The sequence below is a fragment of the Aestuarium zhoushanense genome (genome assembly GCF_056431045.1).
Genome location: NZ_JBWKMA010000015.1, coordinates 292,284 through 338,098, shown reverse-complemented (window position 1 = coordinate 338,098; position 45,815 = coordinate 292,284). Strand labels below are relative to the sequence as shown.

Annotated in this window: 37 protein-coding genes (1 of these 37 only partly in view); 26 read left to right on the top strand and 11 right to left on the bottom strand. The window is 55.9% G+C overall.

Features of this window, described 5'->3' with window-relative positions; translation table 11 throughout:
- Window positions 1–21: 21 nt before the first annotated feature.
- From AC07ED_RS07385 to AC07ED_RS07370, 4 genes are all read right to left on the bottom strand, one after another.
- Window positions 22–1,695: a recombinase family protein gene (locus AC07ED_RS07385; RefSeq protein WP_105236360.1), complete on the bottom strand. Its 1,674-nt coding sequence runs from the start codon at window positions 1,693–1,695 to the stop codon at window positions 22–24.
- 865 nt (window positions 1,696–2,560) lie between these two features.
- A complete protein-coding gene (locus AC07ED_RS07380) occupies window positions 2,561–4,456 on the bottom strand; it encodes a TRAP transporter permease (protein ID WP_105235197.1) in 1,896 nt (631 codons plus the stop codon).
- Between the two features lie 65 nt (window positions 4,457–4,521).
- Complete coding sequence (locus tag AC07ED_RS07375; RefSeq protein ID WP_105235196.1) at window positions 4,522–5,508, bottom strand: TAXI family TRAP transporter solute-binding subunit; 987 nt, start codon at window positions 5,506–5,508, stop codon at window positions 4,522–4,524.
- Window positions 5,509–5,563: 55 nt separating this feature from the next.
- Window positions 5,564–6,508, bottom strand: coding sequence for a dihydrodipicolinate synthase family protein (locus AC07ED_RS07370; RefSeq protein ID WP_167668784.1), 945 nt, complete (start codon window positions 6,506–6,508; stop codon window positions 5,564–5,566).
- A gap of 121 nt (window positions 6,509–6,629) precedes the next feature.
- Here AC07ED_RS07370 and AC07ED_RS07365 point away from each other — a divergent pair, with 121 nt between their 5' ends.
- Together AC07ED_RS07365 and AC07ED_RS07360 are read left to right on the top strand one after the other, a co-directional pair.
- Window positions 6,630–7,649, top strand: a complete 1,020-nt coding sequence (locus AC07ED_RS07365; RefSeq protein ID WP_105235195.1) for a LacI family DNA-binding transcriptional regulator — start codon at window positions 6,630–6,632, stop codon at window positions 7,647–7,649.
- Window positions 7,650–9,039: 1,390 nt separating this feature from the next.
- The gene (locus AC07ED_RS07360) at window positions 9,040–9,477 is read left to right on the top strand and encodes a c-type cytochrome (RefSeq protein WP_105235192.1); all 438 of its coding nucleotides are present in this window, start codon (window positions 9,040–9,042) and stop codon (window positions 9,475–9,477) included.
- Window positions 9,478–9,528: 51 nt separating this feature from the next.
- On the opposite strand, the gene AC07ED_RS07355 is transcribed toward AC07ED_RS07360, so the two are convergent.
- Window positions 9,529–10,836, bottom strand: coding sequence for an MFS transporter (locus AC07ED_RS07355; RefSeq protein ID WP_105235191.1), 1,308 nt, complete (start codon window positions 10,834–10,836; stop codon window positions 9,529–9,531).
- 282 nt (window positions 10,837–11,118) lie between these two features.
- Between AC07ED_RS07355 and AC07ED_RS07350 the strand changes: the two genes are divergently transcribed.
- The 4 genes from AC07ED_RS07350 to AC07ED_RS07335 all read left to right on the top strand — a co-directional run bounded on the left by AC07ED_RS07350 (window position 11,119) and on the right by AC07ED_RS07335 (window position 15,190).
- On the top strand, window positions 11,119–11,742 hold the full coding sequence (locus AC07ED_RS07350) for a hypothetical protein (RefSeq protein WP_105235190.1): 624 nt from the start codon (window positions 11,119–11,121) through the stop codon (window positions 11,740–11,742).
- A gap of 477 nt (window positions 11,743–12,219) precedes the next feature.
- Window positions 12,220–12,537: a hypothetical protein gene (locus tag AC07ED_RS07345; protein WP_158664515.1), complete on the top strand. Its 318-nt coding sequence runs from the start codon at window positions 12,220–12,222 to the stop codon at window positions 12,535–12,537.
- Window positions 12,534–13,061, top strand: a complete 528-nt coding sequence (locus AC07ED_RS07340) for an FRG domain-containing protein (protein WP_158664514.1) — start codon at window positions 12,534–12,536, stop codon at window positions 13,059–13,061. Before AC07ED_RS07345 ends, AC07ED_RS07340 begins: the two co-directional genes overlap by 4 nt.
- Window positions 13,062–13,507: 446 nt before the next feature.
- Entirely contained in the window at window positions 13,508–15,190 is a 1,683-nt protein-coding gene (locus AC07ED_RS07335; protein WP_105235187.1) for an amidase, read from the top strand.
- Here the strand turns inward: AC07ED_RS07335 and AC07ED_RS07330 are convergent.
- Both AC07ED_RS07330 and AC07ED_RS07325 read right to left on the bottom strand, forming a co-directional pair.
- Complete coding sequence (locus tag AC07ED_RS07330) at window positions 15,177–15,941, bottom strand: carbon-nitrogen hydrolase family protein (protein WP_105235186.1); 765 nt, start codon at window positions 15,939–15,941, stop codon at window positions 15,177–15,179. The genes AC07ED_RS07335 and AC07ED_RS07330 overlap by 14 nt on opposite strands.
- Window positions 15,942–15,954: 13 nt before the next feature.
- Entirely contained in the window at window positions 15,955–17,211 is a 1,257-nt protein-coding gene (locus tag AC07ED_RS07325) for a flavin-containing monooxygenase (RefSeq protein ID WP_105235185.1), read from the bottom strand.
- A 273-nt stretch (window positions 17,212–17,484) separates the two neighbouring features.
- Between AC07ED_RS07325 and AC07ED_RS07320 the strand changes: the two genes are divergently transcribed.
- From AC07ED_RS07320 to AC07ED_RS07260, 13 genes are all read left to right on the top strand, one after another.
- Window positions 17,485–18,561: an SRPBCC family protein gene (locus AC07ED_RS07320; protein WP_211096443.1), complete on the top strand. Its 1,077-nt coding sequence runs from the start codon at window positions 17,485–17,487 to the stop codon at window positions 18,559–18,561.
- 1 nt (window position 18,562) lies between these two features.
- Entirely contained in the window at window positions 18,563–18,988 is a 426-nt protein-coding gene (locus AC07ED_RS07315) for a RidA family protein (protein ID WP_105235183.1), read from the top strand.
- Window positions 18,985–19,659 (top strand): DUF1028 domain-containing protein, encoded by a 675-nt coding sequence (locus AC07ED_RS07310; protein WP_105235182.1) that lies wholly within the window; start codon window positions 18,985–18,987, stop codon window positions 19,657–19,659. Before AC07ED_RS07315 ends, AC07ED_RS07310 begins: the two co-directional genes overlap by 4 nt.
- Before the next feature lie 114 nt (window positions 19,660–19,773).
- Window positions 19,774–20,709 carry a LysR family transcriptional regulator gene (locus tag AC07ED_RS07305; protein WP_105235181.1) on the top strand — a complete coding sequence of 312 codons (936 nt, stop codon included), beginning with the start codon at window positions 19,774–19,776 and terminating at the stop codon, window positions 20,707–20,709.
- A 97-nt stretch (window positions 20,710–20,806) separates the two neighbouring features.
- Entirely contained in the window at window positions 20,807–22,876 is a 2,070-nt protein-coding gene (locus AC07ED_RS07300) for an oxidoreductase (protein ID WP_105236358.1), read from the top strand.
- The gene (gene argE, locus AC07ED_RS07295; RefSeq protein ID WP_105235180.1) at window positions 22,873–24,006 is read left to right on the top strand and encodes an acetylornithine deacetylase; all 1,134 of its coding nucleotides are present in this window, start codon (window positions 22,873–22,875) and stop codon (window positions 24,004–24,006) included. Before AC07ED_RS07300 ends, argE begins: the two co-directional genes overlap by 4 nt.
- A 205-nt stretch (window positions 24,007–24,211) precedes the next feature.
- Window positions 24,212–25,303 (top strand): ABC transporter ATP-binding protein, encoded by a 1,092-nt coding sequence (locus AC07ED_RS07290; RefSeq protein WP_105236357.1) that lies wholly within the window; start codon window positions 24,212–24,214, stop codon window positions 25,301–25,303.
- Window positions 25,303–26,223, top strand: a complete 921-nt coding sequence (locus AC07ED_RS07285) for an ABC transporter permease (protein WP_105235179.1) — start codon at window positions 25,303–25,305, stop codon at window positions 26,221–26,223. The genes AC07ED_RS07290 and AC07ED_RS07285 overlap by 1 nt, the downstream gene beginning before the upstream one ends.
- Window positions 26,224–26,230: 7 nt before the next feature.
- Window positions 26,231–27,034, top strand: coding sequence for an ABC transporter permease (locus AC07ED_RS07280; RefSeq protein ID WP_478242023.1), 804 nt, complete (start codon window positions 26,231–26,233; stop codon window positions 27,032–27,034).
- A gap of 17 nt (window positions 27,035–27,051) precedes the next feature.
- Complete coding sequence (locus AC07ED_RS07275; protein ID WP_105236356.1) at window positions 27,052–28,089, top strand: extracellular solute-binding protein; 1,038 nt, start codon at window positions 27,052–27,054, stop codon at window positions 28,087–28,089.
- A gap of 135 nt (window positions 28,090–28,224) precedes the next feature.
- The gene (locus AC07ED_RS07270; protein ID WP_105236355.1) at window positions 28,225–28,512 is read left to right on the top strand and encodes an SH3 domain-containing protein; all 288 of its coding nucleotides are present in this window, start codon (window positions 28,225–28,227) and stop codon (window positions 28,510–28,512) included.
- Window positions 28,513–28,580: 68 nt separating this feature from the next.
- Window positions 28,581–29,129 carry a YaeQ family protein gene (locus AC07ED_RS07265; RefSeq protein WP_105235177.1) on the top strand — a complete coding sequence of 183 codons (549 nt, stop codon included), beginning with the start codon at window positions 28,581–28,583 and terminating at the stop codon, window positions 29,127–29,129.
- A 194-nt stretch (window positions 29,130–29,323) separates the two neighbouring features.
- On the top strand, window positions 29,324–32,110 hold the full coding sequence (locus AC07ED_RS07260) for a bifunctional aconitate hydratase 2/2-methylisocitrate dehydratase (RefSeq protein ID WP_105235176.1): 2,787 nt from the start codon (window positions 29,324–29,326) through the stop codon (window positions 32,108–32,110).
- 86 nt (window positions 32,111–32,196) lie between these two features.
- On the opposite strand, the gene AC07ED_RS07255 is transcribed toward AC07ED_RS07260, so the two are convergent.
- Complete coding sequence (locus AC07ED_RS07255) at window positions 32,197–32,829, bottom strand: glutathione S-transferase (protein ID WP_105235175.1); 633 nt, start codon at window positions 32,827–32,829, stop codon at window positions 32,197–32,199.
- A gap of 98 nt (window positions 32,830–32,927) precedes the next feature.
- On the opposite strand from AC07ED_RS07255, the gene AC07ED_RS07250 reads away from it, so the two are divergent.
- Both AC07ED_RS07250 and AC07ED_RS07245 read left to right on the top strand, forming a co-directional pair.
- Window positions 32,928–34,076 carry an amidohydrolase gene (locus AC07ED_RS07250; protein ID WP_478242011.1) on the top strand — a complete coding sequence of 383 codons (1,149 nt, stop codon included), beginning with the start codon at window positions 32,928–32,930 and terminating at the stop codon, window positions 34,074–34,076.
- Window positions 34,077–34,136: 60 nt separating this feature from the next.
- Window positions 34,137–34,496, top strand: coding sequence for a thiol-disulfide oxidoreductase DCC family protein (locus AC07ED_RS07245; protein WP_105235173.1), 360 nt, complete (start codon window positions 34,137–34,139; stop codon window positions 34,494–34,496).
- Here AC07ED_RS07245 and AC07ED_RS07240 read toward each other — a convergent pair.
- Window positions 34,493–35,299: a crotonase/enoyl-CoA hydratase family protein gene (locus tag AC07ED_RS07240; RefSeq protein ID WP_105235172.1), complete on the bottom strand. Its 807-nt coding sequence runs from the start codon at window positions 35,297–35,299 to the stop codon at window positions 34,493–34,495. The two genes, AC07ED_RS07245 and AC07ED_RS07240, sit on opposite strands and share 4 nt — an antisense overlap.
- 116 nt (window positions 35,300–35,415) lie before the next feature.
- Here AC07ED_RS07240 and AC07ED_RS07235 point away from each other — a divergent pair, with 116 nt between their 5' ends.
- The 5 genes from AC07ED_RS07235 to AC07ED_RS07215 all read left to right on the top strand — a co-directional run bounded on the left by AC07ED_RS07235 (window position 35,416) and on the right by AC07ED_RS07215 (window position 41,822).
- Window positions 35,416–36,426, top strand: coding sequence for an AraC family transcriptional regulator (locus AC07ED_RS07235; protein ID WP_105235171.1), 1,011 nt, complete (start codon window positions 35,416–35,418; stop codon window positions 36,424–36,426).
- 96 nt (window positions 36,427–36,522) lie between these two features.
- Window positions 36,523–37,908: an aspartate aminotransferase family protein gene (locus AC07ED_RS07230; RefSeq protein ID WP_105235170.1), complete on the top strand. Its 1,386-nt coding sequence runs from the start codon at window positions 36,523–36,525 to the stop codon at window positions 37,906–37,908.
- Window positions 37,908–39,302, top strand: coding sequence for a glutamine synthetase family protein (locus AC07ED_RS07225; protein ID WP_105235169.1), 1,395 nt, complete (start codon window positions 37,908–37,910; stop codon window positions 39,300–39,302). The genes AC07ED_RS07230 and AC07ED_RS07225 overlap by 1 nt, the downstream gene beginning before the upstream one ends.
- Window positions 39,303–39,384: 82 nt before the next feature.
- On the top strand, window positions 39,385–41,043 hold the full coding sequence (locus AC07ED_RS07220; protein WP_105235168.1) for a peptidase U32 family protein: 1,659 nt from the start codon (window positions 39,385–39,387) through the stop codon (window positions 41,041–41,043).
- A 92-nt stretch (window positions 41,044–41,135) separates the two neighbouring features.
- A complete protein-coding gene (locus AC07ED_RS07215; RefSeq protein WP_105235167.1) occupies window positions 41,136–41,822 on the top strand; it encodes a sugar transferase in 687 nt (228 codons plus the stop codon).
- Window positions 41,823–41,824: 2 nt separating this feature from the next.
- Here the strand turns inward: AC07ED_RS07215 and metH are convergent, their stop codons facing one another.
- Complete coding sequence (gene metH, locus AC07ED_RS07210) at window positions 41,825–45,520, bottom strand: methionine synthase (protein ID WP_105235166.1); 3,696 nt, start codon at window positions 45,518–45,520, stop codon at window positions 41,825–41,827.
- 89 nt (window positions 45,521–45,609) lie between these two features.
- Window positions 45,610–45,815, bottom strand: the final stretch of a protein-coding gene (locus AC07ED_RS07205; protein ID WP_105235165.1) for a gamma-glutamyl kinase. The gene runs 391 nt beyond the window's last position; the window shows 206 of its 597 coding nt (coding positions 392–597); the start codon falls outside the window, past its right edge; its stop codon occupies window positions 45,610–45,612.

Sequence of the window (45,815 nt, the reverse complement as noted above, 5' to 3'; positions counted from 1 at the left end):
CAGCCCGGTAGCTCGTCAGGCTCATAACCTGAAGGTCGTAGGTTCAAATCCTACCCCCGCAACCAAAACTAATTCATTTACAATATCAGTACCTTGTAGACCCCAAAAAGGGGCTGTCGGCGTTTGCCCCATCGAAAGCTTCAGTACCGCGGCGAGGCCGCCTTTGAGGAACACAGATAGCTTACCAGTCTCTTGATTTGGTGTCAGAGTGATCCGATCAACAAGAGAACGGAGCACTTCTTTGGCTTCTAGGGCATCTCCTGAATGGCCGAGTTGAGCAATGAGCGTCTTAACTCTTAATTTGAAGGTCGCTGCCATCTTTGGATAAAACCGAATGGGATCAGGGGCAGGGGTGGCGCTGAGTCTACGCTCTAATTCTTTGCGTCGGTCGTCTAGGCCGATCATTCGGTCTTTGATCTGCTCAGCTGGCACCCCAGCGATAATCGCCTCTACAAGTTTGGCATGATCACGAATGACTGTAGCCAGTTCTTTCTCGAGGGTGGATCGATTTTGGGAGGCTTCTTCGCGGATGCGGTTGCGTTCGCGCGTATAGTCTTCACACAGCTGTGCTAGGGCTTCTTCGCTGACGAGGTTCTCCTCCAATGCGGAGAGAATGAGCGTCTCTAGGGCGGATTGGCTGATCGTGAGGCGGTTGGTGCAGAGCGCGGGACCCTTATTGCGGGCAGTTGAACAGCCAAACTGCGTTTGGCTTACCTTTGAGAACCCACCACCACAGCATCCACATGTCATTAGTCCTGAGAACAGGGTCTTAGGCCGACGGCGGTCCCAAACGGGGACGTCAGTATCCTTGGTCTTCAGGGCGCCTTGGCGAGATCGGGCAGCGTTCCAAAGATCGTCATCTAGAATGCGAAGATTTGGGACATCGGTGATCGTCCACTCAGACTCTGGATTTAGGCGCGATACTCGTTTGCCTGTGTCCGGATCTTTTACATAGGTGAGGCGGTTCCAGATTTGGCGTCCGATATAGAGTTCATTATTGAGGATGCCTGTTCCACGCTCTCGGTTTCCGTGGATCGTTGATTGTCCCCATACGCGGCCCGTTGGACCAGGGACGCGTTCTTTGTTGAGGTCCTCCGCGATCTTACGGGGCGAAATACCTGCAGCGTAGTCTTTGAAAATGCGACGCACGATGGCCGCCTGTATTGGGTTGATCTTACGATCCCCTCGGATTGGTTCGCCTATCTCATCATATTTGATGATGTTGTCGTAGCCGTAGGTCTTCCCGCCGGTGTTTTTACCCGCCATGGCGCGTCCTTTGAGGCCGCGTCGCGTCTTTGCTGCAAGGTCTTTGAGGAACAACGCGTTCATGGTGCCCTTAAAGCCGATCTGCATCTCAGAGATGGCCCCTTCCGAGGTGGTCTCGATCATGCATCCCAGAAATTGGAACCGTTGATAGAGTGAGGCGATATCGGCCTGATTGCGGGATAGGCGGTCGAGCGCTTCGGAAATGACCAGGTTGAACATCCCATTTTGTGCATCCCGGATAAGGGATTGGATGCCTGGGCGCATGAGGCTCGCACCAGAGGTCGCGCGATCACTGTAGGTGCCGACGATCTCAATCCCTTGACGGTGGGCATACTCACGGCACAGTCGGATCTGATCCTCAATCGAGGCATCGCGTTGAAGGTCGCTGGAATAGCGGGCGTAGATAACAGCGCGGGGAGGGATATTCATCTCAAACTTCCTTCTGAAAACTCAGCGCTCTTCCTCAGCGTGGTCCTGTCGGGCCAGCTCGAGGGCGAGTGCTGTAATCAATCTACGGAAGTTGCTCTGAGCATCCTTTACTTGCGTGGAAGTTGCAAGCCCCGAACGAGGGGAAACCTGCGTCCCCCTCTCGTTCATTGTATGCCTGCCTGCTTCTGCCACGTTCAATTTACCTGATGCCTTTGCTCGATAGGCCTAAGGTAAAGGGTGCGCAGATGGCCGCGGAAGCCCTTCCAACATTGCTCCCTTCTCAGAATTGTGGATTGCTCCCCCTAAAATCCGGAAAACTCTTTGCGAACCACGAGAGTTCCTAACGCGTTGATTTTGCTTGGATGATGAAAGCGCCGGCACGGCGAAATGCGCTATGCCTACTTTGATCCCGAGAGCATCCACGCGTCGCATTTGAATTCGCCGCATGAACTGTTTCCAAGACAATTTCGGCCCAAAGCGGACATGAGGAGTATGCCTTCCGCAAATTCAGCCAAACACCTAAGCGGTCATTAGTTGCATCTCGCAGTATGGTTTTGACAGAAGACGGAGAAAATACGCATTTCGTTATATCTCTCGCAGGGCTCTTTCGTGGGTCAAGCCACCTTCGCCCGCCTCAATAGTAGAGGATCCTTTTGGACATCAGCTCTGCCCTTTAGGGCGCTGAAGGAAAGCCAATCAGGCAAGCCTCATGGGCATCAAAAGCCGACACCCAAATCAGGTTCGGTGCCGTCCTTCCGAAATACAAGCGGCTTCAAACCTCCAGAACCTGGCGAAGCGCTGCCCGCATCGGTCGCGAGAACTCGATACAAGAGAAAGGCCCGAACTCTGTCGGGCCATTTCAAAATCATATAAAAGCGATCGCTTGCCATCGACTTGGCGGTAACTTGGCAAAAACCGCCAGTATCACCACGCAGCCCCAGCCGATCACCAACCCGCCCAGCCAGACAACCGATCCCGAAGGGGCGATCACTGCGCATAGTCCGGCGGCTCCGATCACGATGCGGCTCGCCATCGATAATGGCCGCATGCACCACCCGCCAAAAGCCACTGCCCACAAGGCCGTCGCAACCAGCAACCCAAAGGCAGACAGCGCGATTGCGGCGTATGTTCCCTGCCACAGGATACCTGTGTCGAACACGAACCCGAAGGGCACGAAGAACGCCACGAGGCTCAGACCAAAGGCCGACAGGCTGGTCTTGACCGTCGAGGCCTGCCCGACTGCCGCAGCCGCAAACGAAGCCAGCGCGACCGGCGGCGTCACCATCGACAGCACGCAGTAGTAGAAGATGAAGAAATGCGCTGCCAAGGGTGTCACGCCCAGATCCTGAATGGCGGGAACGAACAGTACCGCGCCGATGATATAGGCCGCGACCGTCGGCAGGCCCATCCCCATCACGATACACCCGACCATAGCCAGAGTGAGCGAGGCATAGATCGACCCTTCAGACAGGCTTACCAAAGATGTCGCGAACTTCAGTGCAAGATTGGACTGCACCGCCACTGCGATGACCAACCCGATGGCAGCAATCGGGATTGCCACGTCGGCCGCCTGACGCGGTGCCTCGCGGAAGGCTTCGGCAAATTGCGCCCGCCCGATCCACGTGTTGCGGCGTAGGAACGGCACGCCGAGCGACACGACCGATGCGATCACGGCGGCGTAGCTGGCGGAATAGCCGCTGACCAGAAGCCCGATCAACAACACCGGCGGGAGGATCAGATGCAGGCGCGGCAGGATTGGAGCAGTGTCGTTGATCTCTTCCTCGGTCAGGGCGCGAATACCTTCGCGCCGCGAAGACAGGTCAACCACCATCAACAGCGCGATGTAGAACGCCAGCGCGGGGATCAGACCGGCAAGCGCCAACTTGGCGTAAGGCATGCCCAGCATTTCCGCCATGATGAAAGCGGCGACACCCATCACCGGCGGCATCAGCTGTCCGCCGGTCGAGGCAATTGCCTCGATCCCTGCGGCACGGTGGTCGGGAATGCCGGTGCGCTTCATCAGCGGGATGGTAAAGACGCCGGTCGATACTACGTTCGCCACTGCGGACCCCGAAATGGACCCCATCAGCGACGACCCGATAATGGCCGCCTTTGCCGTTCCACCTGTCGCCCGTCCCGCCAGACGGATGGCGAGGTCGATAAACAACTGCCCGCCGCCGACCGCGCCGTAGAACGCGCCGAACAGGATAAAGTAGAAGATGAAACCGACCGAGGTCGAGGTGGTGATCCCCAACACGCCCGCTGTGGACATGGTGCTGATCTCGATCGCGGCAGGCAGGCCGAAACCGCGAAACCCGATCCAGCCAGGTAACAGATTGCCCCAGAACGCATAGGCGATAAATACCACCAACACATAAACAAGGATCATCCCGACCGCGCGACGCGCACCTTCGAGCAGCAGCGCGACCAGCGCGATGCCAGCAAGGATATCCCGCCCCAGAACAGGATCGACGTTTTCCATGCGAGATGTCAGACGGTCGAAATCCACCAGATAATAGGCCGTCACCGCAACCGAGGCAGCGATCAGCATCAGATCGATCGCTACCCGCGCCGCACGCGGCAGTGGACCACCTAGCGGTTTGTAGAGGAACAGCAGGATCAGTGCCGCGCCCAGGTGGATTGGCCGTTCGAACAGGGGTTGTTGTGGGGCGTACAGGATCCAGGCCTGAAACGCGATAAAGACACAGCCGACGGCAAAGGCCGAATAGCGGGCTGCGTTATGTGGTTGTCCTGCGGACATGGACTCCTCCCCAGAGTTTGCAGATCAATGGGACCGGCGGCGCAAAGACGCCGCCGGAAATCTGTTCACTGGATCAGACCGGCTTCGCGGAAATACCGCTCGGCGCCGGGATGCAGAGGAATACCCGTGTTCGAGATGTCGGCAGCCACCGCCGGATCGAAACGGGCAAAAGCCGCGTGCGATGACTGGAGCACGGCTGCGTTCTCGATAATCGCCTTGGTGATCTGATAGGCCTTTTCCTCGTCCAGCGATGCACTCGCGATCAACACTGTACCAAGGTTCGCCCCTGTCGCTGCTGCCGTCTGGCCTTCGAACCACGGCCCGTATGTTCCGATCTCGAGCCCCAGGTCATTCGCATGGGCGGCAATCCCGTCCGGCAGATCAAGGAAAGTCACCGGTGTGGTCAGCGCGACCTCGGTGATCGTCGGATGGCCTTTAATCATCGTGTCGATATAGACGTCGGCCGCGCCGTTGCGGATCATATCCGCGATCTGGCCGGTATCGACCTGGATGATGTCACCGCCGTTGGCCTTGATCTCGTCGGCGCTGGTGCCTGCGGCGGCAAAGATCATGTCGGCAACAGGCACTGCTGACGATCCGACCGGCTTCATCAGAACGCGGATCGGCTGGTCCGACGACAGGATGTCGTCCAGATCGGTCGCACCGCGCGCGGTCAGGAAATCGTTGCGTGCGAGCACACCGACATAGACATCGTTCAGCCCGCCGACCAACGCGCGGATGTCCGGCGCGCTGCGGCCTTCATAGACATCGGCACCCTCATAGGCCCAGATGGCCGTCGCCACGTTCGATAGCGCGATCTCGGCATTGCCGCCCTGCACCACAAGCGGGTTTGCCACACCGCCGCCGCGCGCGATCACCTCGACGGAATTATCCCCCAGGATCGGCTCGATAATCTGCTCTAGCGTGGCCGCGAACACATACCACGACGATCCCTCGCGCATCGCACCGATCCGCACATCTTGCGCGACCGCGCCCCCCGCAGCCAGTGCGACCAGCGCCGACAAGGTAACCTTGTTGATGAATCCAAACATTCTCTCTCCTCCCTTGTTATGTATATGCCCCCGTAGGTCTGACGGGGGCAATCGATCATTCGGCTGCCAGCAGATCGGCATCGACACGTCCGATACCGGCGGCGTCGAAGGCGGCAAAGATTTCCTGCTCTGCGGCTGCACCCAGATCCTTGAGCGGCTCGCGGATCGTGGCGTGGTCCAGAACGCCACGCTTGACCAGACCCAGCTTCAGGGCAACCGTGCCCTCCATATGCGAGCCGCGGTGGTAGACCGCGCGGGTCACAGGCAGAAGCTGCTCGAAAATACGGCGGGCTTCGGGGTAGTCCTGCGCCTTGCCCGCCTTAATCAGGTCGATCAGCAGTTCCGGCGCGATGTTGCCGTAACCGACCAGCAGACCGTCCACGTCGAACATGGTCGGCAGCAGCCATTCGTCATGACACGACAACACCTGAAGGTCCGGCTGCGCATTCTTCAGCGCGGGGATCTCGACGTACCAGCGCTTCATGTTGCGCACGCCGTTCTTGGTCGCGACGCAACCTTCCTGCGCGGCGATGTCCAGCTGGGTATCCAGATCGTAAGACGCCTTGGTCGCATCGGGGTACTGGAACAGGATGGTCTGTAGGCCGCCCTCTTCGTAGATCGCCTTATAGCGGTCCTGCGGAGCGCCCTTCTGGAACCCGAACCGCAGCCAGCCGTGGTTCGGATAGACCAGCGCACCGGTCGCACCGGCATCGAACGACCGCTTGGCCTCTTCGGCGGCAACCTTGGTGCCTTCACCGGTGATGCCCGCGATGATCGGCACATCCACGGCATCCTTGTAGGCGCGGATCAACTCCAGACGTTCGTCGGTCGTCAGGAACGTACCCTCGCCGGCGTGACCAAGGATCACCAGCGATTTGACGTCGGCAAACGAGGTCAGCCACTTGGCCAGACGTACGTTAGCGTCGATGTCCAGCGACCCGTCTTTCTTGAAAACGGTTACGGGGGCGGGGTTCAGACCGCGCAGGTCCATCGGGTTCATGTTCAATTCTCCTCCATTTGGGAACGGTTGTGGGAACGTTCCCAAAAATGCATTGCGAAAGTGTTCTGTCAAGTGCTAGAAATCTGATAACGATAACGACGAGCATTGACCGAGGGCCGCGATGACTACCGAAGACAAGACAAAAGGCACCGCAGCACGGGTCACGATCCTTGATGTGGCCAAGGCCGCAGGTGTGTCAAAGTCCAGTGTTTCCAGGTTTTTGGACGAACGCCTGCCAAAGTCCGACAGCGATACCGCGCGCAATGTCCGCCGTATCGCGGCCGAACTTGGCTATGTGCGCGATATGTCTGCCGCCAGTCTGCGACGCGGTAAGACCGGCATGATCGGCGTGATCGTCCCGCGTCTGACCGACACGGTGATGGCGATGCTCTATGAAGCCTTGCAAAAAGCCGCCGCCCGCAAGAGTCTGTTCGCTATCGTCGCGACCACCGACGACACGCCCGACGCCATGCGCAATGCGGCCGAGACCCTGCTCAAACGCGGGGTGGACGGTCTGGTGCTTTCGACCGCGCGACTGGATGACCGTTTCACCACCGATCTGACGGAACGTGATGTGCCCTATGTGCTGGCCCTGCGGACCGACGGGCACAGCAAATCGTCGATCGGGGATGACGAACTTGGCGGCTACCTTGCCACGCGCCATCTTCTGGATCTGGGCCACCGACGCATCGGCCTGATCGGCGGCCCGTCCTATGCCTCGAGCGCAGCAGGCCGACTGGCAGGATACCACAAAGCCATGACCGAAGCAGGCATCCCCATCGCCGACCGCCTGACCATCGAGGCCGCCTTTAGCATGGAATCCGGAGCCGTCGCGGCTCGCCAGCTGATCGACATGGCACCCGACCTGACCGCCATTTTTGCTGTGAACGACAACACTGCCATTGGTGCCTTGTCCGAACTCCAGACCATCGGCAAACGCGTTCCCGAAGATATCTCCGTCGTGGGCTACAACGATATCCCGCTGACCGCTTTACTGCCCACGCCGCTGACGACTGTCCACGTTCCCTTCGAACAAATAGCGACCGAAGCAATCGAACTTTTGCTTGATGACGAAAGCGCCGGCACGGCAAAATGCGCTATGCCTACTTTGATCCCGAGAGCATCCACGCGTCGCATTTGAATTCGCCGCATGAACTGTTTCTAAGACATTTTCGGCCCATTGCTGCCGTCGGCCCTGTCTTCAAAATGCTGCAACTGCAGCTCACAATGCGGACATTCAACGCAGACATTGAGCCAAAGGTTGCACACCGCAACATACCGCCGTACTTTCGAATGCATAGTACTTTCCGTCCGATAGAGAGGAGAGCGGTGTCTTGATTACTGAGGCCGTACTGGACCAAGCGCGCAATGACCTCGAGCTTCGAGCTGCTGCCCTAAATGGCATGCAGTTTGAAGATGTAGTTCGGCTAAATTTCTCTTTCGAGGAAATTAGAACCGGATTTGGACCTGATGCTATCAGCGCTCGGATTAGACCATTGCTCGGCAAAGGGATCAACTCTGCTGCCATCTACCGGATCACCGTGAATAACCAAGCCGGTGCAAGCAGGTTGCGAAACGCTTTTGTGGGCTACGAACCACAAGACGGGCACGTTCTTACGCGAAACAACAATGTTGCCAATAGCACTGCTGTCTATGTCGGAAGTTCCCGGAAAATTGGGCAGAGGCTTCAGCAACATTTGCACACCTGTGCCAGAGGCACCTATGCTCTAAAAATGCATCTATGGTGTCCAGATGCAGATAATCGCGTGAGCGTGGAAGTCTTTGCCGTTCGTGGAGCCGTCGAAGCATCACTAATCCAAGATATTGAGGATGCCCTTTGGAGAAGTTCGCGGCCAATGTTTGGGAGATTGGGTCCTAAGTAGCAACGGCCCAGAGCTGGCATTCGCCGGGACGGTGATCGCCGTAGTGCATTTTCCCCAGTGCAGTCATTCGAGGCATTGTGCGGCATGGCTTTGCACATGGGAGTAAGTTCCCGATCCTGAACAGCTGTTCAGGACAATCCTGACATAGGCAGAAGGACGATCAGCCGTCCCAATGACGTGATCAACGACTCCTCCCATTGACCAGAGGCGACAATCAAGGCCATAGTTTGGTGCCTAACAATTGGGACTCCTTTTGCGCTTTCTCTTTGCCATTCTGTTGCTGCTCACGTCTGCCATGCTCGTTTCGCCGAGCTTGGGGCAGGCGTATTCTGGGCATGATATGGCGATGATTGATTGTGATGACTGTCCAGACCATTCCCAGGTCATAACTGATGTGGCGGAGCATGGGATGACCTGTGCGACGGCCCAATGTTGTTTATTCAGCGCACTTATTCCGAGTGTGGACAGTTGGTCGGCGGAACCGATAGCGTTGGCTCATTCGGTGCAAATCGGACGCACATGGCGGAGTGTGCGTCCGCAATCGGACCTTCCACCTCCACGCGCCTGATCATTTGAAATCAAATGGAGCCATTCCGGTTCCAAGGCTTTTCAACCCTGTGTCATTGCAGGGCAATTCAGGATATGATCATGAAAAAACTACTCATTGTGGCCGCTGCCATTGCAGCCCTTTGTGTCGCCGCATACGTGGCAATCCCCGAGACACCAGTCCCCTCTACGTCTGAAACGACACTGCCTCCAGAAGGCGCCCCGCTCGTCAGTATTGTGGTGCCTGATCAATTGTCGGCTCAGGCGCAGCTCGGCAAGACGGCCTATGATGCGGTATGTGCCGCCTGTCACGGCAGTAATGCGACGGGTAAGATGGGATTTGGGCCGCCGTTGATTCACCCAATTTATGAAACCAATCACCACGGCGATATGGCGTTTCTGATGGCTGTTCAGAACGGAGTGCAGGCGCACCATTGGCCGTTTGGGAACATGCCACCGCAAGCGGGCGTGACGAACAGCGATGTGACTGCGATCGTCGCCTATGTCCGCGAATTGCAACGCGCTAACGGGATCAACTGAGGATAAAAATGACCTGCCAGAGTGTTTGGTCGTTCAAGTGCTCTGGCGGTCCTACGCTCCACGCGGCCAATGGCGATGAAGGTCGTCGATGATTAGAGGGTGAGAGTGGGTTTTGCCGTGATCCCGTAGGTGGGGGTGATCGGGTGGAAGGTCGCTGTGGTCATGTTCCATCACCTGCGGGTCATTCGTAGGCCATAGGATCATCGCGCTGATGAACCCAAAGGCCGCGATAGCGCCCATAAGGAGGAAGGTCACATCGAGGCCGAAACCTGCTCCGAACCGTCCGGCGAGCGGGTAAGTGATCAGCCAGCAGGTATGGCTCAGCGCGAATTGTGCGGCAAAGATTGCTGGGCGATCCTCGGCTTGGGCGCTCTTGCGAAGCAGTCGACCTGATGGCGTCTGGGTCAGGCTGTATCCAAAGCCAAGCACAAGCCAGAGTCCGATTAGCAAAGGCAGCGTTGTCACCAAATACCCAAGGGGTGTTCCGATCATGAGAAGTGCAGCGCCGATTAACATCGGTGGGCGATCTTCTAACCGATCAAGGACGCGCGGAAGAAACAGGGCGGCGATCATTGAACCGCCCCCAAAGGCCGCCAGCGCAAGGGCCACCTCTGGTTCGCCCAGACCGAAGCGGCTTTTGACGATGACGATTGTGTTCACGATGACCATCGCGCCGGCAGCGGCGACCGTGAGGTTCAGCGCTAGCAGGCCTCGAAGCCGTGGAGTGGCGAGGTAAATACGGATGCCTCTGGTCGTTTGGTCCCAAATTCCACGCCGAGTGCTGGCGCGTGCGGAAGGTAAAGTGACGGTCAGGACCAGAGCGGCAGAAACCGTGAAACCGATCACGGTTCCTCCGAATAATACGGGAAAGCTGACGACGGTGAGGAGGGCTGCCGCCAATATAGGCGAAAGAAGGCTCTCTAAATCATAGGCCAACCGAGAGAGGGAGAGCGCACGTGTATAATCGGCCTCATCAGGAAGGACATCTGGAATGGTTGCTTGAAAGGTTGGCGTAAAGCCTGCCGATGCAGCCTGAAGGAAGAAGATCAGTAGATAGACCTGCCACGCCTCGGCGACGAAAGGAAGGAACAGCGCGATAGCCGCCCTTATCAGATCAAGTGACACGAGCATGGTGCGGCGCGGGATACGATCAGCGAACGCAGCAGCAATAGGGGCCAAGGTCACATAGGCGATCATCTTAATCGCGAGCGCCGTGCCAAGGACCAAACCAGCGTCATCCTTAGCTAGTTGCCAGGCCAGCAGCCCTAGAGCGACCGTCGCCAGCCCAGTGCCGATCAAAGCGATCACTTGAGCCGCGAACAGGTGCCGATAGGTTCGGTTGCTAAGGATCGCGAGCATGTGGACCGCCCTTACTAAGATTAAATGCGCGCTCTGAAGGTATCGCCTTCGTTACACAATCAGAGGGGGCGATATTTGAGAATGGGTCAATCTTATTATGACCGAATTGTGCGGTCTTGTCCGTGAGGACCGTCATTTAAATTCAATTACGTACCAGTAAGTGAGTTCAACGCGACGTGTGCCTTGGCATTGGCGGAGTATTTTTTGATCATTTAAAAATGTTTTCAGAACGATGTATTCCCTCTATGATTGTCTCAAAGCATAGGGAAGGAGTGGGAAACCATGACAGCTACTGCACCAAAATTCATGTCGGAGACGGTATTTGAAAAGGCCAATGCCAACGGCGTTGATGTTGTTCTGTGGGCCAGTAGATCTCAATCCGAGGTGAGCCGTGAGACATCCTATTCGGGACTGCTAACGGTGGGTGGCAGAGCTGTCGTAGAGCAATCCGGTATCGTGTTGGCAGATGGTTCAGCTGAGTTAACGACAGTATTTTGGGCGGAGTCTGGTACGCGCCAAACACTGAAATTTTCCATGACACCAGAAGATGATGGCGCACGGATCACCGGTGATCTCGATGGAAATGCGATTTCTGCGCTAACCTTGTCTCGCCATCAATTTTCGAACCTTTCGTGGTCTGCGCTGAAAGCCATGCCTATAGACGGCCCTGTTTTCGAATATGACAACGGTCAGCCTGTTGAGATGCCAGACATGGGATCAACGGCGATATCTGGTTCACGCGCGTTGATCGAGGTCATGGATGCAAGCGATCCAAACAAGCTCAATGTTTGCGCGCTAGGCGTTATGGCAGGTGCAATGGGCGTTGCTGTGGCTACGGGCGGCGCGGGTGCAGGTCTGATCATCGCAGGTCAACTGATTGCCACCGGCTGGTGCGCAATTCCTTAAAAGCGTGTATCTAGCTTGCGGTCATTCGTCCATGTTGCAGCGAATGTCGGCTGTCCCGTCCCTTGTGTATGACGTTGCTAACGGCCCAGCGCTGGCATTCGAGCCACGCGAGGTTGATGACCACTTCCAGCCCAAAGCAAACTCAAGACCTGTAGCGTCACTAAGCGACAGTTGATCTTCGCCGCGTTGGTTGCCAACTCAAAATCTGCGGGACCCAGTCGGGTCTTCACTGTTTCTGCGCCAATGACCGCATTGACGTTCCCGGTGTTCGGATGACTGTAGTTTGCGCTTTAGCCAGAAGCCTCGGGCGAAACCTTACATAAGGTCATCATCGAGCGCGCGACCATAGCTTTGCGATCTACACGGCCGCTCGGGCTCAATTCGGCCATTCGTCGTCACTGCTTGTACAGACCTAATGTTCACGACCTTAACTGAGGGCACTTGAAGTTGCATCAAGCTTGATCGCATTATCTTAGGATGAATGAGCCATACACCAAAATTGAGAAAACCCTCCACGGCGCGCATGTCGCCGATGTGCTCAGTGCCCTTTCAGATGGCGGGGCAGGCGTCCATGGAAAAATTTTTCGTGGACATGCCGATGCATCTTGGAAATTAGTACCTGGCCTGTACCGCAGTGACGTCAGCCAAGACAAGACGGTCTACCTAGACGGTTCTGGACCCCGTCATTTTGCTAACTGCGACAATGACGAGGCTTTTTTCACCAGCGTTTCTTTCACAAAGCGCAGGCACACGGCATCAAACCGTCATCAAACATGTTGTACGATCTGTGCATGATGCAGCACTATGGTGTTGCTACGCGCCTTTTGGACTGGTCGAGAGACCCGCTTGTTGCTTTGTTCTTTGCCGTAGCATCTTGCTCGGAAGTTGATGCATCGATCTATGCAATAGGTGTTAATGGTGGCTTCTTGCAGCCCGATCTTTTGACGCGCAGCTTAGACAGTGTTGGTGACGTCGATAGAATAATAAAATTTGAGGCGCCGCTATTCGATGGGCGCGTGGCCGCCCAAAAATCTGTATTCACCATTCAGCCATTCTTAGAAAATGAACATCAGTATGTGAGCCTTGATGATAGGGATCTCATAGAATGGGATCGAAATGAATGCGACAGCTACTCTTCGACAGGACAATTGTCTTCATTCGTAAAGGTAACTATTCCGAAGAAAGCAAAGTATAATTTGCTAGCCGAGCTCATTGCATTTGGCGTGGATAAAAGCGTTCTTTTTCCGGGGCTTCAAGGAATCGGAGACAGTATTATGGATGCGCACAAGAAGCAGCTTGGGGGAGTGTGGAGAATGTGAACTTCTCCCTGGATAATCTATCTCTGCTTCAAATTACGAGAGAATATTGTGGGGTGCTCACCCTTCTTTAGCGGCCTGCTGCACAAAAGAACGCTATTGAGAAACCTATTAGACTTTGCAAAGTCCGCTTACCTACGCATACTTGCCGTTCGTTCAGGGCGCAGCTAATGACCGCGCCCCGCCCTTTATGTCATCAAAATACGCACTGAACATTGTGTGTCAAAAACCAGCAAAGCCTGCCATCTGCTGGTTTACCTTACCCTCTGAGGTTTCTGCTAACCCGAGAGAATCGGCTGATCGACTTCTATCGTCAGGATTTTCCGAGAATTTTCGACGGACAGCTAAAGTCAAAGGCCTTCTGAGCGCCTGAACCCAATAGGTGTTCTTTTAACTTGCTCAAGTTTTCTTCCAGTAGGACTGTGGTCGCGGACTGAAAGGAAACAGCCATGACCATTGTCGAGACATCAATTCGCGACCTCGCCAAAATGTTGGATGCGGGCGAGGTGACGGCTGTTTCGCTGGTTGAAGAGTGCTTGGACCGTATCCAACGCTATGATCGGTCTGGGCCCCGTTTGAATGCAGTGCCTGTTCTGAATCCTGCGGCGATGGAAGAGGCGAAAGCGTCAGACGCGAGGCGGGCAAAGGGGCAGACCTTGGGGCGCCTCGATGGTATTCCCTATACGGCAAAGAACAGTTATCGGGCCAAGGGCCTCACAGTCGGAAGTGGATCGCCTGCTTTTGCAGATTTGGTCGCGTCAGGCGATGCATTCGCGATTGAGCGATTGCGTGCGGCGGGGGCGATCTTGATCGGGTTAACCAATATGCCACCGATGGCGAATGGCGGTATGCAGCGTGGTCTCTATGGACGGGCGGAAAGCCCGTATAACCGCGATTATCTGACTGCCGCCTTTGCCTCTGGATCGTCGAACGGGTCGGGCACCGCGACAGCATCCAGCTTTGCGACCTTTGGTCTGGGTGAAGAGACGTGGAGCAGCGGACGCGCACCTGCAGCGAACAACGGCTTATGCGCCTATACCCCTAGCCGTGGCGTGATCAGTGTGCGCGGGAACTGGCCTCTCGTCCCGACGATGGATGTCGTGGTGCCGCATACGCGGAGCATGGAGGATATGCTCGATGTGTTGGATGTCATTGTTGCGGATGATCCGAACACACGGGGCGACCTGTGGCGATCCCAGCCGTGGGTTCACATTCCCAAGGCGTCGGACCATCGGCCAGTCTCTTATGCTGACCTGACTAAGGGGGCATCGCTTCAGGGGAAACGCTTTGCCGTGCCTGCGATGTATATCAACGAGGACGCAGAGGCGGGATCGAACCCCGAGGGGGGGATGGGCGGCCCAACAGGGCAAAAGATCGAAACGCGGGCATCGATGATCGACCTGTTCGACGCGGCGCGCAGAGCGATTGAAGCCGCAGGCGGAACCGTTGTTGTGACGGACTTTCCTGTTGTCACAAACTACGAGAGCGACAGAGTAGGGGCGCCATCGATCAAAACGCGGAACTTGGTCACGCCAGAGTATCTGAAACGCGAAATCATGGACCTCTCGGTTTGGGCGTGGGATGATTTTTTGCGATCGAACAATGACCCAAAGTTAAACCGTTTGGCCCAAGTCGACGGCGCCCAGATTTTCCCCCAACCAAAAGGTGCGCTCCCTGATCGCTATGTCGGGTTTGACGATGATATAGCCACGTATCCCGAACACGCGCGGGCACATCCCATCGAGAGTTTCTTGGATATTCCAGAGCTTGAGGGTGGGTTCAGGGGGCTAGAGGCGACACGGAAGATCGACCTAGAGGACTGGATGGATCGTCAAAACCTAGATGCGGTCATTTTCCCTGCGGTCGCCGACATTGGCCCTGCGGATGCCGACATGAACCCAGCCTCAGCTGATCGGGCATGGCGCAATGGGGTCTGGGTCGCCAATGGGAACCTCGCGATCCGTCACTTGGGGATTCCGACGGTGACAGTGCCGATGGGGATGCTTTCAGATGTCGGTATGCCCGCTGGCCTGACATTCGCTGGGCGTGGCTGGGATGATGTAAAGCTGTTGCAGCTGGCGGCCGCGTTTGAGCGGACGGGGCAATATCGCGTGCCTCCTACGTTCGACTGATGTCGCGGTAGTCCTGATGTTGGGTTGAGAGGGGCTGTGCAACTTCTGCGAGATCGGCGAATAGAAGCGCGGGACTGCGGCCCGCTTGGGCAATGACAGCCCCATTACCATCGACGATCACGGACTTGCCGCCGTAGGTGACGTTTCCTTCGGACCCGCAGTAGTTCGCGTAGGCAATCACCATCCCATTCTCAGCAGCCCGCGCAGGGACGAGAAGGTCGGGGACATTATCAAAGGTAATCGGGTTCGCGGTGGGGATTAGCAGGAGGCCCACACCAAGTTCACGGAGCGCCCACGTATGCTGCGCAAATTCGATGTCATAGCAAATCAGCAGGCCAACTTTCGTGCCTGCAAGGTCAAAGGTGCAATAACTATCGCCGAACTCAAACACCGACTTTTCAACGGGACCGAACAGCTGGATTTTGCGGTAGTGCCCGATCTTTGCGCCGCTCGCGTCAAATGCTGACGCGGTGTTGAAAATCCGCTCTCCGTCCTTCTCTGTCCAACCGATGACGAGGCCACAAGAGTGCGTCGCGGCAAGAGATGCAAACCGTTGTGCCCATTCACCGCCAGAGGGCTGCGCGAGGGGGCGGTGAAGGTCGGGTTGATTGTAGCCGGGGATGAATAGCTCTGGGAAAACGACGATATCTGTACCAACCGCTGACGCCGCTTTGAGGGTGTCCTCAATCACGGCAAAGGCATGTTCAATGTCTTTGCCAACTGCATGGCCCTGATAAACGCCGATTTTCACCTATCATTTCCTTCTACGATATGACTTCGGCCTCACCATGATAGCCCGAATAGTTGTGCTGGATCTGGATTTGGTCGGCGACAAACTTTGCATCATGCCACGCGCCCCAGATAAAGGCAGACCCCCGCCGAGTGAGCCATGGAAGGCCGAGGAAATAAACCCCTCTTTCTTTGCTCACGCCGCGTTGATGGATCGGGCGGCCGCGTTCATCAAAGGTGTCAGCCTCAAGCCACGAATAATCCAGCGCATACCCCGTGGCCCAAAGAATTGTCGTGATCCCGTGTTCAGCGAGGTTCAGGTCAAGGATCGGGTTCACCATGCACTCTGGATCAGGTGGGATGATCTTTGCTTCTGGCTCTTCGGGAAGGTCCAAGCCGTTCGCCGCGACAAAGGCGTCTGCTTCTTCAAGAACGGACAGGTAGTTCGCATCGCCACGGTTCACATTGTGGACGAGGTCATTTTCAAACTGCACGGTGCCGTCGGAATACCCTTTGGTCATGCCAACAAGGGTTAGGCCCTCATGGGCGAGCCTACGGAAATCCACGGTCTTGCCGCCCTCGGCCCCGCTGACCGCGATGGTGACGTGTTCAGTACCAGGGTTTGGGGTGTCAGCGTTCCATTTGTTCAGAACGCCGAGCCACCAAACGAAATCGCGGTTCCGATACCGACGCGGAGGGCGGTCGTGCGCACCGACGGACAGATAGACCTTGCGGCCAGCTTTGCGCAGTTCCTCAGCGATTTGAGTGCCCGACGACCCAGCGCCAACAACCAGAACGGCCCCCTCGGGCAATTGTTCGGGATTGTGGTAGCTGTTGGAATGCATCTGAAAGATCGGCGCATCCGTGGGGACTATGGGGGGAATGATCGGTTTCTGGAACGGACCCGTCGCTGCAATGATATGGCGGGCCTCAATCTGGCCCTCAGAGGTTTCCACGATAAAGCTAGAACCGCCTTTGACTTTGCTCACTCGTTTCACATCGACGCCCGTGCGGATCGGGGCGCCTATTTTCTTAGCATAGGCCACCATGTAATCGGCAACGTCCTCTTTACCGGGGAAGGCGTCAGGGTGGCAGTTGAATTCGAGGTTCGGAAAACGGTCATGCCATGCGGGGCCATTCATCACGAGAGAGTCCCAGCGTTCCGACCGCCACCGCTCTGCAATGCGGTGTCTTTCGAGGACGACATGTTCAATACCGTTGTTCGTCAGGTGTTCGCTTGCCGCGATGCCAGCCTGTCCGCCGCCAACCACAACCGTATCGATTACTTCCATCTGTGTTCTCCCATTCGTTGCCCCGACCCTAGGGGTAGGATTTGGCGAACTAAAAACATGTTTTGATGAAGCTTTGCTTTTGATCGGACTAACGCCGCTTAGAGCGAGGCTAAGCGCTGGTAAGGTAGTCCATTTCTTTCACTTGCCGATGCAGAGGCGCATGTTTGTCTGGTAGCGACGAAAGAGGTGTCAGTCGTGGCAAAAGACAGTCCAATAGATCCTGTTGAGGAACTCCGGCAGTCTGTATCCGTGCCGTTTGAAAACGCACGCGCTATGCCCACGTCTGTCTACACCTCGGACGCCTTTCTAGCCGAAGAGCTCACCCACATCTTTCGCAAGGATTGGTATTGCTTGGGCCGTGCATCGGCGCTGGGCAATGCAGGGGACTATGCGACCTGTGAATTGGCGGGTCAGCAGATCGTTGTCATTCGGGACCGTGATGGTGACCTAAAGGCACTGTCGAATGTGTGTCTTCACCGTATGTCGACGCTCCTTGAGGATCGGGGAAATGCAAAGCTTATCGTCTGCCCCTATCATGCGTGGACCTACAATCTGGATGGCAAACTGCGGGGCGCGCCTGCGATGACCCTGAACGAAGGGTTCTGCAAAGACGCATACGCCTTGCCGAATGTTCGGTGTGAGGAATGGAACGGGTGGGTCTTCGTAAACCTCGACCCTGATGCGGCCCCAGTTGCCGAGGCTCTATCCGATCTCGACGCGATGCTCGCAGGCTATAACATGGAAGCCTACACAGAGGCCTTCTACGAAGAGCACGTTTGGGACACCAACTGGAAAGTCCTCGCTGAGAACTTCATGGAAAGCTACCACTTGCCTGTCTGTCATGCAGGAACGATTGGGGGACTGTCCAAGCTAGAGGATATGATCTGCCCACCTGGATTGCCCGCGTTCAACTACCATACGATCCTCAAGGATGAATCCCTGACCATCGCAATGGCGCATCCGTCAAATGACCGTCTCAAAGGTGAGGAACGTCGGACGACCTATCTCTTGGCGATTTATCCTAGTCTGCTGATCACGCTAACGCCCGGGTATTTTTGGTATCTCTCCCTGCACCCCAAAGGGCCGGGGCAAGTGCATATTCGCTTTGGCGGGGGTATGTCGGATGACTTTAAGGATGATCCATCTGTTCAAGACCACTTTGCCGCTCTGAAGGCATTGTTGGACGACGTGAATATTGAGGATCGCGGTTGCACAGAAAAGGTCTATCGTGGCCTGTGTTCAGACCTCGCCCGTCCGGGGCACCTGAGCCACCTAGAGCGACCTAACTACGATTTTGCTACTTATCTTATGTCCCGTATCGAAACGGGTCGGGCATCGAGCGGAGACTGAAATGGCCCACACGCGTATTCGCAAATTCAATACCAAAGAAACCTATCCCGAGCAGAACCTCGACAATGACCTGTGCCAAGCCGTCGTAACGCGTGGTGGTCGGACCGTTTGGATGCGCGGCCAATGTCCGCAGAACCTTGATGATGCGAAGAACATCGAAAGCCACGATCCAGCGGAGCAAACCCATAAGGTCATGCAAAACATCAAACAGCTGATCGAAGAAGCGGGTGGCACGATGGAGCATCTGGTAAAGGTGGTCGTCTATATCACCGATGTCCGCCACCGCGAGGCCGTCTATCGCACCATGGGCGAATACATTCGTGGCGTGTTTCCTGTCTCGACGGGGCTTGTTGTGACAGCCTTAGCGCGGCCTGATTGGCTCGTTGAAATTGATGCAACCGCCGTTATTCCGGATGACGAGGCATGACGTTCTCACTTGTTGCTCGCTGCGCTGAGACGGGAATGTTCGGCGTCGCCATTTCATCCTCTTCGCCCGCCGTCGCGGCTCGTTGTTCCTATGCACAGGCGGGCGTCGGGGCTGTCGCGTCGCAGAACGTGACCGACCCGACATTGGGGCCTCTGGGGCTAGAACTGATGGGACAGGGGCTGTCCGCGCCAGACGCGCTCGAACGTATTCGCCAGAACGGTGCCTTCATCGAATACCGACAAGTTCTCATGGTCGATGCGATGGGACGCACCGCAATTCATTCTGGCCCCAATGCGCTGGGCATTTGGTCCGAAGCGCAGGCGGAAAACGTTGCTTCTGGCGGTAACCTTTTGGGCAATAGCGGTGTTCCTCAGGCAATTGTCGATGGGTTCCTCGCGGCAGAGGGGCATCTGGGGGATCGGCTGATCGCTGCGATGCGGGCAGGACTTGCCGCGGGCGGTGAAGCTGGTCCCGTCCATTCCGCAGGCATGAAGATCGTGGATAAGGTCTCGTGGCCTGTTGCGGACCTCAGGTGTGATTGGACCGAGGGTTGCCCGATCGAGGCTATCGCGACCGCTTGGGACATCTATAAGCCGCAACTCGACGCCTATATCCAACGCGCCCTCGACCCACGCGAGGCGCCGTCATACGGCGTGCCGGGCGACGAATAAGCGGCCTAAATAACAGGCAGTTGGACAGATTGCGAAGGCGCGGCGGTGTTCTTCCTTGAAAACCAAGGGGATCATGGTCAATGCTTGTGCGTCTGGGTCAGGCGAGGAATTAAAATGTTGAGGTATACCCTTCGGCAGATCGAGTATTTCGTCGCTGTCGGAGAAGCAGGAAGCATCGCGCGGGCCTCTGAACGTATCAACGTTTCATCGCCGTCGATTTCCGCTGCGATCACACAGCTTGAGGCCGAATTTGGCTTGCCGTTGTTTGTGCGACAGCACGCGCAGGGCCTCTCTCTGACCCAAGCGGGACGCCAGATGATGGATCAAGCCCGTATCGTGCTGCGTGAGGCGGGTGCACTGATGGACATCGCGGGCGAGATCACAGGGTCCGTCCGCGGTCCGTTGACGGTTGGGTGTCTGGTGACCTTTGCACAGTTGGTCCTGCCATCCCTGCGGCGTGGGTTCGAAACGACCTATGATGACGTGAAAATGCGCCAGCACGAAATGAACCAAGTCGAACTGTTCAGTGCGCTACGTCGATCTGAGATTGATGTGGCTTTGACCTATGATCTCGGCCTGCCTGCTGACCTCCAGTTCACGCCGCTTCTCAAACTGCCACCCATCGCTCTGATGGGGGAAAACCATCCCTTGGTCGGGCAAGACAGCGTCACTATCGAAGACTTGCTCAAGCACCCCATGGTGCTGCTCGATCTGCCGCTGAGTTCCGACTACTTCCTGTCGTTCTTTGATGAAATCGGGGAAAAGCCAGTGATCGCTGAACGTACGCGCGACATGGCAGTGATGAGGTCGATGGTTGGGAACGGCTTTGGGTATTCCATCGCAAACGTCCGCCCGCTCAGCCATACCTCGCCAGATGGGAACTACGTGAAATGCGTGCCGATCACGGGGCCAGTGCGTCCGATGCGGATGGGGCTTTTGATCGCGCAGGACGTTCACCGTTCAAACGCGGTGCGTGCATTCATTGATTACGCCATTGGGATGGTGCGCGATGGTCGGTTGTCGCAAATTGGTGGCTTGCCTCTGGTGTGAAGTCTTAGCGGCTGCCTAACCAATGATTTCGCAGCGTGGACTTGGTCAGGGCGGGCTGTTTGTTACGATCCGTCCATAGTCCGAAATGGAGCTGAAATTGCGCGATCCCCGTTACGATATTCTCTTTGAACCTCTGACAATCGGACCTGTTACGGCCAAAAACAGGTTCTATCAGGTGCCGCACTGTAACGGCGGGGGATATCGCGACCCTTCTGCGGCGGCGGCAATGCGGGGGATTAAATCCGAGGGCGGCTGGGGTGTGATTTTCACCGAGCAGACCGAGATGCACCATACTTCGGAAATCACGCCCTTCATCGAATTACGCCTGTGGGAGGACAAAGACATCCCAATGTTGGCCCGCATGGCCGACAAAATGAAAGAGCACGGTGCCCTCGCTGGTATTCAGCTGGCTTATTCTGGGATCAACGGGCCGAACCTTTATACCAAAGAGGTCCCGCTGGCCGTTTCCGCTGGTCCGATCCGCACGTTCACCAATGATCCCGTGCAGGCCCGCGCGCTTTATAAGGACGAGATCAAGGATCTGCGCCGTTGGTTCGTGAATGCCGCCAAACGGGCCAAGATCGCGGGTTTCGATCTGATCTGCCTCTACGGGGCGCATGGGTTCGGGATTTTCCAACACTTCCTCAGCCGCGCGACCAATATGCGAGACGACGAATACGGTGGTAGCCTCGAAAATCGTTCCCGTTTTGCGCGGGAGGTCATCGCTGACATGCGGGATGCGGTGGGTGATACGATGGGGATCACGCTGCGCGTCTCGCTGGATGAAACGATTGGTGACCTTGGATTTTCAAACGCCGAGGTGCGTGACTTTGTTGAGATGAACAAGGATCTGCCTGACCTTTGGGATTTGGCGCATGGCACATGGGAGGATTGCTCGGGTCCTTCGCGGTTCAAAGAAGAAGCCGCGCAAGAAGTTTTGGTTAAAGGTATCAGAGAGTTGTCGTCCAAACCTGTTGTAGGGGTCGGGCGGTTTACATCGCCCGATGTGATGGCGCGGATGATTAAATCGGGCACGCTTGATGCGATTGGGTGCGCGCGTCCGTCAATCGCTGACCCATTCCTGCCGAACAAGATTATGGAAGGGCGGATCGAAGACATTCGCGAATGTATTGGCTGCAATATCTGCATTACGGGCGACATGACCATGTCGATCAGCCGCTGCACGCAGAACCCCACGTTTATGGAGGAATGGCGCAAAGGCTGGCACCCAGAGCGGATGAACGCAAAAGGTGACAGCAAATCCGTTCTCGTCGTCGGTGCGGGACCTGCGGGGTTAGAGGCGACGCGCGCTTTGGCGGAACGCGGGTATGATGTGGCGCTCGCCGAAGCTGGAACGGTTTTGGGCGGGCGCGTGGCCAAGGAACGTCTGCTGCCGGGGTTGTCCGCATGGGGACGCGTGGCTGACTATCGGGAATATCAGATCAGCCAAAAGCCCAACGTCGAAACCTATTTTGACAGCGCACTCGATGCCGAGAGCATCCTAGAGTTCGGGTTTGAAAACGTCTGCATCGCCACGGGGAGTACATGGCGCCGCGATGGGGTCAGTCGCCAGCATGTCGTTCCGTTCGCGATGGACGCCGCGATGCCGATCTTTACACCAGACGACATTATGGCCGGCACTCTCCCTAGCGGTAAGGTCGTGATCTACGATGATGATCACTACTATATGGGCGGCGTCATTGCAGAGCTTTTGCAGTCCAAAGGCTGCGATGTCACCATCGTGACCCCATCGGCCTATTTGTCCGATTGGACGGTGAACACGCTGGAACAACACACCATCCATCGCCGTCTCGCGAATATGGGTGTTCAGATTATTCTGAATCGTGGGGTCGTCGGGATCACCTCGGGCACCGTTCAGACGAACTGCACCTACACCGATCAAATCACAGAATTCGACGCAGAGGCGGTTGTGATGGTCGCATCGCGGATACCGAACGATCAACTGTTCCATGACCTCATGGCGCGTAAATCGGAATGGGCGGACGCTGGGATCAAGACCGTCAAGATTATCGGGGACGCTGAAGCGCCGGGGCCGATCGCGTGGTCGACCTATGCGGGGCACCGCTATGCCCGTGAGCTGGATGGTGAAGATATTGGCGACGCGTTACCGTTCCGCCGTGAAGTAACTGCATTGGGTGATTTGTGAGCCGCACCATTGAAATCCTGCGCGAGTTGGTTGCGTTCGACACGGTCAGCGCAAAGTCCAATTTAGCGATCATTGATTGGATCGAAGCGCACTTAGCCGCGCTCGGGTTTCGTGTGACGCGGATCTCCGACCCCGATGAACCTAAGGCAGGGCTCTATGCCGAGATCGGCCCCGAAGGTGACGGCGTTGTTTTGTCTGCGCACACAGATGTGGTGCCTGTTGAAGGGCAAAACTGGACGCGGCCTCCGTTTGAACTGACCGAAGAGGACGGGCGGCTCTACGGGCGCGGGACCACTGATATGAAGGGGTTCCTCGCTTCTGTTTTGGCATTTGCCGAAGTGGCTGCTGGGGCCGATCTAAAGGCCCCGATCAAGCTGGTGATTTCCTATGACGAGGAAATCGGTTGCGTTGGGATGGGGCGAATGATCGAAGCGTTGCGTCCTTTGATCGGGACGCCGCGCGTTTGTATCGTGGGCGAGCCGACCTCGCTCGATGTGGCGATTGGGCACAAAGGGAAAAAGAGCTACCGCGCCGTTTGTCGCGGTGAGGCGGGCCATTCCGCACTCGCGCCGAAGTTCGTGAACGCGATTTATGTGGCGACTGATCTGATCTCGGGGCTTCGATCCTTGCAAGCGAAATTCGCGGGGTCTGGCGTCGTGGATGATGACTATACCGTTCCTTATTCGACCGTCCATGTGGGTAAGCTTACGGGCGGAACAGCGCTGAATATCGTGCCAGATGTGGCTGAACTCTTATTCGAAATCAGGTATTTGGCGGCAGATCGTATAGAGGATTTCGAGGCCGACTTGGCGGCGCTGGTTGCTCAGGTCGAACAGGATCATAAGGGCGCGGTCGTCGAAATTGATGGTTTGACCTCTTATCCGGGTCTAGATGTGAAGCCCGATGCGGACTGCGTGAAATTCATGCAGCGGATCAGCGGTAAAAACGGCGTCACAAAGGTGGCCTACGGAACAGAGGCTGGGTTCTTCGATGCCATCGGTATTCCGACCGTTGTGTGCGGCCCCGGATCGATGGAAGGGCAAGGACATAAAGCGGATGAGTATATCCTGACATCCGAGCTAGAGGCCTGTGATGCGATGTTGCTGCGATTGCTAGAGGACCTCGTTTAGGTTTTTGACCTGCGCAAATTATGAGCGGCGAGCTCAATTAACTGTCTATGCTAATCAGTGGCCGCATTGGTTTTGATCAAATCCACAGAAACTATGTATCTTAGTCTAAACCTAATGACTGCTGTGGCACACCGTTATTAGGGAAACTGGGATTCCCTCCATAGTCTAACTGTATTGAGCAGGACCAAATCGGGGGGCCGTGCAATTGCATTCTGATCGACCAATTGCCGTCGATGTTCGCGACGCCGTTAAAGTGTATGGTGATTTTACTGCGCTAAAGCGTGTCTCGCTTTCTATCCATGATAATGAATTTTTCACGCTGCTGGGTCCGTCGGGCTGCGGTAAAACCACGCTTTTGCGAATGATCGCTGGCTTTGAGGATGTGACCGAAGGGTCCATTGCGCTGTTCGGTGAACCGATTGCCGCGTTGCCGCCGCACAAACGACCCGTGAATACGGTGTTCCAGAACTACGCTCTGTTTCCGCATATGACAGTCTTGGACAATGTGGGGTTTGGGCTTGAGATGCTTGGGCGGTCCAAATCCGAAGCACGAAAACGGGCGGGTGAAGTGCTTGAGATGGTTCAGCTGAGCCAGTTTTCGTCGCGCAAGCCATCGCAATTGTCTGGCGGGCAGCAGCAACGTGTGGCCCTTGCGAGGGCCTTGGCGCCGCAGCCGAAGGTGTTGTTGCTGGACGAGCCATTGTCGGCGCTCGATCTCAAGCTGCGCAAAGCCATGCAGTTGGAACTCAAACATCTTCAGCGCGAAACGGGGATTACTTTTATCTTTGTCACCCACGACCAAGAAGAAGCCCTAACTATGTCGGATCGTATCGCGGTGATGTCTTCAGGTGAACTGCAACAACTTGGCGATGCGCGAGAGATTTATGAGCGGCCCAAAAACCGTTTTGTCGCGGATTTCATCGGGGACACGAACCTGATTGAGGTCACTGTTGACGCGGTCGCGGAGGGGCAGGCTAGATGTCATTTGGGCGGTGGTCATGCCTTGATTTGTGACGCGGTCGAAGGCGTCAAAGCGGGCGATAAGGTGCATATGTCGATGCGACCCGAACGGCTCTATCTTTCTGAAGAACCGATGGCCGCCGAAGGGTTCAAGGGCACCGTGCGCGAGAATATTTTTATCGGGACGGATATCACCACCATCGTCGCGCTGAACGAGGGACCAGACTTTACCATTCGCGCCTCGAACTCGTCGCGTGGCAATTCGCGCGTGTTTGATATTGGTGCAGAGGTCGTCGTCAATATGGAGCAGGGGGCAGGCCGCCTCCTGACTGACTGATGGCGGGTGGGGCAAGCACGGGCGGTTCGTCGCAGAGCGAAACATTTGCACCCGCGCGGTATTGGCTGCTTTTGCCGTCATGGGTGACGCTGACCATCCTCGTTCTCGCGCCTGTCTCAATGATGATGGTCTATTCCTTCCTGACCAAAGAATTCCGTGGCGGTGTGATCTGGGAGTTCACACTCTCGGCCTACGACCAGTTCTTCTTTGATCGCGGGCTGTTTGGGGACGATCCACCCGTCCTCCAGTGGACCTACATTTCGATCTTTTGGCGGTCGATTTGGCAGGCGGGCGTGGCAACGCTGATGAGCCTCGCTATCGGGTTTCCCACGGCTTATTTCATCGCTACTAGGCCCGAGAAAGAGCGCGCGATCTGGGTGTTCTTGGTCACCATTCCCTATTGGGTGAACCTCTTGATCCGCACCGTTTCGATGAAGTTTTTGCTGCGGGATCAGGGGCCTCTGAATGACCTGCTCGTCGGTTCGGGGCTTCTGTCGGAACCATTGGCGATCGTGAACACAAACTTTGCTGTGCAATTGGGGCTGTTCTATTCCTACCTGCCGTTCATGGTGCTGCCGATCTATGCCGCTGTCGAACGCTATAACTTTGCCTTGTCCGAGGCCGCTGCAGACCTCTACGCCACACGGTGGACCGTGTTGCGGCGCATCCTCTTGCCCTCGGTCAAACCCGGCATCGTTGCGGGCTGCATCCTCGTCTTTGTTCCGTCGCTCGGGTCGTTCCTTGCGCCTGATCTCTTGGGCGGTGCGAAGAACTTTATGATCGGGTCCCTGATCGAAGAGCAGTTCAAAGGGAACGCGGGCAACTGGCCGTTCGGGGCTGCGGCGTCGATGATCCTTTTGACCTTGGTGATGGTCATTCTTTTGATTTCTGCGCGGCAGCAGGCGAAAGGGGAGAAATGACATGGCAATGAAGAGCTATGATCTACGCCAGTATCCCAGCTTCAAGGCGATCACGATTTTCTGCCTGTTTATCCTTTACGCGCCGTTGTTGGTCGTCACGGTCTACAGCTTCAACGACTCCGTCTCGATCACCAACTGGGAGGGCGTTTCGCTACGCTGGTACGCAGAGGTCTTTACCGGTGCGGAGAGCGAGAAATTCAAAATCGCAGCACGGAACAGTTTCGTCATCGCGCTGATCGCGGCGAGTACATCGACGGTGATGGCAACCTTTGCGGCGACTGCGATCCTTCGGGGCGGACGGTTCAAGCTACGGACCGCGTCGTTTGGTCTGATCTCATTGCCGCTGATGGTGCCAGAGATCGTGACGGCGGTCGCAACGCTGATTTTTTTCAACGCAATCGGCGTCGACCGTGGTTTGATCACCATCCTCTTGGCCCACATCGCGTTTTGCATTCCGTTCGCCTACTTGCCGATCTCGGCACGAATGCAAGGGATCGAGGCGACCTATGAACAAGCCGCAATGGACCTTTATGCGACCCGCGCCAAGGCGTTCACCCGTGTGCTGCTCCCGTTGATGATGCCGGGGATTATTTCGGGCTGGTTGCTTGCGTTCATCGTATCGCTCGACGATTTCATCATCACCAATTTCGTAAAAGGTGCAGGGGTTGAAACCCTGCCAACAGCGATCTTCGGATCGGTGAAACAGGGCATAAAGCCCAACATCATGGCTATTTCCACGATGCTCCTTGGGGTGTCGGTGGTGATGGTCACGCTCTCTTGGTTCATTAGCCGAAGGGACAACAATAAATGAACAACATGGAGGTTGTTATGAAGTCCATCATCAAATCGACAGTGGCGGCTGCAGCACTGACTGTCACTGCAGGGGCTGCGCTGGCTGAGGGGCAGCTGGTTATTTACCACTGGTTTGAATACATCCCACAAGAGCTGCTCGACAAATTCGCCGCTGAGAATGATGTCGAAATCATCATGGACACTTACGACAGCAACGAGGCGCTTCTTGCGGCGCTCAAGGCTGGTGCGATGGGCACCTATGACGTTGCTGTGCCTGGTGACTACATGGTGCAGATCATGGCGGGCGAGGGGTTGCTCGATACCGTAGCCGATGGGGAACTGGCGAATAAGGGGAGTATCCTGCCTCAGTGGTCGGACCCAAGCTTTGATCCCGGTCGTATGCATTCGATCCCGTATCAGTGGGGGTCTACCTCTTTTGCGGTGAACCGCGATGTATATGCGGGTGACATCAACACCACGTCGATCCTCTTTGATCCGCCCGCTGAGTTGTCGGGCAAAATCAACATGCTCGACAGTCAGGGCGAAGTGATGGCGATGGCGGCACTTCACCTCGGTATCCCGCAATGTTCGAGCGACCGTGACCAGCTCAAGGCGCTGAACGACATGTTGCAAACGGCCAAGGGGCACTGGGCCTCGTTCAACTCTGACACTGCGAAAGAAGTGCTCGTGTCTGGTGATGCGGCTGTTGGACAGATCTACGACGGTTTCGGCGCCAAAGCCCGCGAAGAGGGCGCACCGATTGAATACGCGTTCCCGCGTGAAGGGTATGTCGTCTGGATGGACAACGTGGTTCTGTTGAAAGACGCGCCGAACCGCGCAAACGCGATCAAGTTTATGGACTTCCTGCTAGAGCCTGAAAACATCGCGGCTGTGTCGAACTACGCACGTTATGTCGCGGGTGTGGATGGCGTCGCGCCATACCTTGACCCCACGCTCGCCAGCCAACCTGAATCCAACCCGCCCGCAGACGCTGGCCCAGGTGTGTTCATTGAGGTTTGCGATCAGCAGGTTCAGGAAATCTACGACCGTATCTGGACTGACCTGAAGAACTAAATCGTTCGGCCCTCTGATTTAGCGATCAGGGGGCCTTTTACTTTGAGACCGCGGAAATCCCTTGATATGTGCCGTTCGTAGGTTGGACCTCTGGTTCCTTTCGTGCATCATTACCGAAAAAGATGTGAGGATATGATGCGCAGCACTATTGCAAAAATCGTCGTCGGGCTTGGTGTCCTAGCAGGCTGTTCCTCGGTCGTGGGGAGCCGCGCTGTGGTGAACGGCGTTGGTGCCAACGATATGCTCAAACTGCGGGCAGGTCCGGGGTTGGGCTATGAGATCATTATGGGTCTGCCAGACGGGACAGTTCTCAATCAGCATGAGTGCGTGACCGAAGTTGGTCAGCGTTGGTGCCACGTGTCCCTTGCGTCGGGGATTGGGGTTTCGGGGTATGTCTCTGCTGACTACCTGAGCACCTATTGATCGTTATCTGCTTTCACATTGGCGCCAGAGGCTTTACGCAGCCCTAGGATTCAATTTCGGGGGCGGCCATGGCGCAGAAAGCTACCATCTATAAAGTTGAACTCTCTGTCTCTGACATGGATCGTCACTATTACGAGACGCATAAACTCACCATTGCCAAACACCCTTCGGAAACGGATGAGCGGATGATGGTGCGTCTCTTAGCTTTTGCTCTGAACGCGCATGAGCAGCTAGAGATGACCAAAGGGATTTCGACCGACGATGAACCCGATATCTGGCAAAAGAGCCTAAGTGATGAACTTCAGCTGTGGATCGCCCTCGGTTTGCCGAGCGATAAGGTTGTGCGTCAATCCTGCGCTAAGGCACAAAAGGTCGTGATCTACACCTACGGCGGTAGAACTGCGGATGTCTGGTGGGATAAGATCCAAAACAGCACCAGTCGGTTTGATAACCTTCAGGTCATGTCGTTGTCTGAACAGTCGACGAACGAACTTGCGGGCCTCGCGGATCGGTCGATGAAGCTGCAGGTGAATATTCAAGACGGTGATGTGATGGTCAGCGTTGGCGATCAGATCGTTTACGTCACACCGACGACACTGAAATCAGCGTTGAACTGACGCGCGGTACGAGATGCCACAGTTGCCCTTAGGGCACCCTCTATGGCAGGTTGCCGACAAATTGGTGCATTCGTTGCAGTCGCCTATCTTGCATCTGCGATTTGATTTGTATACAATTGTGCACAATACGGCGCGGGGTCGGTTTTTCGCCGTCGCGCAGACATGAAATAGATAGTCTTCCACCGGAGATACCAATGAGCCTCTATGCCAGCTACCTCGAAGAGATCGAAGCCCGCAAAGCGCAGGGGCTTAGCCCCAAGCCGATCGATGATGGCGCTCTGACTGCCGAAATCATCGAGCAGATCAAGGACGTCAACAACGCGCACCGCGCCGATTCCTTGAAATACTTCATCTACAACACGCTCCCCGGCACCACGAGCGCCGCTGGCGTTAAGGCTGAGTTCCTCAAAGAGATCATCCTCGGTCAAGCAACCGTTGCCGAGATCGACACCGCATTCGCGTTCGAACTGCTGTCGCACATGAAGGGCGGCCCTTCGGTTAAGGTTTTGCTTGACCTCGCGCTCGGCGATGATCAGGCAATTGCTGAATCCGCCGCGGAAGTTCTGAAAACCCAAGTGTTCCTCTACGAGGCTGACACTGATCGTCTGAAAGCGGCTCATGCGGCTGGCAACGCTGTTGCGACCGACATTTTGAAAAGCTACGCAAACGCTGAATTCTTCACCCGTCTGCCTGAGATCGAAGAAGAAATCGAAGTCGTGACCTTTGTTGCTGCTGAGGGCGACATTTCGACCGACCTTCTGTCGCCGGGTAACCAAGCGCACTCGCGCGCTGACCGCGAACTGCACGGCAAATGCATGTGCGATGAAGCGGCACAGAAACACATCGAAGAGCTGAAACTCCAGCACCCTGGCAAGCGCGTCATGATGATCGCTGAAAAGGGCACGATGGGCGTTGGTTCGTCGCGTATGTCTGGCGTGAACAACGTCGCACTGTGGACTGGTAAGCAAGCATCGCCTTACGTGCCGTTCGTGAACATCGCACCTGTTGTCGCTGGCACCAACGGCATCTCGCCGATCTTCTTGACCACTGTCGGCGTGACCGGCGGTATCGGCCTCGACCTCAAGAACTGGGTTAAGAAGCTGGACGAAGACGGTAAACCGATCCTCGGCAACGACGGCAATCCGCTGCTCGAGCAGAAGTATTCGGTCGAAACTGGTAAGGTCCTCAAGATCAACACCAAGAAAAAGAAACTCTACGACGAAAACGGCGAAGAGTTGGTTGATCTGTCCTCCTCCTTCACACCGCAAAAAGTCGAGTTCATGAAAGCTGGCGGCTCTTACGCCATCGTTTTCGGTAAGAAACTTCAGACTGTTGCTGCTGATATCCTCGGCGTTGAGGCACCTGTTGTCTTTGCTCCGTCCAAAGAAATCAGCCACGAAGGTCAAGGCCTCACCGCTGTTGAGAAAATCTTTAACGCGAACGCTGTTGGCGTCACTCCGGGCAAGGTTCTGCACGCTGGTTCCGACGTTCGCGTGAAGGTCAACATTGTTGGTTCGCAAGACACCACTGGCCCGATGACGGCTCAGGAACTCGAAGCGATGGCTGCAACCGTGATCTCGCCGAACGTTGACGGCGCGTATCAGTCGGGCTGCCACACTGCATCGGTTTGGGACAAGAAGGCACAGGACAACATTCCGCGCCTGATGAGCTTCATGAACAAATTCGGTCTCGTAACCGGTCGTGACCCGAAGGGTGTCTACCACCCGATGACTGACGTTATTCACAAGGTTCTCAACGACATCACCGTTGATGATCGTGCGATCATCATCGGCGGCGACAGCCACACGCGTATGTCCAAAGGCGTCGCATTCGGTGCGGACTCGGGCACTGTGGCTCTGGCTCTTGCAACAGGTGAGGCGTCGATGCCGATCCCAGAGTCGGTCAAAGTCACCTTCAAAGGTTCGATGGTCGAATACATGGATTTCCGTGATGTTGTTCACGCGACGCAACAGCAGATGCTGAAGCAGTGCGGCGACAACGTATTCCAAGGCCGTGTCATCGAAGTGCACATCGGTACCTTGCTCGCAGACCAAGCGTTCACCTTCACCGACTGGACTGCAGAGATGAAGGCGAAAGCGTCGATCTGTATCTCTGATGACGAGACCCTGATTGAATCGCTGGAAATCGCGAAACACCGCATCCAGATCATGATCGACAAGGGTATGGATCAAGAGAGCGGTATGCTCGCGAACCTGATCGCAATCGCTGACAAGCGTATCGCTGAGATCCGTTCGGGCGAGAAACCGGCGCTGAAACCTGATGCGAACGCAAAATACTTCGCTGAGGTTGTTGTCGATCTCGACATCATCGACGAGCCGATGATCGCTGACCCTGATGTGAACAACGCTGATGTGTCCAAGCGTTACACCCACGACACCATTCGTCCGATCTCGTACTACGGTGCAGAGAAAAAGGTCGATCTGGGCTTTGTCGGTTCGTGCATGGTTCACAAGGGCGACATCAAGATCGTCGCTCAGATGCTGCGCAACATCGAAGAAGTAAACGGCAAGGTAGAGTTCAAAGCTCCGCTTGTTGTTGCTGCTCCGACCTACAACATCATCGACGAGCTGAAGGAAGAGGGCGATTGGGAAATTCTCCAGAAGTATTCTGGATTTGAATTCAACGACCTCGCGCCCAAAGCTAACGCGCGTACCGAGTATGAGAACATCCTCTACCTCGAGCGTCCGGGTTGTAACCTCTGCATGGGTAACCAGGAAAAGGCAGCGAAAGGTGACACTGTTCTCGCCACTTCGACCCGCCTGTTCCAAGGCCGCGTTGTAGCTGACAGCGACACCAAGAAAGGTGAATCGCTGCTGGCGTCGACTCCTGTTGTTGTGCTCTCGGCGATCCTTGGCCGCACCCCGACTCTGTCTGAATACAAAGCAGCTGTTAAGGGTATCAACCTGACCAAATTCGTTCCGACGAAAACACCGTTGGACGCACTCTCCGTTCACTTCTGATCGGAGTAGAGTTTGAAATAGAAACGGCCCGCTTTTGGCGGGCCGTTTTCGTTTGTTTGGGCGGGTAGAGCTGAGGCTCAGGGCCTTTAGCCGAAATAGACGGGTTCATCCCCAACAGCCCACGGCTTCCGTTTGTCCATAACCCGCAAAAAGAGATCGCTCGCCAAAAAACGATCAAGGTAAGCGCGGAGATTAGTCCAGCTTTGGGCGTCGAACCAAGTGCGGTCGATATGTGCAAACTGTCGAATGAACGGCAGAATGGCGAGGTCCGCGATAGTCATCTTATCTCCGTAGAGGAAATGTTGACCTGCAAGCTGACGATCCAATGCCCGTAAGTGCGCGGATGCCTTCTCGCGTTCGGTATCCAAGTCCAGATCGGGATAGCGCGCGATGTATTTGGTGTGATCAAGTGCCGCCTTAAACGGTCCGTCGTTCGCCTTGATCAATACCCAACCATCTTCTGGCATATCCATTAGCCCGTTCGGGTCACGCTGTTGCAATGCCCAGACCATAATGTCGAGGCTTTCATCATAGATTGCGTCAGCCGTGCGCAGGCAGGGTACAGTGCCCGATGGCGAGGTGACTAAAAACTCCGCAGGTTTATCTCGTAGCAGGATTTCGCGGATTTCAACTGTCACGCCCGCCGTCAAAATCGCGAGCCGCGCCCGCATCGCATAGGGGCAACGGCGAAAATTCCAGAAGATGGGTTTATCAGTCATGCGGTGTGTATTCCCAGAAATCAGTTGCGCGGTCTAGGTGGTGCATCATTGGTTTGATGTTAGTGTGGCGCAAGGACGGCCCAAGGAAAGATATGGACATGCTCAACGACGACGTTTTCACCGAATTGATAGCATGGCGACGGGACCTGCATCGGAACCCCGAACTGTCGGGGCAGGAGGCGGAAACGGCGGCTCGAGTGGTTGAGATGCTGCGAGCGACGACGCCAGATGAAATTATCGTCGGTCTTGGCGGGCACGGTGTTGCGGGCTGCTACAATGGCCGTGAGGCTGGTCCGACGGTCCTATTGCGCTGCGAATTGGATGCACTGCCGATCCAAGAGCTATCGACCGCGCCGCACAGGTCGTCTCGTGATGGCGTTGCACATTTGTGCGGGCACGATGGGCATATGGCCATTTTGGCTGGGGTTGCCCGTTGGGTCGATGAAAATCGCCCACAAAAAGGGCGAGTGGTTCTGTTGTTCCAACCCGCCGAAGAGGACGGATCGGGCGCGGCTAAAGTCATCGCCGACCCGAAATTCGCCGCGATCACGCCCGATGTTGCGCTATCGCTTCACAACATGCCTGGCATTCCAACGGGTCATGCCGCGATTGAGGTAGGGCCGATGGCTTGTGCGTCACGTGGTATGAAGGTTGTTTTAACGGGGCGCACCGCCCATGCGTCCCAACCTGAAACAGGGGTGTCGCCCGCGCTCGCCATTTCTGAATTGATCCCCGCGTTGACAGGGTTGGCGACACATGGACGCCCGCAGGACCCAAGCTTTACGCTAGCAACGGTGACACATGTCCGCATCGGCGAAGCGGCCTTTGGCGTCGCGCCTGCGCACGCTGAACTTTGGGTCACACTTCGTACGCAACAAGACGCGACCATGGATGCTTTGGTAGCGCGGGCAGAGGGATTGGTGACCGCAGCTGCGTCTAAATTTGGGCTGGGTGTTGAGATCACTTATCACGATGTTTTCCATCACTGTATGAATGCGCCTGAGGCGTCAGCGATATTAGAAACGGCGATCGTGAGCGAAGGGCTCATGCCTGTCAGAGGGTATTTACCGATGCGTGCATCTGAGGATTTTGGGCGGTTTGGACACATATCGAACGCGGCGATGTTCTTGCTCGGCGCAGGGACCGACATGCCCGCACTTCACAACCCCGATTACGATTTCCCTGACGAGCTAATCAAAACAGGTGCGAATGTCTTTATTCGTGCTCTGCAGCAGTTGGTCTATTAGCATCTTGTCTACTGGAGTCCTTGTTCTACCTTTCATCCCGTAAATGAGGTGAGTAAACCAGTGAACCAGCCAGCAAAGTCTGTAACTGTTTGGTATGACAGCCAGTGCCCACTTTGTGCACGTGAGATCGCTTTGATGCGGCGGCTCGACCGCAGAGGGGCGATCGATTTTGTCGACGCCTGCGATCCGAACACGTCATGCCCATTGGATCGGACCGCAATTCTCGAACGGTTTCATGCGCAGGTCGGCGATCGGTTGTTTTCGGGCGCTGCTGCCTTTGCCGCCATGTGGCGTGCGATCCCCGTTTTGCGACCTTTGGGCGTCCTCGCAGGCTGGCCGCCGATGACGCCACTTTTTGAAGCGCTCTACAAAGGCTTTCTTAGGATTAGACCGCGATTGCAACGGGCCTTGGGCGGTTAACTGTTCGGCCGTACCCGCGCGGCTGATTTATCCGCAAACGCCGCGAGCCGCGCACGGGCATCGGGTTGTGTGTTCACAACGCCTGCGACGACGGACTCCGCATAGGCGGCATCCATCGCGGACATGTTCCGCATGTGGCTCACCGCCGAGCAAATCGCAAAGTTCGACAGTGGAAGGTTTTCAGCGGCCTTTTGCGCGAGCTCCAGTGCCATATCCAAACTCGACCCTTCGGTATGGTATTGCGCGAGGCCAATATCGACGGCTTCGGTCCCTTGATACACGCGGCCCGTGAGCATCATGTCGATCATCCGCGCTTTGCCCACGAGGTCGGTCACGCGGATGGTCGCGCCGCCACCTGTGAACAATCCGCGCTGTCCTTCGGGAAGGGCAAAATAGGTCGTGTTGTCCATGACGCGAATATGTGCGGCGCTCGCCAATTCGAGGCCACCCCCTACAACGGCACCTTTCAGGGCTGCGATGATCGGAACGCCGCCATATTCCATCTTATTAAAGGCCTCGTGCCAGCGCAGGCAGAGATGCATGAAATCGGCGGGGCTACGGTCTTCGCGGTGATGTTCCACGAGGTCGAGGCCCGCGCAGAAGTGATCGCCAGATCCCGCTAAAACCACAGCACGCACGCCGGCGCGAGGGGCGGCCGTAAAGAAATCGACCAGCTCTTCAATCGTCGCACTGTCGAGAGCATTCCGCTTTGCTGCGCGGTTGAGCGTTACGAGCAGAACACCGTTGTCCTGTTCCGCGATGTCGAGGTTTGCATATCGGCTGCTGTCGATTGATATGGTCATGGGGTGGTCCTGTTTCATCATTTAGTGACAATTAACAACGTAGATGTGGTCAATCTATCGCAAGAACTGACGAATAATTTGCTGAAAGTGACAGGTTAGGGCAGGGTGATGCTCAAATGAAAAAGAGTGACCCAATATACCCCACCGTGTCCCGTGCGTTCATCCAAGACTGGGTTGACGCATTGGAGCGGTCATTGCCGCTGGACAGGTTCGAAAGTGTCCTCACTGATATTGGCCTGACCGACGGTGTGGTCAGGGTGACGCACGACCAAATCGTGATGCTCTATCAGAGGATCGCGATTGAGACGGGCGATGAGATGGTTGGCCTTTGGGGGCGCCCCGTGCGGGCGGGTGCGTTGAAACTGCTCTGCGGTTCTGTGCGGGACGCGTCCTCTATGTCAGCCGCGCTTTATCGGTTCGTTCAATACTGGAACATCGTTCTGGACGATGTGAGGTTGGAGCTGTCAAATGCGAACGGGCACATTGCTCTTTCGATCACAGAGACCGCAGAACAGCCTGCCAATCGGTTCGGCGTGCTGCTCGTTCTAAAGCTCGCGCATGGCATCGCGTCGTGGCTCGCTGGATTTGAAGTGCGTCTGAACGAGGTGCAGTTCGGATTTGAACCCCCTGATTTTGCATCCGATTATCCGGTTCTATTCCCATGCCCCGTTTCGTTTTCTCATCAGAAATCGACGATCGTATTCAGTAAAGATCTGCCCGATACGATCCTTGCGAAAAGCGATGCAGAGATGAGGGAATTCCTTGTGAGAGCGCCACGAGATTGGATTTTTACGGCGTTTCGCGAACATGCATTGTCACTTCGCTTGCGGGAAATGGTTTTGGCGTCTGAAGGGTTTAATCTGTCGTTGGTTGAGGCGGCGCAAATGATGAATGTCACCTCGCGCACCTTGATGCGTCGCTTGGATGCCGATGGAACGACATTCCAGTTGATCAAGGACGGCGTTCGGCGTGACGTGGCGATGCGTGAGCTTTCGTCTGGAACAAAGTCGATTGAGGCTATCGCGCAGGACGTCGGGTTTGCCTCGGCTGCGAATTTTCACCGTGCGTTTCGACGGTGGACGGGCCAAACGCCACGGGCTTATCAGTCGCGTAAGAAAAGGGAATAAATTTGATCATAAATTTATAACGAAGGACTTTATCGGTTCTTTTTAAACGTATATCCAGTGTCAAACTGTTTGCTCAAATCTAGCGGAGCGGAGCCCATGTCACAGGTCATCGAAGAATTGGCCGGCGTCCCTTTGGATCGTTTGCATGAAATCGCGAAACGCGAGGCGCAGCGCTATGTGAAGAGCCGTCCAAAGACGCAAAAGGCCCTTAAATCAGGGTCCGCGTCCTATTTGGACGGCGTTCCGATGCATTGGATGAAGGACTGGCCGATGCCGTTCCCGATGTTGGTGCAAAAGGCCAAAGGAGCGCAGATCACCGACCTTGATGGGCATAGGATCGATGATTTTTGCCTTGGCGACACGGGTTCAATGTTCGGCCATTCCCCGAAACCCGTTGCGAAAGCGATCCGCAAACAGGCGAAACGCGGGCTGACCTATATGCTCCCGACCGAGACCGCGCTGACGGCTGGTGCCTTGCTGACGGAACGGTTTGGGGACTTTGCATGGCAGATCGCGACCACGGCGACGGATGCGAACCGCTTTGCCTTGCGCGTGGCCCGCGCGGTGACGGGGCGGCCCAAGGTTTTGGTGTTCAATGGATGCTATCACGGCACCGTCGACGACGCGATGGTTGAACTGCGTGGTGGTCAGACAGCGACGCGTGAAGGGCTAGTAGGGCAGGTGGCTGACCTCACCCAAACGGCAGTTTGTGCTGAATTCAACGATCTGGCGAGCGTCGAGGTCGCGCTGAAATCGGGTGAGGTTGCGGCCATTTTGACTGAGCCTGTCATGACCAACTCTTGCATGGTGCTTCCACACGAGGGGTTTCATGCAGGGCTGCGGAAACTGGCGAACCGATATGGCGCGCTTCTGATCATTGATGAAACGCATACGATTTCATCGGGCTTGGGCGGCTATACCCGCGTGCATGGACTCGAACCTGACATTTTTGTTGTTGGGAAATGTGTGGCGGGCGGAATGCCGACCGCCGTTTGGGGGCTCGCACCCAAGGTTGCGAAATCCTACCTGCGGTATTGCGCGGAAAAGCCGAGCGGTCATTCGGGGATGGGCACCACGCTCTCCGCCAACCCGATGCAATTTGCTTGTCTCACGGCCACGCTGTCCGACGTGATGACTGCCGAGAACTACGAACACATGGAACGTGGCGCTGCGCGACTGGCTGACGGTTTGGCGGACGTGATCCAGCGCCATGGTGCCCCGTGGCATGTGGTCCGTGTTGGCGCGCGTGTCGAATTTATCTGCGCTAAGGGGCCGCTCAATAACGGGACCGAGGCCGCCACGGCTCATATCCATGAGGTCGAGGCCGTCGTACATACGGCGCTCTTAAATCGTGGCTGCCTGATCGCGCCGTTCCATAATATGATGTTGGTCAGCCCTGTGACCACACATGACCAGATTGACCGCCTTGTCGCTGCGTTCGATGATGTGATGTCCGACCTCTTCGCCAAAGGAAAATCCTGATGACCCAAACCTGTCCCTCTGGCGCGAGTGTTGCCGAAGCTGAAGCGTTTCTCGAAGCGCATCCTGAAATCGAAGCGATTGATATTGTCCTGCACGACTCTAACGGGATCGGGCGGGGCAAGATCATTCGCCGCCACGAACTGTTGTCGATATATAAATCTGGTCGTCACATCCCGATTTCGATCCTCGGTCTCGATATATGCGGTGAAGATGTTCATGAAACGGGTCTGATCTGGGATCAGGGCGATGGCGATCTGCGGGCGTGGCCTATTCCAGGCACATTGAAACCGCTCCACAACACCACGCCGCCCAGGGCTGAAGTGTTCCTGTCGCTTTATGAACTCGACGGTCGCCCGATGACTTCTGACCCGCGCCATGCGTTGCAGCGGCAGGTCGATGCATTCGCGGCCAAGGGTTTGAAACCTGCGGGTGCGTTTGAGTTGGAGTTCTTCCTTCTCGACAACGAACGCGATGCCGATGGCAAAGTACGCCCTGCACGTGACGTTTTGGATGGTCGGAAATCTAGTGGCAAGACCGAGGTCTATTCCGTCGATCATCTACACGGCATGCTGCCGCTTTTTTCGGACATCTACGCGGGCGCTGAGACGGCTGGGATCAAGGCAGAGACCATGATTTCCGAATATGCACCGGGTCAGTATGAACTCACACTGCATTACCGCGAGGATGTGATGCAGGCGGCAGACGACCTTGTGCGGCTCAAACGCATTGTGCGGCAACAGGCGCGCGCGCACGGGGTGACGGCCTGTTTCATGGCGAAACCGATTGAGGATTACGCAGGCTCCGGCATGCATTTCCACGTGTCTTTGCAGGATGATGCGGGCAACAACGTCTTTGCCGAGGCAGAAGGCGAAGGCTGGACCGATACGATCCTCCACGCGATTGGCGGACTGCGGGCGACGATGGGTGAATCCATGCTGGTCTTTGCGCCGCACCTCAATTCGTGGCGTCGTTTCGCAAACCAAAGCTATGCGCCAGTATCGACCGCATGGGGTGTGAACAACCGCTCTGTCGCGCTCCGCATTCCCGAAGGCGATGTTAAGGCGCGCCGCATTGAACATCGTCCCTCTGGCGTGGATGCGAACCCATATCTGATTGGGGCGACGGTTCTGGCGGGCATTCTGCACGGCATTGAGAACCGCATTGATCCAGGTCCAGAAACCACGGGCAACGCTTATGACGAGGACCCCGCAGGTCCGCCGATCCCACGTGATTGGCGCAGTGCGATTGATATGGCGGTAAACTCGGATTTCCTGAAGTCGGCCTTGGGCGAAGATATGCATCGCACCTTTACGGCGGTGCGTCAGGCCGAATACGACCGTGTGGCACGCACCATCAGTAACGTGGATTACGACCTCTATCTTTACACGATCTGATCGTTTTTAGGTTTCTTTGTCCTCGATCAAGGTTTATCGGACCCACGCCGCTATGTGGACCGATAGCCAGAGAGGACATGCCATGCCCAAAGATCAGCCCCAGACCCGTCGTTCAGAGCTTTTGATGCCTGCGGGCTCGCTTGAGCGGTTGAAGGTTGCTGTTCTTTATGGGGCGGACGCTGTTTACCTCGGCACGCCCGATATGTCGCTGCGGACGAAATCCAAGTTCTCGCTTGAGGATGTCAAAGAGGGCGTCGCCTTTGCCCATGCGCATGGCGTGCGGGTTTATCTGACGCTCAACCTCTTCACGCATAACAAAGACGTCGAAAAGCTAGAGAGCTTTATTGAGACGCTGAAAGACATCCGTCCCGATGGTGTGATCATCGCGGATCCTGGCGTCTTTAACTACGTGCGCAAACACGCACCTGAGCTGAACCTCCATATCTCGACCCAAGCGAACGTGTGTTCATGGCTCACGGTAGACTACTGGAAAGACATGGGCGCCGAACTGGTCGTTTTGGCCCGTGAAGTCACCTTTGCCGAGATGGAAGAAATCCGCGAGAAATGCCCTGACATCCGCCTAGAGAGCTTTGTTCACGGCGCGATGTGCATGACCTATTCGGGCCGCTGCCTATTGTCGAACTTCATGGCCGAACGCGGCGCGAACCAAGGCAACTGTGCGAACTCCTGTCGCTGGCATTATAAGGTTCACATGAAGCTCAAGGACGGCACGATCAAAGAATTGCCGCTGACCGAAGAGAACCTCGAACTGTTCGAGTTTGTGTTGGAAGAGGGTGCTCGCCCCGGTGAATTCATGCCCATCGAAGAGGATTGGCGCGGCTCGTATATCCTGAACTCCAAGGATATGTGCCTCATGCCGAAACTCAACGACTTGCTGCGCATCGGCGTTGATAGCCTCAAGGTCGAAGGGCGGAACAAAAGCCCGTATTATGTCGCCACCGTTGCCCGCGCGTATCGCCGAGCGATTGATGACTATTACGCCGATCCCGAAAACTGGTCGCCGGATCAGTATATGGACGAACTCGTCGGTGCGACGAACCGTGGGTTTACCATCGCGTTCCACGAGGGCCGCCTCCAGAACTACGCTCACAACTATGACCACACCAAAGCGATGGCGCCGTGGGAATTTGCGGGCATGATCACTGAGGTTCGCGAGGACGGTCTGGTGATGAACGTCAAAAACCGTCTCGACGGCGGCGATGTTCTGGAATTCCTGCCACCCGATCCGAAAGTAGAGCCTGTTCTCTTACGTCTCTACGAATACGAACTCGCCAATAAACCGGGTGAGGTGGCGGATTACGTTGTAGGCAGCCGTGGCGATCAGGTATTTATCCCGTTCACAGCCTTTGACCGCGAAGACCCGGAAGCGATCCGCCGTAATTTCCCTCCGTTCACCATTGTGCGCTCCGAGGCCATGCTGACCGACGACGACTGGCGTCGGTTCAAGCTCGATAAAACGGCGCAGAAAATTGAACTGGGGCAGGACGCCTATAAGGGTGCCTATCGCAATCAGGTCAAAAAACTGCAGGACGCCATCGGCTCTGAGCAGATGGAAAAACGGTCCAAAACCTCGCGCTCTGGTGCGGCTGGCTGCTGTGGTCGTGGCTGCAACGGGTGTCTGATGTTCTGGAACGATCCCGAATACGCAAAGGCCCGTGAGTTGCTCAAGCAAAAGAAAATGGGCGAGATGTTGGACCGCGATATGCGGGAAAAAATCTAAGTTGGATTTTCACTTTAGCATTCAAACTTCATTAAGCACTTCCCCCTAAGGTCAGGGCCTGCAGTTGCGGAAACTTGGCTTGGGGAAGTGTTATGAAATATGCGCCAATCGACAGTGTTTCGGTTCCGTCCTTTCCTGTGAGGCAGGTGTCCCGATATGGCGCGCGGCTCTATCAGCGCGTTTTTAAGCGGTTGATTGACACGTTGCTCGTCGTGGTGTCCTTGCCGATTGTGGTCCTCGTCATTGGGGTTCTTGCGCTGGTCATCCGTCGCGACGGCGGCCCTGCATTCTTTGTGCAACCGCGCGTTGGTCTGAACGGAGAGGTATTTCCCTGTTTCAAACTGCGCACGATGCATATCGATGCTGAAGCGCGGTTGACTGAGATGTGCGCCACCGATCCGATCATTGCCGCGGAATGGCATCGCGATCAAAAGCTCCGTATTGATCCGCGTATCACAAAATTCGGCTGTTTCTTGCGGCGGTCCAGCCTCGATGAATTGCCACAGCTTTTCAATGTGTTGCGCGGTGAGATGAGCATCGTTGGCCCGCGTCCCTTCCTCCCATCCCAAGAAAACCTTTATCGTCGTGCAGGCGGTCGCGCCTATTATGCAATGCGTCCTGGCATTACGGGGTCTTGGCAGGTGGCGGGGCGTGGTGACACTCGGTTTGTCGATCGTGTGGGATTTGATGACGACTACCATTCCCGTCTTAGTTTTAAGGAGGACCTGATGATCCTCCTTAAAACGGTCGGCGTCGTCATCAAAAGCACGGGGCGCTAACCTTAGGTTTGGTAATTGAGGATCGGTGACAGCCACCGTTCAGCCTCAGCCACGCTCATGCCTTTGCGGTTCGCGTAGTCCTCAACCTGATCGCGTTCTACTTTACCAACCCCGAAATAATAGCTCTCTGGATGGCCGATATAGAGGCCAGAAACAGAGGCAGCAGGCCACATCGCGTAGCTTCCCGTGAGTGAAACACCTGTCGACGTCTCCGCATCCAACAGCGTCCAAAGCGTCGCTTTTTCGGTGTGATCAGGTTGCGCTGGATAACCGGGGGCAGGGCGGATACCTGCGTAGGGCTCAGTGATCAGATCGGTCGGGGCATAGTCCTCGGACGCATATCCCCAAAGCTCGGTGCGGACATATTCATGCATCCGCTCGGCAAAGGCTTCGGCAAAGCGGTCGGCCAGTGCCTTCACCATGATCGAGGAATAATTGTCGTGCTTGGCGTCAAACTGAGCTGCGATATCGTCCTCCTCGGGGCCAGCCGTGACAACAAATGCACCAACATAATCGCCAGACGGCGCAACAAAATCAGAGAGCGCGACATTGGGGCGACCATCGCGTTTCGCCGTCTGCTGACGCAACGTGTGAAGCGTTTGGAGCGGTTCCGCGCGGGTATCATCGGTGAAAAGCTGAATGTCGTCACCGACAGATTGCGCGGGCCAGAACCCGACGACAGCCTTTGGCGCAAACCAGTTTTCATCGATGATTTTTCCCAACATAGCTTGAGCGTCCGCAAAGAGGGATCGTGCCGCGTCACCTTGCTTTGCATCGTCCAGAATAGCCGGATATTGGCCCTTTAGCTCCCACGTTTGGAAGAACGGCGTCCAGTCGATGTAGTCGGCCAATTCAGCCAGCGACCACTGATCAAAGACGCGAGTGCCGAGGAAACTTGGTGTTTTAGCCTCATACCCGCTGAAGTCGATCTTTAATGCATTGTCGCGGGCCTCTTGCAGCGTGATCCGCTTTTTACCGCGTTCTCCACGTGCATGACGCTCTGCAATGTCAGCGTAATCGGCCCGAGTCGCCTGTTTCACCTCGGCGGCTTTGTCCGACAATAGCGACGACACAACGCCGACCGCGCGGCTGGCATCGGTCACATACATTGCCTGACCGCTGGTATATTTCGGAGCGATTTTCACCGCCGTATGAACCTTGGACGTGGTTGCGCCGCCGATCAGCAGGGGAATGTCAAATCCCTCACGCTCCATCTCGGCAGCGACATGGACCATTTCGTCCAGCGACGGTGTGATCAGACCAGACAGCCCGATCACATCGACATTTTCACGCTTTGCCGTTTCAAGGATTTTCGACGTTGGTACCATCACGCCCAGGTCGATGATTTCGTAGTTGTTACAGGCAAGCACGACACCAACGATGTTTTTACCGATGTCATGCACATCGCCTTTTACCGTTGCCATCAGGATCTTACCTGCGGCCTCTTGTTTGCCGTCTTTTTCGGCCTCGATGTAGGGCGTCAGAACAGCGACGGCTTGTTTCATGACACGGGCGGATTTTACGACTTGGGGGAGGAACATTTTACCCGCCCCAAAGAGATCACCGACCACGTTCATACCGTCCATCAGTGGCCCCTCAATAACGTCGAGCGGGCGGGTCGCCCGTTGGCGGGCCTCTTCGGTATCGGCCTCAATGAATTCGGTGATGCCGTTGACCAAGGCGTGTTCGAGACGCTTTTCAACTGAGGCCTCGCGCCAAGACATGTCCTTTTCCTTGGCCTGCGCACCACCTTGACCGCGATAGGTTTCGGCAAGCTCCAGCATCCGCTCTGTGGCGTCGGAACGGCGGTTGAGAACCACATCTTCGCAGTGGTCGCGCAGTTCTGGATCGATCTCGGAATAAACAGCGAGCTGCCCCGCGTTTACGATCCCCATGTCCATTCCGTTTTGAATGGCGTGATAGAGGAACACGGCATGCATCGCTTCTCGGACGGCCTCGTTTCCGCGGAAGGAAAACGACAGGTTTGATACCCCGCCCGAGACATGAACATGCGGGCAGGCCTCGGTGATCCGTTTGGTCGCCTTGATGAAATCGACGCCATAATTGTCGTGCTCTTCAATACCCGTCGCGACCGCAAAGACGTTCGGATCAAAGATGATGTCTTCGGGTGGGAACCCTATGTCTTGGGTCAGGATATGATAGGCGCGGGTGCAGATTTCGACCTTGCGGTCTTCGGTATCGGCTTGGCCGCGTTCGTCAAAGGCCATGACGACGACGGCGGCACCATATCGACGGCAGAGGGTCGCTTGCTGGCGGAATTGCTCTTCGCCTTCTTTCATCGAGATAGAGTTGACGATGGCTTTGCCTTGAATGCACTTGAGGCCCGCCTCGATCACCTCCCATTTTGAGCTGTCGACCATGATTGGCACGCGGGCGATGTCAGGCTCTGCCGCAATCAAGTTCAGGTAATCGACCATCGCTTGTTTACTGTCGATGAGGCCCTCATCCATGTTGATGTCGATGATCTGCGCACCGTTTTCAACCTGCTGACGGGCGACATCTAAGGCTGCGGTGTAATCCGCTGCCGTGATCAATTTGCGAAACTTCGCCGACCCCGTGACGTTTGTCCGTTCACCCACATTCACGAACGGAATGTCTTTGGTCAGGGTAAATGGCTCTAGCCCAGAGAGACGCATGAGCGGTTCAACGGTCGGGATCGTGCGGGGCGCGTAGCCTTTGACTGCCTCAGCAATGGCGCGGATGTGGTCAAAGGTCGACCCGCAGCATCCGCCGACGATGTTCAACAGCCCTTCTTTTGCAAAGCCTTCAATTTGGGCCGCCATCTGTTCGGGCGTTTCATCATATTCGCCAAACTCATTGGGGAGGCCCGCGTTCGGGTAGGCGCAAATGCGGGTGTCGGCAACGCTCGACAATTCGGCCAAGTGTTCTCGCATCGCATTCGCGCCCAGAGCGCAGTTCAGCCCGATGGTAAAGGGTCGTGCATGGCGGAGCGAATGCCAGAACGCGGTCGGCGTCTGACCCGAAAGCGTGCGCCCTGACAAGTCAGTGATCGTGCCTGAAATCATGACGGGCAGGATGATGTCTTTCGCCTCAAAGACTTCTTCGGCCGCAAAAACGGCGGCTTTGGCGTTTAGCGTATCAAAGATCGTTTCGATCAGAATGATGTCGGCGCCGCCATCGATCAGTCCGTGGATTTGCTGAGCGTAGGCAACCCGCAAATCATCAAACGAAACAGCGCGATAGCCAGGGTTGTTCACATCGGGGCTAATGCTCGCCGTTCTATTCGTCGGACCAACAGCGCCCGCAACAAACCGAGGCTTCCCATCAATCGCCGTCGCGCGGTCCATTGCCTTGCGCGCCAAGCGTGCACCTGCCAAGTTCAGATCATAGACCTTATCCTCTAGCCCGTAGTCCGCCTGCGCGATGGTGGTAGATGAGAACGTATTGGTCTCTGCAATATCGGCCCCAGCCATTGCGTATTGATAGTGAATTTCCTCAATTGCGTCGGGTTGCGTGAGGTTCAACAGGTCGTTGTTGCCCTGTTGCGGCTTGTCCGAATGGATGTGGCACCCGCAACCGCCATGCCCCGTGAAATCCCCTTCGACGAGGCCGAGCTTTTGGATCTGTGTTCCCATAGCGCCGTCCAATATGAGGATGCGGTCACGGGCTACGGTGGTAAGGCTGTCAAAAATAGGCGAACGAACTGGTTTGGTCATTAAGGTATCCTTTGCTTGCGCGGGTGATACCTGCCACCGTTCGATTAGTGAAATTCAAGATCATCAAGAAGATTATGAATTTCGCGTGGTTAATGCCGTGCGGCGTCCCATAGGGCAAAGTCTGCTGCATTTGTATGCCGCAAGAGTGCTTCGACCTCTGGCAGCAGCGATACTTCCATTCGCGGCGACACGTTCAACTCTTTCAATTCGAGCTTCACATTCAACCGCGCCTCAAGGAATTCGATGAGCTTTGGTTGGGCTTCATATCGGAACACGTAATCGCATTTGGTCGGGC

What these genes read in the sequence shown, in the direction of transcription:
- AC07ED_RS07380 (WP_105235197.1), bottom strand. Translation starts at nt 4,456, where the DNA reads ATGTCCGCAGGACAACCACATAACGCAGCCCGCTATTCGGCCTTTGCC.
- AC07ED_RS07315 (WP_105235183.1), top strand. Translation starts at nt 18,563, where the DNA reads ATGGCCCACACGCGTATTCGCAAATTCAATACCAAAGAAACCTATCCC.
- metH (WP_105235166.1), bottom strand. Translation starts at nt 45,520, where the DNA reads ATGACCAAACCAGTTCGTTCGCCTATTTTTGACAGCCTTACCACCGTA.
- AC07ED_RS07340 (WP_158664514.1), top strand. Translation starts at nt 12,534, where the DNA reads ATGATGCAGCACTATGGTGTTGCTACGCGCCTTTTGGACTGGTCGAGA.
- AC07ED_RS07215 (WP_105235167.1), top strand. Translation starts at nt 41,136, where the DNA reads ATGAAATATGCGCCAATCGACAGTGTTTCGGTTCCGTCCTTTCCTGTG.
- AC07ED_RS07285 (WP_105235179.1), top strand. Translation starts at nt 25,303, where the DNA reads ATGGCGGGTGGGGCAAGCACGGGCGGTTCGTCGCAGAGCGAAACATTT.
- AC07ED_RS07355 (WP_105235191.1), bottom strand. Translation starts at nt 10,836, where the DNA reads ATGCTCGCGATCCTTAGCAACCGAACCTATCGGCACCTGTTCGCGGCT.
- AC07ED_RS07370 (WP_167668784.1), bottom strand. Translation starts at nt 6,508, where the DNA reads ATGAACCCGATGGACCTGCGCGGTCTGAACCCCGCCCCCGTAACCGTT.
- AC07ED_RS07365 (WP_105235195.1), top strand. Translation starts at nt 6,630, where the DNA reads ATGACTACCGAAGACAAGACAAAAGGCACCGCAGCACGGGTCACGATC.
- AC07ED_RS07260 (WP_105235176.1), top strand. Translation starts at nt 29,324, where the DNA reads ATGAGCCTCTATGCCAGCTACCTCGAAGAGATCGAAGCCCGCAAAGCG.
- AC07ED_RS07270 (WP_105236355.1), top strand. Translation starts at nt 28,225, where the DNA reads ATGCGCAGCACTATTGCAAAAATCGTCGTCGGGCTTGGTGTCCTAGCA.
- AC07ED_RS07345 (WP_158664515.1), top strand. Translation starts at nt 12,220, where the DNA reads ATGAATGAGCCATACACCAAAATTGAGAAAACCCTCCACGGCGCGCAT.
- AC07ED_RS07220 (WP_105235168.1), top strand. Translation starts at nt 39,385, where the DNA reads ATGCCCAAAGATCAGCCCCAGACCCGTCGTTCAGAGCTTTTGATGCCT.
- AC07ED_RS07350 (WP_105235190.1), top strand. Translation starts at nt 11,119, where the DNA reads ATGACAGCTACTGCACCAAAATTCATGTCGGAGACGGTATTTGAAAAG.
- AC07ED_RS07320 (WP_211096443.1), top strand. Translation starts at nt 17,485, where the DNA reads ATGCCCACGTCTGTCTACACCTCGGACGCCTTTCTAGCCGAAGAGCTC.
- AC07ED_RS07275 (WP_105236356.1), top strand. Translation starts at nt 27,052, where the DNA reads ATGAAGTCCATCATCAAATCGACAGTGGCGGCTGCAGCACTGACTGTC.
- AC07ED_RS07250 (WP_478242011.1), top strand. Translation starts at nt 32,928, where the DNA reads ATGCTCAACGACGACGTTTTCACCGAATTGATAGCATGGCGACGGGAC.
- AC07ED_RS07230 (WP_105235170.1), top strand. Translation starts at nt 36,523, where the DNA reads ATGTCACAGGTCATCGAAGAATTGGCCGGCGTCCCTTTGGATCGTTTG.
- AC07ED_RS07325 (WP_105235185.1), bottom strand. Translation starts at nt 17,211, where the DNA reads ATGGAAGTAATCGATACGGTTGTGGTTGGCGGCGGACAGGCTGGCATC.
- AC07ED_RS07265 (WP_105235177.1), top strand. Translation starts at nt 28,581, where the DNA reads ATGGCGCAGAAAGCTACCATCTATAAAGTTGAACTCTCTGTCTCTGAC.
- AC07ED_RS07235 (WP_105235171.1), top strand. Translation starts at nt 35,416, where the DNA reads ATGAAAAAGAGTGACCCAATATACCCCACCGTGTCCCGTGCGTTCATC.
- AC07ED_RS07385 (WP_105236360.1), bottom strand. Translation starts at nt 1,695, where the DNA reads ATGAATATCCCTCCCCGCGCTGTTATCTACGCCCGCTATTCCAGCGAC.
- AC07ED_RS07225 (WP_105235169.1), top strand. Translation starts at nt 37,908, where the DNA reads ATGACCCAAACCTGTCCCTCTGGCGCGAGTGTTGCCGAAGCTGAAGCG.
- AC07ED_RS07310 (WP_105235182.1), top strand. Translation starts at nt 18,985, where the DNA reads ATGACGTTCTCACTTGTTGCTCGCTGCGCTGAGACGGGAATGTTCGGC.
- AC07ED_RS07280 (WP_478242023.1), top strand. Translation starts at nt 26,231, where the DNA reads ATGAAGAGCTATGATCTACGCCAGTATCCCAGCTTCAAGGCGATCACG.
- AC07ED_RS07305 (WP_105235181.1), top strand. Translation starts at nt 19,774, where the DNA reads ATGTTGAGGTATACCCTTCGGCAGATCGAGTATTTCGTCGCTGTCGGA.
- AC07ED_RS07360 (WP_105235192.1), top strand. Translation starts at nt 9,040, where the DNA reads ATGAAAAAACTACTCATTGTGGCCGCTGCCATTGCAGCCCTTTGTGTC.
- AC07ED_RS07255 (WP_105235175.1), bottom strand. Translation starts at nt 32,829, where the DNA reads ATGACTGATAAACCCATCTTCTGGAATTTTCGCCGTTGCCCCTATGCG.
- AC07ED_RS07335 (WP_105235187.1), top strand. Translation starts at nt 13,508, where the DNA reads ATGACCATTGTCGAGACATCAATTCGCGACCTCGCCAAAATGTTGGAT.
- AC07ED_RS07375 (WP_105235196.1), bottom strand. Translation starts at nt 5,508, where the DNA reads ATGTTTGGATTCATCAACAAGGTTACCTTGTCGGCGCTGGTCGCACTG.
- AC07ED_RS07240 (WP_105235172.1), bottom strand. Translation starts at nt 35,299, where the DNA reads ATGACCATATCAATCGACAGCAGCCGATATGCAAACCTCGACATCGCG.